General features: G+C 44.9%; 55 protein-coding genes and 7 pseudogenes (2 of these 62 running past the window's edge). 59 read left to right on the forward strand and 3 right to left on the reverse strand.

Going from position 1 to position 57,671, the window contains the following annotated elements; translation table 11 throughout:
* The 16 genes and pseudogenes from plsX to trmD all read left to right on the forward strand — a co-directional run.
* A protein-coding gene (gene plsX, locus DMB88_RS10900; protein ID WP_128101370.1) for a phosphate acyltransferase PlsX crosses the window boundary here: on the forward strand, nucleotides 1-619 show its 3' portion. Its footprint begins 377 nt before the window's first position; 619 of the gene's 996 nt are visible here — the last part of the coding sequence; its start codon lies beyond the left edge, outside the window; its stop codon occupies nucleotides 617-619.
* 8 nt (nucleotides 620-627) lie between these two features.
* Nucleotides 628-1,617, forward strand: coding sequence for a beta-ketoacyl-ACP synthase III (locus DMB88_RS10905; RefSeq protein ID WP_128101371.1), 990 nt, complete (start codon nucleotides 628-630; stop codon nucleotides 1,615-1,617).
* Nucleotides 1,618-1,644: 27 nt separating this feature from the next.
* Nucleotides 1,645-2,577 carry an ACP S-malonyltransferase gene (gene fabD / locus DMB88_RS10910; protein ID WP_128101372.1) on the forward strand — a complete coding sequence of 311 codons (933 nt, stop codon included), beginning with the start codon at nucleotides 1,645-1,647 and terminating at the stop codon, nucleotides 2,575-2,577.
* Between the two features lie 190 nt (nucleotides 2,578-2,767).
* A complete protein-coding gene (fabG, locus tag DMB88_RS10915; RefSeq protein WP_128101373.1) occupies nucleotides 2,768-3,517 on the forward strand; it encodes a 3-oxoacyl-[acyl-carrier-protein] reductase in 750 nt (249 codons plus the stop codon).
* A gap of 151 nt (nucleotides 3,518-3,668) precedes the next feature.
* Nucleotides 3,669-3,902 carry an acyl carrier protein gene (gene acpP / locus DMB88_RS10920; RefSeq protein WP_024630176.1) on the forward strand — a complete coding sequence of 78 codons (234 nt, stop codon included), beginning with the start codon at nucleotides 3,669-3,671 and terminating at the stop codon, nucleotides 3,900-3,902.
* 178 nt (nucleotides 3,903-4,080) lie between these two features.
* Nucleotides 4,081-5,319 (forward strand): beta-ketoacyl-ACP synthase II, encoded by a 1,239-nt coding sequence (gene fabF / locus DMB88_RS10925; RefSeq protein ID WP_056700515.1) that lies wholly within the window; start codon nucleotides 4,081-4,083, stop codon nucleotides 5,317-5,319.
* A gap of 14 nt (nucleotides 5,320-5,333) precedes the next feature.
* Nucleotides 5,334-6,032: a ribonuclease III gene (gene rnc / locus DMB88_RS10930; RefSeq protein ID WP_128101374.1), complete on the forward strand. Its 699-nt coding sequence runs from the start codon at nucleotides 5,334-5,336 to the stop codon at nucleotides 6,030-6,032.
* 183 nt (nucleotides 6,033-6,215) lie between these two features.
* Nucleotides 6,216-9,784 (forward strand): annotated as a pseudogene (gene smc, locus DMB88_RS10935) (chromosome segregation protein SMC).
* A gap of 106 nt (nucleotides 9,785-9,890) precedes the next feature.
* Nucleotides 9,891-10,892 (forward strand): signal recognition particle-docking protein FtsY, encoded by a 1,002-nt coding sequence (gene ftsY / locus DMB88_RS10940; protein WP_128101375.1) that lies wholly within the window; start codon nucleotides 9,891-9,893, stop codon nucleotides 10,890-10,892.
* A gap of 172 nt (nucleotides 10,893-11,064) precedes the next feature.
* Nucleotides 11,065-11,711 (forward strand): annotated as a pseudogene (locus DMB88_RS10945) (hemolysin III family protein).
* Between the two features lie 246 nt (nucleotides 11,712-11,957).
* Entirely contained in the window at nucleotides 11,958-12,308 is a 351-nt protein-coding gene (locus DMB88_RS10950; RefSeq protein WP_128101376.1) for a putative DNA-binding protein, read from the forward strand.
* Between the two features lie 69 nt (nucleotides 12,309-12,377).
* A complete protein-coding gene (gene ffh, locus DMB88_RS10955) occupies nucleotides 12,378-13,754 on the forward strand; it encodes a signal recognition particle protein (protein ID WP_128101377.1) in 1,377 nt (458 codons plus the stop codon).
* A gap of 54 nt (nucleotides 13,755-13,808) precedes the next feature.
* A complete protein-coding gene (gene rpsP / locus DMB88_RS10960) occupies nucleotides 13,809-14,081 on the forward strand; it encodes a 30S ribosomal protein S16 (RefSeq protein WP_056700527.1) in 273 nt (90 codons plus the stop codon).
* A 23-nt stretch (nucleotides 14,082-14,104) separates the two neighbouring features.
* Nucleotides 14,105-14,335 carry a KH domain-containing protein gene (locus tag DMB88_RS10965; protein WP_056700529.1) on the forward strand — a complete coding sequence of 77 codons (231 nt, stop codon included), beginning with the start codon at nucleotides 14,105-14,107 and terminating at the stop codon, nucleotides 14,333-14,335.
* Nucleotides 14,336-14,635: 300 nt separating this feature from the next.
* Nucleotides 14,636-15,148 carry a ribosome maturation factor RimM gene (rimM, locus tag DMB88_RS10970; RefSeq protein ID WP_128101378.1) on the forward strand — a complete coding sequence of 171 codons (513 nt, stop codon included), beginning with the start codon at nucleotides 14,636-14,638 and terminating at the stop codon, nucleotides 15,146-15,148.
* A gap of 1 nt (nucleotide 15,149) precedes the next feature.
* Nucleotides 15,150-15,917 (forward strand): tRNA (guanosine(37)-N1)-methyltransferase TrmD, encoded by a 768-nt coding sequence (gene trmD / locus DMB88_RS10975; RefSeq protein ID WP_128101379.1) that lies wholly within the window; start codon nucleotides 15,150-15,152, stop codon nucleotides 15,915-15,917.
* Nucleotides 15,918-16,127: 210 nt separating this feature from the next.
* On the opposite strand, the gene DMB88_RS10980 is transcribed toward trmD, so the two are convergent.
* Entirely contained in the window at nucleotides 16,128-17,099 is a 972-nt protein-coding gene (locus DMB88_RS10980; RefSeq protein ID WP_128101380.1) for a polysaccharide deacetylase family protein, read from the reverse strand.
* 542 nt (nucleotides 17,100-17,641) lie between these two features.
* Here DMB88_RS10980 and rplS point away from each other — a divergent pair.
* The 12 genes from rplS (at nucleotide 17,642) to DMB88_RS11030 (ending at nucleotide 26,771) form a co-directional block, all read left to right on the forward strand.
* Nucleotides 17,642-17,983, forward strand: a complete 342-nt coding sequence (gene rplS, locus DMB88_RS10985; protein ID WP_024630190.1) for a 50S ribosomal protein L19 — start codon at nucleotides 17,642-17,644, stop codon at nucleotides 17,981-17,983.
* 462 nt (nucleotides 17,984-18,445) lie between these two features.
* Nucleotides 18,446-19,066, forward strand: a complete 621-nt coding sequence (lepB, locus tag DMB88_RS10990) for a signal peptidase I (protein WP_128101381.1) — start codon at nucleotides 18,446-18,448, stop codon at nucleotides 19,064-19,066.
* A 118-nt stretch (nucleotides 19,067-19,184) separates the two neighbouring features.
* Complete coding sequence (gene ylqF / locus DMB88_RS10995; protein ID WP_128101382.1) at nucleotides 19,185-20,048, forward strand: ribosome biogenesis GTPase YlqF; 864 nt, start codon at nucleotides 19,185-19,187, stop codon at nucleotides 20,046-20,048.
* 542 nt (nucleotides 20,049-20,590) lie between these two features.
* Complete coding sequence (locus DMB88_RS11000; protein ID WP_128101383.1) at nucleotides 20,591-21,298, forward strand: ribonuclease HII; 708 nt, start codon at nucleotides 20,591-20,593, stop codon at nucleotides 21,296-21,298.
* Nucleotides 21,299-21,331: 33 nt separating this feature from the next.
* Nucleotides 21,332-22,126, forward strand: a complete 795-nt coding sequence (locus DMB88_RS31025; RefSeq protein ID WP_254438530.1) for a hypothetical protein — start codon at nucleotides 21,332-21,334, stop codon at nucleotides 22,124-22,126.
* Nucleotides 22,127-22,321: 195 nt separating this feature from the next.
* Nucleotides 22,322-23,386, forward strand: coding sequence for a hypothetical protein (locus tag DMB88_RS31030; protein WP_254438531.1), 1,065 nt, complete (start codon nucleotides 22,322-22,324; stop codon nucleotides 23,384-23,386).
* Nucleotides 23,383-23,691, forward strand: coding sequence for an EscU/YscU/HrcU family type III secretion system export apparatus switch protein (locus DMB88_RS11010; protein ID WP_128101384.1), 309 nt, complete (start codon nucleotides 23,383-23,385; stop codon nucleotides 23,689-23,691). The genes DMB88_RS31030 and DMB88_RS11010 overlap by 4 nt, the downstream gene beginning before the upstream one ends.
* A complete protein-coding gene (locus tag DMB88_RS11015) occupies nucleotides 23,685-24,083 on the forward strand; it encodes a YraN family protein (protein WP_128101385.1) in 399 nt (132 codons plus the stop codon). The genes DMB88_RS11010 and DMB88_RS11015 overlap by 7 nt, the downstream gene beginning before the upstream one ends.
* 481 nt (nucleotides 24,084-24,564) lie before the next feature.
* Entirely contained in the window at nucleotides 24,565-24,723 is a 159-nt protein-coding gene (locus DMB88_RS30225; protein ID WP_164848669.1) for a hypothetical protein, read from the forward strand.
* A 61-nt stretch (nucleotides 24,724-24,784) separates the two neighbouring features.
* Nucleotides 24,785-25,414, forward strand: coding sequence for a carboxypeptidase-like regulatory domain-containing protein (locus DMB88_RS11020; RefSeq protein WP_164848670.1), 630 nt, complete (start codon nucleotides 24,785-24,787; stop codon nucleotides 25,412-25,414).
* A 68-nt stretch (nucleotides 25,415-25,482) separates the two neighbouring features.
* A complete protein-coding gene (locus DMB88_RS31975; protein ID WP_368028364.1) occupies nucleotides 25,483-26,007 on the forward strand; it encodes a carboxypeptidase-like regulatory domain-containing protein in 525 nt (174 codons plus the stop codon).
* Between the two features lie 293 nt (nucleotides 26,008-26,300).
* Entirely contained in the window at nucleotides 26,301-26,771 is a 471-nt protein-coding gene (locus DMB88_RS11030) for a nitroreductase family protein (protein ID WP_254438533.1), read from the forward strand.
* Between the two features lie 370 nt (nucleotides 26,772-27,141).
* On the opposite strand, the gene DMB88_RS11035 is transcribed toward DMB88_RS11030, so the two are convergent.
* Together DMB88_RS11035 and DMB88_RS11040 are read right to left on the reverse strand one after the other, a co-directional pair.
* Nucleotides 27,142-28,746 (reverse strand): YifB family Mg chelatase-like AAA ATPase, encoded by a 1,605-nt coding sequence (locus DMB88_RS11035; RefSeq protein ID WP_128101388.1) that lies wholly within the window; start codon nucleotides 28,744-28,746, stop codon nucleotides 27,142-27,144.
* A 253-nt stretch (nucleotides 28,747-28,999) separates the two neighbouring features.
* Nucleotides 29,000-29,125, reverse strand: a pseudogene (locus DMB88_RS11040) (Ohr subfamily peroxiredoxin); the annotation flags it as partial.
* 261 nt (nucleotides 29,126-29,386) lie between these two features.
* Here DMB88_RS11040 and DMB88_RS11045 point away from each other — a divergent pair.
* The 31 genes and pseudogenes from DMB88_RS11045 to flhB all read left to right on the forward strand — a co-directional run.
* The gene (locus DMB88_RS11045; protein WP_128101389.1) at nucleotides 29,387-29,842 is read left to right on the forward strand and encodes a MarR family winged helix-turn-helix transcriptional regulator; all 456 of its coding nucleotides are present in this window, start codon (nucleotides 29,387-29,389) and stop codon (nucleotides 29,840-29,842) included.
* Between the two features lie 248 nt (nucleotides 29,843-30,090).
* Nucleotides 30,091-31,251 carry an ADP-forming succinate--CoA ligase subunit beta gene (sucC, locus tag DMB88_RS11050; RefSeq protein WP_056700556.1) on the forward strand — a complete coding sequence of 387 codons (1,161 nt, stop codon included), beginning with the start codon at nucleotides 30,091-30,093 and terminating at the stop codon, nucleotides 31,249-31,251.
* Nucleotides 31,252-31,350: 99 nt separating this feature from the next.
* A pseudogene (gene sucD, locus DMB88_RS11055) lies at nucleotides 31,351-32,279 on the forward strand (succinate--CoA ligase subunit alpha).
* A gap of 248 nt (nucleotides 32,280-32,527) precedes the next feature.
* Nucleotides 32,528-33,658, forward strand: a complete 1,131-nt coding sequence (gene dprA / locus DMB88_RS11060) for a DNA-processing protein DprA (RefSeq protein WP_128101390.1) — start codon at nucleotides 32,528-32,530, stop codon at nucleotides 33,656-33,658.
* 116 nt (nucleotides 33,659-33,774) lie between these two features.
* Nucleotides 33,775-35,874, forward strand: a complete 2,100-nt coding sequence (topA, locus tag DMB88_RS11065) for a type I DNA topoisomerase (protein WP_128101391.1) — start codon at nucleotides 33,775-33,777, stop codon at nucleotides 35,872-35,874.
* A gap of 20 nt (nucleotides 35,875-35,894) precedes the next feature.
* Nucleotides 35,895-37,231: pseudogene (gene trmFO / locus DMB88_RS11070) on the forward strand (FADH(2)-oxidizing methylenetetrahydrofolate--tRNA-(uracil(54)-C(5))-methyltransferase TrmFO).
* Between the two features lie 23 nt (nucleotides 37,232-37,254).
* Complete coding sequence (gene hslV, locus DMB88_RS11075; protein ID WP_056700565.1) at nucleotides 37,255-37,797, forward strand: ATP-dependent protease subunit HslV; 543 nt, start codon at nucleotides 37,255-37,257, stop codon at nucleotides 37,795-37,797.
* 166 nt (nucleotides 37,798-37,963) lie between these two features.
* Nucleotides 37,964-39,364: an ATP-dependent protease ATPase subunit HslU gene (hslU, locus tag DMB88_RS11080; RefSeq protein ID WP_128101392.1), complete on the forward strand. Its 1,401-nt coding sequence runs from the start codon at nucleotides 37,964-37,966 to the stop codon at nucleotides 39,362-39,364.
* Between the two features lie 1,006 nt (nucleotides 39,365-40,370).
* Nucleotides 40,371-40,778 (forward strand): flagellar basal body rod protein FlgB, encoded by a 408-nt coding sequence (flgB, locus tag DMB88_RS11085; RefSeq protein WP_128101393.1) that lies wholly within the window; start codon nucleotides 40,371-40,373, stop codon nucleotides 40,776-40,778.
* 5 nt (nucleotides 40,779-40,783) lie between these two features.
* Complete coding sequence (gene flgC, locus DMB88_RS11090; RefSeq protein WP_128101394.1) at nucleotides 40,784-41,236, forward strand: flagellar basal body rod protein FlgC; 453 nt, start codon at nucleotides 40,784-40,786, stop codon at nucleotides 41,234-41,236.
* Nucleotides 41,237-41,300: 64 nt separating this feature from the next.
* Nucleotides 41,301-41,612: a flagellar hook-basal body complex protein FliE gene (fliE, locus tag DMB88_RS11095; RefSeq protein WP_128101395.1), complete on the forward strand. Its 312-nt coding sequence runs from the start codon at nucleotides 41,301-41,303 to the stop codon at nucleotides 41,610-41,612.
* A 148-nt stretch (nucleotides 41,613-41,760) separates the two neighbouring features.
* The gene (fliF, locus tag DMB88_RS11100) at nucleotides 41,761-43,344 is read left to right on the forward strand and encodes a flagellar basal-body MS-ring/collar protein FliF (RefSeq protein WP_128101396.1); all 1,584 of its coding nucleotides are present in this window, start codon (nucleotides 41,761-41,763) and stop codon (nucleotides 43,342-43,344) included.
* 11 nt (nucleotides 43,345-43,355) lie between these two features.
* Nucleotides 43,356-44,372, forward strand: coding sequence for a flagellar motor switch protein FliG (gene fliG, locus DMB88_RS11105; RefSeq protein WP_056700579.1), 1,017 nt, complete (start codon nucleotides 43,356-43,358; stop codon nucleotides 44,370-44,372).
* Nucleotides 44,365-45,219, forward strand: a complete 855-nt coding sequence (locus DMB88_RS11110; RefSeq protein ID WP_128101397.1) for a FliH/SctL family protein — start codon at nucleotides 44,365-44,367, stop codon at nucleotides 45,217-45,219. The genes fliG and DMB88_RS11110 overlap by 8 nt, the downstream gene beginning before the upstream one ends.
* On the forward strand, nucleotides 45,206-46,525 hold the full coding sequence (fliI, locus tag DMB88_RS11115) for a flagellar protein export ATPase FliI (RefSeq protein ID WP_128101398.1): 1,320 nt from the start codon (nucleotides 45,206-45,208) through the stop codon (nucleotides 46,523-46,525). Before DMB88_RS11110 ends, fliI begins: the two co-directional genes overlap by 14 nt.
* Nucleotides 46,526-46,536: 11 nt before the next feature.
* Nucleotides 46,537-46,989 carry a flagellar export protein FliJ gene (fliJ, locus tag DMB88_RS11120; protein ID WP_128101399.1) on the forward strand — a complete coding sequence of 151 codons (453 nt, stop codon included), beginning with the start codon at nucleotides 46,537-46,539 and terminating at the stop codon, nucleotides 46,987-46,989.
* A 45-nt stretch (nucleotides 46,990-47,034) separates the two neighbouring features.
* Nucleotides 47,035-47,973, forward strand: coding sequence for a MotE family protein (locus tag DMB88_RS11125; protein ID WP_128101400.1), 939 nt, complete (start codon nucleotides 47,035-47,037; stop codon nucleotides 47,971-47,973).
* A gap of 55 nt (nucleotides 47,974-48,028) precedes the next feature.
* Nucleotides 48,029-49,423, forward strand: a complete 1,395-nt coding sequence (locus tag DMB88_RS11130) for a flagellar hook-length control protein FliK (RefSeq protein ID WP_128101401.1) — start codon at nucleotides 48,029-48,031, stop codon at nucleotides 49,421-49,423.
* Nucleotides 49,424-49,441: 18 nt separating this feature from the next.
* Nucleotides 49,442-50,017, forward strand: a complete 576-nt coding sequence (locus tag DMB88_RS11135; protein ID WP_128101402.1) for a flagellar hook capping FlgD N-terminal domain-containing protein — start codon at nucleotides 49,442-49,444, stop codon at nucleotides 50,015-50,017.
* The gene (locus DMB88_RS11140) at nucleotides 50,014-50,397 is read left to right on the forward strand and encodes a TIGR02530 family flagellar biosynthesis protein (RefSeq protein WP_128101403.1); all 384 of its coding nucleotides are present in this window, start codon (nucleotides 50,014-50,016) and stop codon (nucleotides 50,395-50,397) included. The genes DMB88_RS11135 and DMB88_RS11140 overlap by 4 nt, the downstream gene beginning before the upstream one ends.
* Nucleotides 50,398-50,479: 82 nt before the next feature.
* The gene (gene flgG, locus DMB88_RS11145; RefSeq protein WP_128101404.1) at nucleotides 50,480-51,295 is read left to right on the forward strand and encodes a flagellar basal body rod protein FlgG; all 816 of its coding nucleotides are present in this window, start codon (nucleotides 50,480-50,482) and stop codon (nucleotides 51,293-51,295) included.
* A gap of 68 nt (nucleotides 51,296-51,363) precedes the next feature.
* Nucleotides 51,364-51,585 carry a flagellar FlbD family protein gene (locus tag DMB88_RS11150; protein WP_056700597.1) on the forward strand — a complete coding sequence of 74 codons (222 nt, stop codon included), beginning with the start codon at nucleotides 51,364-51,366 and terminating at the stop codon, nucleotides 51,583-51,585.
* Entirely contained in the window at nucleotides 51,585-52,046 is a 462-nt protein-coding gene (locus DMB88_RS11155; protein ID WP_128101405.1) for a flagellar basal body-associated FliL family protein, read from the forward strand. The genes DMB88_RS11150 and DMB88_RS11155 overlap by 1 nt, the downstream gene beginning before the upstream one ends.
* 41 nt (nucleotides 52,047-52,087) lie before the next feature.
* Nucleotides 52,088-53,086 (forward strand): flagellar motor switch protein FliM, encoded by a 999-nt coding sequence (gene fliM / locus DMB88_RS11160; protein WP_128101406.1) that lies wholly within the window; start codon nucleotides 52,088-52,090, stop codon nucleotides 53,084-53,086.
* Nucleotides 53,076-54,397: pseudogene (gene fliY, locus DMB88_RS11165) on the forward strand (flagellar motor switch phosphatase FliY). The gene fliM and the pseudogene fliY overlap by 11 nt, the downstream one beginning before the upstream one ends.
* A 28-nt stretch (nucleotides 54,398-54,425) precedes the next feature.
* A complete protein-coding gene (locus DMB88_RS11170) occupies nucleotides 54,426-54,791 on the forward strand; it encodes a response regulator (RefSeq protein ID WP_128101407.1) in 366 nt (121 codons plus the stop codon).
* An 11-nt stretch (nucleotides 54,792-54,802) separates the two neighbouring features.
* Entirely contained in the window at nucleotides 54,803-55,333 is a 531-nt protein-coding gene (locus DMB88_RS11175; protein ID WP_128104408.1) for a flagellar biosynthetic protein FliO, read from the forward strand.
* On the forward strand, nucleotides 55,330-56,085 hold the full coding sequence (gene fliP, locus DMB88_RS11180; RefSeq protein WP_128101408.1) for a flagellar type III secretion system pore protein FliP: 756 nt from the start codon (nucleotides 55,330-55,332) through the stop codon (nucleotides 56,083-56,085). Before DMB88_RS11175 ends, fliP begins: the two co-directional genes overlap by 4 nt.
* Nucleotides 56,086-56,110: 25 nt before the next feature.
* The gene (fliQ, locus tag DMB88_RS11185) at nucleotides 56,111-56,380 is read left to right on the forward strand and encodes a flagellar biosynthesis protein FliQ (RefSeq protein ID WP_056700610.1); all 270 of its coding nucleotides are present in this window, start codon (nucleotides 56,111-56,113) and stop codon (nucleotides 56,378-56,380) included.
* 10 nt (nucleotides 56,381-56,390) lie between these two features.
* Nucleotides 56,391-57,179 (forward strand): flagellar biosynthetic protein FliR, encoded by a 789-nt coding sequence (fliR, locus tag DMB88_RS11190; RefSeq protein WP_128101409.1) that lies wholly within the window; start codon nucleotides 56,391-56,393, stop codon nucleotides 57,177-57,179.
* A gap of 23 nt (nucleotides 57,180-57,202) precedes the next feature.
* Nucleotides 57,203-57,671 (forward strand): annotated as a pseudogene (gene flhB, locus DMB88_RS11195) (flagellar biosynthesis protein FlhB) (it continues 613 nt past the right edge of the window).

Genomic DNA, 57,671 nt, shown 5'->3' on the forward strand with positions numbered 1-57,671 from the left:
CGCACCGATGATTCCAACGATTGATGATGTAGGTGTACTTGCATTGGATCTTGGCGCTAACATGGATGCGAAGCCAGAGCATCTTGCGCAGTATGGACTTATGGGTAGCTTGTATAGACAGAAGGTTCAAGGTGTTGACTCACCGCGAGTGGGTTTGTTGAATGTAGGTACAGAGCCTGGTAAAGGAAACGAACTCACGAAACATGCCTATCCTTTGCTGGAGCAGTTACCGATTCGTTTTGTAGGAAATGTTGAAGCTCGTGACGTACTGACAGGTGCATGTGATGTGCTTGTCTGCGACGGGTTTGCAGGAAATATATTGTTAAAATCGCTGGAAGGCACAGCAGGTGCCATTTTTACTCTGCTCAAAGAACAGTTCTCATCGTCACTCAAAAGCAAATTGGCTGCTGCTGTGCTTATGCCTGAGCTGAGAGGTCTGAAACGGAAACTGGATTATACCGAGCATGGCGGCGCGCCGCTTCTCGGTTTAAGCAGACTGGTTGTTAAGAGTCATGGGTCGGCCGATGGGAATGCGATCAAAAATGCAGTGCGTCAAGCACGGATCGCAGTACAGAATCAGCTAGTGGAGAGCATATCTAAGGAAATTAGCGGGAAGTGAGTGACGACATGAATAATTTGCGCCCGGTTGGGGTTATTGGTACGGGGAAATATGTGCCTGAGAAAATTTTGACAAACAGCGATCTTGAAAAAATGGTAGATACAAATGACGAGTGGATTGTCAGTCGAACAGGAATCAAAGAGCGTCACATCGCTGCACCGGATCAAGCCACTTCGGATCTGGCATATGAAGCAGCGATCAAGGCTTTGGAATCTGCGGGTATGACAGGTAGCGATTTGGATCTAATCATCGTTGCAACGATTACACCAGATTCTGCTTTCCCTTCTACTGCTTGTATTCTTCAAGATAAATTAGGCGCTAAAGGTGCAGCTGCGTTTGACCTGTCTGCTGCTTGCTCTGGTTTTGTATATGGACTTGCGACAGCAACAAGCTTTATCAAAAGTGGTCTTTACAATAATGCACTTGTTATTGGTGCAGACTGTCTGTCTCGTATTACGGATTACACGGATCGGAATACCTGTGTACTGTTCGGAGATGGCGCAGGCGCGGTAATCGTTGGGGAAGTGCCTGAAGGCCGTGGATTCAAATCATTTGATCTTGGTGCTGAAGGTGCGGGCGGTAGCCTGCTTCAACTGGAAGGTGGAGGTTCACGTTTACCGGCTTCTGCAGAGACTATTGAGAACAAAAAGCATTACATCTACATGAATGGTCGGGAAGTATTCAAATTTGCGGTACGTGTTATGGGAACGGCTACGCTAGAAGTGTTGAACAAAGCAGGTATGGATCGCTCAGACGTAGATTTGTTTGTTCCGCATCAAGCTAATATTCGTATCATTCAATCCGCGATGCAGCGACTGGATCTTCCAGAAGAAAAAGTAGTTGTGAACGTAGATAAATATGCTAACACATCAGCGGCCTCTATCCCGCTTGCTTTGGTTGAAGCTGCTGAAGAAGGACGCATGAAAGCTGGAGATACCGTACTGATGGTTGGATTCGGCGGCGGACTGACATGGGGAGCATCTGTACTCGTTTGGTAAATTAGATAGCTTGGAGAGATGAATCTGATGAGTAAAATAGCATTTGTATTTCCCGGTCAGGGATCACAGGCGGTAGGTATGGCGAAGGAAGCGTATGAGACGGTTCCAGCGTCAAAAGAAATTTTTGAAGTAGCTGATCAAACGCTTGGCTTTTCGCTGAGCAACCTGATATTTGAAGGTCCGGAGACTGAGTTGAAACAGACATCAAATACACAACCGGCTCTGTTGACAGCAAGTATTGCTTGGCTTGAGGCATTTAAGGAAAAAGGAATTCAAGCGGATTACATGGCTGGACATAGCTTGGGAGAATACAGTGCACTAGTGGCGGCAGGCGTATTGTCGTTTGCTGATGCGGTAAGTATTGTCCGGGCACGCGGTCAGTACATGGAGCAGGCTGTACCAGGTGGACAGGGAGCGATGGCTGCAGTACTGGGTGCGGATCGGGAAGCGCTGGGGGTGCTTTGCCTTGACGTATCTGAAAGTGGACATGTCGTAGAACTGGCGAACATGAACTGCCCAGGTCAAATTGTTATATCAGGTGTTAAAGAAGGCGTTGCTGCAGTAGCGGAACGTGTGAAAGAAGCAGGCGGCAAACGTGCAATTGCACTGGAAGTCAGTGGGCCGTTCCACTCTTCCTTGATGAAGGATGCGGCAGAGAAACTAGCAGATAAACTTACAACTGTTTCTTTCGCACCAGCTAATGTTCCTGTTGTGGCTAATGTGACTGCACAGCCGGTAGAAGATGGACAAGTTCAACAATTGTTGACAGAACAGGTCTATTCTCCCGTATTATGGGAAGACAGTGTGACATGGCTTATTGAGCAAGGTGTAGACACGTTTATCGAGATTGGTTCGGGAAGTGTACTAACGGGTTTAATTAAAAAGACAGATAAAACCGTAAAACTGTACAACGTAAACAGTCTTGAAACACTTGAAGCAACGGCAGCTGCTTTGCAATAAAAAAACGTGAAGAAGCGAAGCGTTTGCCTGAAAGCTTTCTTAAAGAAAGCCACATCGGAAGCATACGCTATCACAAGATTTTCCCTTTAGAAAAGGGGATCAAAAAATCTGGGGATAACAGTGATCGGAACGTTGTTCTGTCATCGGAGTGGTAAGTGGTAACTCTATATTTGGGAGAGGAGGAAAGATTATGTCTAAACCGTTAGAAGGAAAAAATGCATTGGTTACAGGTGCATCCCGTGGAATTGGGCGCAGTATCGCGCTTGCTCTGGCGGAGGCGGGTGCCAACGTTGCCGTGAACTATGCAGGCAGCCAAGCGGCTGCTGAGGAGGTAGCGGAAGCGATCCGTGCCAAAGGGGTCAAAGCAATTACCGTTCAGGCTAATGTGGGTCTGATGGATGAGGCTGAACAGATGGTCAAAGCCACGCTTGAAGAGTGGGGTAATGTCGATATTCTCGTTAACAATGCGGGAATTACTCGTGATAACCTGATTATGCGTATGAAAGAAGAAGAGTTTGATCAGGTTATTGAGACGAATCTAAAAGGTGTATTTAACTGCCTGAAGGCAGTTACGCGCCCGATGATGAAGCAGCGCTCAGGAAGAATTATTAATATTTCCTCTGTTGTAGGTGTACTTGGTAATGCAGGTCAAGCCAACTATGTTGCTGCTAAAGCAGGCGTGATTGGTTTAACGAAAGCATCTGCTCGTGAACTCGCTTCACGAGGCATCACAGTGAACTGTGTTGCACCAGGTTTCATTGAAACGGATATGACGAAAGAACTGTCCCAGGAATTGGTTGATGGTATGCTAAGTGGTATTCCATTGTCCCGTCTGGGTCAGCCGGATGAAATTGCTGGTGTCGTAACATTCCTGGCATCAGAAGCTTCATCTTATATGACAGGTCAGACACTTCATGTCGATGGTGGCATGTACATGTAATTCTTTCCTGACGTGAACAATAGTCGGGGAACAGGCGCTGGACGATCCGAAATGCCGGAAAAAGGCCGGATTCCCCGGCCGGGAGCCGCATATGTCTTCTATGGCATTTTGCCTGCGATTCTCGTATAATACCAAGGAGGAGGTGAACCGGATGTCCGATGTATTGGAGCGTGTAAAACGCATCGTCGTCGACCGCTTGGGCGCAGACGAAGCTGAAGTTACACTTGAAGCATCTTTCAAAGAAGATTTGGGTGCTGATTCTTTGGATGTAGTGGAATTGGTCATGGAATTGGAAGATGAATTCGATTTGGAAATCTCTGATGAAGATGCAGAAAAAATCACGACCGTAGGTGAAGTTGTAAACTACATACAATCTCATACCTAAAGTCAATTCAGTCCCGCACCTGTTTTCGAACAGGCGGGACTTCTCATCATTCATTGGTTTTTCTCATTCCGCAGGAAGCGTAGGTTAAGTCAGGAATTCATCTTGATTTCTTACGTGTCACCTGCGGATTTTCCACAAAAATACTTGCGTAAAGCAGTCGATATAGAGGTGAGTCGGTTTGAAACAAAGAGTAGTAATTACCGGAATGGGCGTAATGACATCGCTCGGAAAAGATTTAGAGACGTTCTGGGGAAGTTTAATGGCAGGTAAGTCCGGAATCTCTCAGATTGAGGCATTTGATGTAAGTGAATATACTACTCAAATTGCTGCCGAAATCAAGGATTTCAACCCGGAAGAATATATGGATCGTAAGGACGCACGCAAAATGGATCGTTTTGTTCAGTTTGCTGTAGCTGCCGGATTCAAAGCTGTGGAAGACAGCGGCTTGAAAATTGACGAGAACATTGAGGCAGAGCGTTTTGGCGTATCAATCGGATCCGGTATCGGTGGATTGGGTACTTGGGAAGATCAGCATAACGCATTGCTGCAAAAAGGTCCTAAACGTGTTAGCCCTTTCTTCATCCCAATGATGATTTCGAATATGGCTTCTGGTCAAATGTCGATCTCTCTTGGTGCAAAAGGACCGAACATTAACGTAGTAACTGCTTGTGCTACAGGAACACACTCCATTGGAGATTCCTTCAAGTTGATTGCTAACGGTGATGCAGATGCAATGATCTGCGGAGGAGCTGAAGCAACGATCCGCCCAACTGGACTTGCTGGTTTCTGTGCAATGCGTGCGATGTCTACACGTAATGATGATCCAGCTCATTCTAGCCGTCCGTTTGATACGGGACGTGATGGATTCGTTATGGGTGAGGGTGCAGGTATTCTGATTTTGGAATCACTGGAACACGCTCAAAAACGTGGTGCACGTATCTATGGTGAAGTCATTGGTTACGGATTGACTGGGGATGCACATCACATGACAGAACCAGATCCAGATGGAGCAGCTCGTTGTATGAAGATGGCACTTCGCAATGCAGGTATTGAACCTGAAGAAGTGGACTACATCAATGCACACGGAACATCCACACCTGTAGGTGACCGCTCAGAGACGCTGGCAATCAAGAAAGCGTTTGGAGATCATGCGTACAAGTTGGCTGTGAGTTCCACTAAATCGATGACTGGTCATATGCTCGGGGCTGCTGGTGGGGTTGAAGCAGTAATCTGTGGATTGTCTTTGACACATCAGACACTTGCTCCAACGATCAATCTGGAGAACCAAGATCCAGAATGTGACCTTGACTATGTACCAAATGTTCCACGTCAAACGAAGGTTAATATTGCAATGTCCAATTCATTTGGATTCGGCGGTCACAATGCCACCATTATTCTCAAAAAATTTGAAGCATAAGGGGCTAGTTCAATTTGAGTGAAGATCTGAAGCAATTACAGCACAAACTTCAAATCAAATTTGACAACAGGCAGCTTTTAAAACAAGCGTTTACCCATGCTTCGTATGTAAACGAACACCGGTTCAGTCAACATCAGGATAACGAACGTTTGGAGTTTCTAGGCGATGCGGTATTGGAGTTGACTGTTTCGGAATACTTGTATCATTTGTATCCTAACCGTCCGGAAGGTGAACTAACGAAGCTGCGGGCATCTATTGTCTGTGAACCTTCCCTTGTCAAATTTGCTGAAGCATTGGGTTTTGGACAGTATGTACTTCTTGGAAAAGGTGAGGAACTGACTGGAGGACGGACGCGGCCAGCGCTGCTAGCTGATGTGTTTGAATCCTTCATAGGTGCATTATATCTGGATCAGGGACTGGAACCGGTTAGGGCGTTTCTGGATCAGCATGTATTTCCGTTAATCGTTCTGGGCGGCAAGCTGCAAATGAGCGATTACAAAACGGAGTTGCAGGAACTCACACAGCATCACAACATGGGATCTTTGGAATATCGAATTGTTGAAGAACGGGGTCCTGCCCATGAAAGGGAGTTTGTCTCCGAGGTCCATATGGGTCAAGAACGGCTTGGCAGAGGTACAGGACGTTCCAAAAAAGAAGCTGAACAGCAGGCTGCATCAGCAGCGCTGGAACGATTGAAGCTTCCGGAAGCCTGAGGCTTTACCGATAGCGCATAGACAAACGAAGAGCAAAGAGCAGCCCCGCGGGTCCGCCCCGGCGGAATGATTAGCCGGACTGCTTTTTGCTCTTTTTTTTGTAAAGAGAGGTTAGGGTACTCCTAATTCAATCATATGCGCTGCAACAACTGAAATTTGCAAGAGGAGGTGACGGGAAGCCCTATGTTTCTTAAACGTATTGAACTGGGTGGATTCAAGTCATTCGCCGACAAAACAGAGATGGAATTTGTTCGTGGCATAACCGCGGTTGTGGGTCCGAACGGTAGTGGAAAAAGTAATATATCTGACGGAATTCGCTGGGTATTGGGGGAGCAAAGCGCCAAATCACTACGTGGTGGCAAAATGGAAGATATTATTTTTGCTGGTAGTGACGCGCGAAAAGCCGTCAATTATGGTGAAGTTTCTTTAACGCTCGATAACGAGGATCATGCGCTTGCCTTAGATTTTGGTGAGGTGACCGTGACACGTCGTGTACACCGTAGCGGAGATAGTGAATATTTTATTAACAAGCAATCATGCCGTTTGAAAGATATTACAGAATTGTTTATGGATACAGGGATCGGTAAAGAAGCCTACTCGATTATTGGACAGGGACGAATTGAAGAGATTTTGAGCACCCGGTCAGAAGACCGCAGGGGGATCTTCGAAGAGGCTTCTGGTATCGTCAAATATAAATCTCGTAAACGGGATGCTACACGAAAGCTGGATGAAACAGAGCAAAATTTGCTGCGGATTCATGACCTCGTTACTGAACTAGAAGATCAGATTGGCCCGCTCAGAGAACAGTCGGAGAAGGCAATTCACTATAAGGAATTACGGAGTCAGTTGAAATCTCAAGAAATTTCGATGTATGTGTATCAGATTGAACAAATCCATGCTTCCTGGAGCAAGGCTAATGAACGTTTACAATCGTTAAAACAGGAAGAGGTTGGTCTCTCTGCAATTGTCTCCACACATGATGCAAAGCTAGAGAGCGATCGTAATGCGTTACGTACGCTCGAAGCTGAGACGGAGCGACTGCAATCGGAGCTCCTGCAATTCAGTGAAGCAACCGAGAAGAGTGAAGGGCACAGAGAATTATTGAAAGAACGAGCTCGCAATCTGCAAACGAACCATGAGCAATTGACCGTGACCGTTGCAGCCAGTGAAGAAAAGCACCGCGAGCGTGAGGCTGAGTTGCTCTCCCTTCGTGAGAAGTTCGCTAAGCTGGAGAAAGAACTTACGGAAGTGAGAAACAGCCTGTCCGAGGAAGAGGCTAAGCTCATTGGGGTGACTGGAGGTATCAGTCAACAACAAGAGGAGAGTCTCAAAGGTAATTTGCTCGAATTAATGAATCAGATGGCACAGACACGGAACGAAATTCGTTATGTGGATCAGCAAAAAGAAACGCTGGAGCGACGTATGAGTCGTGCATCCGAGGAGTCGGGCAAATGGGAAGAGCAAAAGGAAACGTTAGAGCAGCGGAAGGCGGAAATTGAGAAAAAGGTTGCTCGTCTGGGCAAGGAAATTAGTGAACTCCGCGGGGATACATTACCGAGAGTGAACGACTTCAGTCCTTGCAGAAGCTGCTGGAAGAGAGTCGCGGAACCGTGCGGAAATGGGAGCAGAAGCGTGAAGCTCAAGTTTCCAGACGTGATACGATGAAAGAAATGCAGGATGATTTTGATGGCTTCATGCTTGGTGTTAAAGAAGTCCTGAAGGCGTCCCGTAAAGGTACACTGAGCGGGGTTCATGGTGCGGTAGCTGAGCTGATCAAAGTACCTGAGAAGATTGAACTTGCGGTAGAGACGGCGATGGGTGCGTCTGTGCAACATATCGTCATGGAGAACGAATCGGTCTCCAGACAGGCGATATCTTTTCTGAAGCAACGTCAACTAGGTAGAGCTACATTCCTGCCGCTGGATGTCATTCGTCCACGTACAATTGGTGCTAATGAGCGCTCGATGATTGAAGGTATGGATGGATTTGTTGGTATTGGTGCCGATCTGGTTCAATATGACTCTACGTATGCTTCGATTATCGGTAGCTTGCTTGGTAATGTCATCATTGCAGAAACGTTGGAGGTAGCCAACAAAATTGCTGCACGGTGTCAATATCGCTTCCGGGTAGTAACCCTTGAAGGCGATGTGGTTAACGCAGGTGGTTCCATGACAGGCGGAAGCCAGCACAAGAAAAACGGCAGTCTGCTCAGCCGTAAACGGCAATTGGATCAGTTGGACCAAGACATTGTGGATACCGAAAACCAAATCGTCAAATTGCATTGCAGTGTGGACGATGTGAAAGCTCAGTTGGAGCAGTGCCAGGACAAGCTGGATGAGCTGCGACAGTCTGGTGATGATACGCGTAATGCGGAACAGCAGGCATCGATGGAAATGAAGCAGGTTGAGCATGAGCTTCGTCACGTACTGGAGCAGGTTGCTGTAGCCGGTCAAGAGAAGAGTGGATTCAAAGAAGAGATTCAAGAGATGGATAATGCTCGTGCGGTCGCTGTCCAAAAGCTTGCTCAGCTTGAAGAGGAAGAGAAGGCAACGCATCGTGCTATCCACGCTGCTGAATTCGCGCGTAAGGCCAATGAATCAGCCAAAGAGGAATTGCAGAGCCAATTGACAGAACTGAAAGTGCGGGAAGGTAAGCTGGATCAAGAGCGTTATTCCAATGAAGAGCAGCTACGCCGTTTGGAACGAGAAGTCGAGTCACTTGTGAAGGAACTTCGTCAGAATCGTACCTTGCTTGCCTCGATGGAAGCGGATCTGAAGAAAACACAACTTGAGAGCGTTACGCAGATTGAGAATCTGAACGAGTACAAGATGAAGAAAGCAGAAGCTTCTCAGGAGCTTGATTTCAAGCGTGCTGCTCGAAGTCAATTGTCGAAGAAGCTAGAGCTTGCGGAAAGTGAAACAAAGGAACAGCGCACACAGCTCAAAGCAGTGGAAGAGCAGATGCGTCAGACCGAGATTTCCGTGAACAGGCTTGATGTTGAGCTCGAAAATATTTTGCGTAAATTGACCGATGAATATGAGCTCGGATATGAGCTAGCTAAAGAGCGTTATCCTGTACCAGAGGATGTAGAAAGCACACAGGCTGAGGTACAGAAGCTCAAACGAAGTATATCTGCGCTTGGTGAGGTCAATCTGGGAGCGATTGAAGAATTCCAGCGTGTCAATGAACGTTATGAATTCCTCAGTGAACAGAAGAATGACCTGGTCGAGGCCAAAACAACCTTGTATCAAGTTATCCGTGAGATGGAAGACGAGATGGCTAAGCGTTTCAAATCAACGTTTGATGCGATTCGCCGTGAATTCGGCACCGTATTCTCCAAATTATTTGGTGGTGGACGCGCGGATCTCGTCCTAATGGATCCTGAGCGAATGCTGGATACGGGAATAGATATCGTCGCTCAGCCGCCAGGCAAAAAGCTGCAAAATTTGCAGCTATTGTCCGGGGGAGAGCGAGCGCTCACAGCCATGGCATTGTTGTTTGCCATCCTGCATGTTAAACCCGTGCCGTTTTGTGTTCTTGATGAAGTTGAAGCTGCACTGGATGAAGCGAACGTTGTTCGATTTGCTCAATATCTACGTGAATTCTCCGAACAAACCCAGTTTATCGTGGTGACACACCGCAAGGGTACGATGGAGGAGGCTGACGTTCTCTATGGCGTTACGATGGAAGAGGGCGGCGTGTCCAAGCTCGTTTCAGTTAGGTTGGAGGACGAGGAAGCGGAGATCGCATAGATGGTTTAACTAGGTCGTGTCTGAAAAGAGCACTACGAAGTATGGGCAATATTACAGATGGTCTATTATAAATGAAGTATGACTATGCACACGATGGAGGGGCTTTATGAGTTTTTTTAAGAAGCTGAGAGATAGCATTGCTAGCAAAACGGAGTCGGTTACGAAGCAGTTTAAGGAAGGACTCGAAAAGACACGCAAAGAGTTTGTTGAGAAAGTATCTGACCTTATGGTTAGACGCAAAAAAATCGACGAGGAATTCTACGAAGAATTGGAAGAAATTCTAATTGGAGCAGACGTTGGTGTTAACACCGTGATGAATCTCATTGATGAATTACGTGTTGAGGTGAAAAAACGCAAGATTGAGGACGCGGCTGAGCTACAGCCTGTGCTTTCTGAGAAACTAACTGACTTGCTGCGCGGAGAACAAAATAATGAATTAAAGCTAAACCCGAATGGAATTACGGTAATTCTATTTGTTGGCGTTAACGGTGTTGGAAAAACAACGACAATTGGTAAACTTGCACATCGTTACAAACAGCAGGGCAAAAAAGTCATTATGGCAGCAGGGGATACATTCCGTGCAGGTGCAATCGAACAGTTAGAGGTTTGGGGACAACGTGCTGGAGTGGAAGTCATTAAGCAGCAAGCGGGTTCGGATCCGGCGGCAGTGATGTTTGATGCTGTGCAAGCCGCTAAACAGCGTAACGCGGATATTTTACTCTGCGACACAGCTGGTCGACTGCAAAATAAATCCAACCTGATGGAAGAGCTGAACAAAATTTATCGTGTTATTCAGCGTGAAATTCCGGATGCTCCACATGAGGTGCTGATGGTGCTTGATGCAACGACAGGACAAAACGCCCTGAATCAAGCGAAACTCTTTGGAGAGAAAAGTGGCGTGACAGGACTTGTACTGACGAAGCTTGATGGAACAGCTAAGGGAGGGATCGTGGTTGCGATTCGCCAAGAGTTGGACTTGCCTGTGAAAATGGTAGGTTTGGGTGAGAAAATGGAGGATCTGCAGCCATTCGATTCTGAGCAGTTTGTACACGCACTGTTTGCTGGTTTAATTCAGGAGCAGGTAGAAGAGGGGTCTACTGAAGAGTAATTTTACCGTCAACTGATGGTTTACACAGACACAGCATTTTTGGGAACACGAACGTATCGTATACATGACTCTATTGCCGTTGATAAGCGTATGCTCAACATGTTTATCTGCGGCAATAGGTGTATAATGGAATAAAATTGAACTTAAAATAGGGTTAGAAAGGACGGTTGATATGGCCAATACCTATACCTATTCCCGCCGTGAAGAAGTCGCCAATGCAGTAACTCATGGGATCGGTGCTGCGCTTAGTGTGGCTGCATTGGTACTATTAATTGTATTCTCCAGCATGAAAGGTACGGCATGGCATGTGGTCAGTTTCACGATCTATGGGATCACGATGCTGATGCTCTATACCAACTCAACGCTAGTACACGCACTTAAAGAGGGTAAAGCCAAAGACTTATTTGAGTTTTTTGATCATTCCTCTATTTATTTGTTTATAGCAGGAACATATACGCCCTTCTTGTTCATTGCTGTCCGTGGCACACTTGGTTGGACGTTATTTGGAGTCATTTGGGGCATCGCGTTATTCGGCGTGATCTTCAAGGCGTTCTTTACGAAAAAGTTTCTGTTTATGTCCACGATCTTCTATATTGCCATGGGCTGGCTCATCGTCATTGCATGGCAGCCTCTTGTAGCTGCAATTCCTTCAGGAGGAATTGTGTTATTAGTAACGGGGGGCTGATGTATACGCTCGGAACGCTGTTTTATGTATGGCGTGGATTCCCGTACCATCATGCCATCTGGCATTTGTTTGTACTGGCGGGCAGTATTCTTCACTTCTTCGCCGTGCTTTTGTACCTTACACCTTTACGATAGTAACAATAAACGAATCGTCTCTTTGGGGAGGGGTTCGTTTTTTATTTAGAGAGCAGTGATATAAAAGAAGGATATAGGGCGGATTAATAATGATTATTTCACCTTATTTATGAGTGCTTTTTTGCCTTAAATAAAGCAATTTTATTGTGACAAGTATTTTTGCTTGACATCCTGATTTGTTTTCGGTATTATTAGGAACGTTGCAAGAGTGTAAAGTGTTTTTCCTTGACGAAGGGAGTCCCCGATATGAGTCAAGAAAATCGGCTTGAGAAGACAAACCGGATTAACTTGCTGTTTGCTTTTTATGAACGTTTACTGACAGAGAAGCAACAGACCTTTTTAAAGTATTACTTTCATGATGATTTCTCGCTCGGTGAAATTGCATCCGAGTTCGAGATCAGCCGCCAGGCGGTATACGAGCATATCAAGCGTGCCGAACAAGTGCTTGAAAATTACGAAAGCAAGCTTGGCTTGTTAGAAAAGCATGAGCGTCGCAATCGTAATCTTGAAGATTTGCAAAATGCATTGGCAGACATCGGTGTCTCCATTGATAACAACAAACCAATAAACGATATTGTTCAGCAGCTTAGAGAATAGAACGATTTTGAGCGCTGAGCGAAACGTAACGATCTTACAAACAGTATTACAGCTTAAGGAGGTGGGATCATGGCATTTGAAGGATTAACGACCCGATTGCAGAATGTGTTCAGTAAACTGCGCGGCAAAGGCAAGGTGTCTGATGAAGATGTTGCCGAAGCGATGCGCGAGGTGCGTCTGGCATTGCTTGAAGCGGATGTAAACTTCAAAGTGGTCAAGGAATTCATCGCCAAGGTGAAAGAAAAGGCTGTCGGTAAAGAAGTGATGGATAGCTTCACACCAGGAATGGTGATTATCGACATCGTAAACAAGGAACTTACGGACTTGATGGGTGGAAGTCAGTCAAAGCTGGCTAAAGCGAATAAGCCTCCAACGGTTCTGATGATGGTTGGTTTACAGGGTGCAGGTAAAACGACAACATCGGGTAAACTCGCTAAGATGCTGCAAAAGCAAAATAGCAGACCATTGCTTGTGGCGGGAGATATTTATCGTCCTGCAGCGATTAAGCAGTTGCAAGTGCTTGGTGAACAGATCAAAGCGCCTGTATTCACACTGGGAGATCAGACAAGCCCCGTAGAGATTGCACGTCAGGGATTGCAACATGCAAAGGATAACGGCAATGATTATGTTATCATCGATACCGCAGGTCGTTTGCACGTAGATGAAGAACTGATGGAAGAACTTCGTCAGATCCATAGTGTAGTTAACCCGGATGAGGTTCTGCTTGTTGTAGATAGTATGACAGGACAAGATGCTGTTAATGTGGCAGAACACTTTAACAAGCAGCTTGATCTAACCGGTGTTGTACTGACCAAACTGGACGGAGATACTCGTGGTGGTGCGGCACTTTCTGTCAAAGCCGTTACGGGTTGCCCAATCAAGTTTGCTTCTCTTGGTGAGAAGCTGGACGCACTTGAGCCTTTCCATCCGGAACGGATGGCTTCACGGATTCTCGGTATGGGCGACATGCTCTCTCTAATTGAGAAAGCTCAGTCGAACATTGATACAGAGAAAGCCAAGGAAATGGAACGTAAGATGCGTAATGCTGAATTTACGTTTGAGGATTTCCTTGAGCAGATGGATCAAGTGAAAAAGCTTGGACCAATCGATCAGATCATGGATATGATTCCTGGCATGGGCAAGATGAAACAAGCCAAGGATCTGAAGGTTGATGACAAGCAGATGGGTCGAATCGAGGCGATTGTGTACTCGATGACAACAGAAGAGAAACGTAACCCGGATATGATTAATCATAGTCGCCGGAAACGGATTGCAACGGGGAGCGGAACATCTCTAGCTGAAGTTAACCGATTGATCAAGCAGTTTGATGAAATGCGCCGCATGATGAAACAGTTCTCGGATATGATGGGACCTAAAGGCGGCAAAAATAAAGCAATGAAGCAACTCAAAGGATTAGGAAAAGGAATGAAGTTTCCTTTCCGTTGATGTTACCTGCACTAAAGCAATAATCTGATTTCATTGAAGGAGGTGAATTTTCAAATGGCAGTTCGTATTCGTCTGAAACGTATGGGTGCTCACAAAGCTCCTTTCTACCGCGTAGTGGTATCGGATTCCCGTTCCCCACGTGACGGTCGTTTTATCGAGGAGATCGGTTACTACAACCCGGTTGAACAACCGGCTGTTGTTAAGATCGATGAAGATAAAGCATTGCAATGGCTTCAAAATGGTGCGCAAGCATCTGACACTGTCCGCAACTTGCTTAGCAAAGCGGGCGTGATGAAGAAGTTCCACGAGTCTAAACTATCTAAATAAGGTGCTGATTCGGAGGGTCATCTATGGAAGAATTAGTAAGTGTAATTGCTAAGGCTTTGGTCGATCATCCGGAAGATGTGACGGTTCGGACGGTTGAGAAAGACCGGCTTGTCGTGTATGAGTTAACCGTGCATCCTGACGATGTTGGGAAGGTCATTGGTAAACAGGGACGTATCGCAAAGTCTCTCCGTACAGTCGTCACATCAGCAGCAGTTAAGATGGATAAACGGGTTACCGTAGATATCATATCTTAAAGATATACGAAAGGGGGTTAGGATGCATGTCCTAGCCCCTTTTCGTGCATGCTGAACTTAATGTTTATTGGATATTAAATAAAAATATTTTTTGGTATGAGTGACATCGGGAGCAGTGTAGGAGACGGAATCGATTCTGGAGAAGCGTTAGCGTTCACCTTTATCACCACATTTTCACCTTTTTATAATAGTTCAAAAAATGAGGGGATAACAGTGATCGGAAGAACGAACCGTCGCTGGAACGGCCATTCGAGAGTCGAAGTACCTATTTATTTTGATTGAATTTCGTAGGAGGATTGTATGGCAGAATTTATGAATGTAGGTAAAATCGTGAACACTCATGGCATTCGTGGAGAATTGAGAATTATGCCGTTGACGGATTTCCCGGAAGTACGGTTCGCTAAAAATGCAGAGCTATATTTCTTTACAGCGGATAATCATCCGATCTTGGTGCATGTAGAATCTGCACGTTTGCATAAAAATATGTACATCGTTCGTTTGAAAGAGTATGGAAACATTAACGAAGTGGAAAAGTTCAAAGGCGGGATGGCTAAAGTATCCAAAGAAGATTTGGCTGAACTCGAAGAGAATGAATACTACTTCCATCAGATTGTGGGATGTACTGTTATTACGGAAGAGGATGAGACACTCGGAACGATCTCCGAAATTCTAACGCCTGGTGCCAATGATGTATGGGTGGTCAAAACACCAGCAGGCAAAGAAGTTTTAATTCCGGTAATTGACGATGTCGTGCTTCATGTTGATGTGAAGGAGAAGCTGGTTAAGATTCACCTTATGGAAGGGCTGCTGTAGCATGAAAGTAGATGTATTAACTTTGTTCCCGGAAATGTTCGATGGTGTATTCGGGACAAGTATTCTTGGTAAAGCTCAGACCAAAGGACTTGTATCTCTCAATGCAGTTAATTTCCGTAATTATGCGACCAATAAGCATAACACAGTAGATGATACGCCATATGGGGGCGGAGGCGGTATGGTGTTAAAACCGGATCCGATCTTTGCTGCTGTGGAGGATATCCTTGATCAACGTGAAGAGGCTGCTGTACCTACGATGAAGGCGCCACGTATTATTCTAATGTGTCCACAAGGAGAGACGTTCACACAGCAGAAGGCGGAAGAGCTTGTGCAAGAGGATCATCTTATTTTTATATGTGGACATTATGAAGGTTATGATGAGCGCATTCGTGAATTTCTCGTTACAGATGAATTGTCCATTGGCGATTATGTGTTAACGGGTGGAGAGTTACCGGCTATGGTTGCTATTGATAGTGTGGTGCGTTTGATTCCAGGTGTACTCGGCAATGAAACGAGCGCAGTGACCGACTCGTTCAGTACAGGCCTACTGGAGTATCCGCATTATACACGTCCACCAGAGTTTCGAGGTATGAAGGTACCAGACGTGCTGTTATCAGGTCATCATCTGAATATCGATGCATGGCGCCGGGAGCAGTCTCTGCTACGTACATTAGAGCGCAGACCTGATATGCTGGAAAGTGCGGAGTTGACGGATAAAGAACGGATCTGGTTAGAAGAGCTTCGTTTGAAAAAAGAGAAATTAGAGTAGAAAAAGAGCCTTCATACTGACTTTAGATATATTAAAGTACAGATGTAGTGATCGTATAAGCTGTTATAGGTAACATAAGCGTATGCTGATTAATGAAAAGGGCTCAACTTTGTATATTAACGGATAAAGACGTAAGGCCTAGCTACAGCCCTGTTTGGGCGGTATAGCTAGGCTTTTTTGTGTGTAAAGACATGCGCCGAATGGATGAGCTTAGTTTGTCTCGTTTGTCTCAGTGACCGATCCAGATCCAGCATCTCGACTTGAACTCGATTGCAGCAATGCAGGCAGATCCGTGCCAGTAGTCACGGTAAGACGTGGAAGCCTCATTAAGTCGGCACCGGGCTTCACCATCCCCTGAACAATCGTAAAGGCCATGCGGTAGCTATTTTGCTGCAAGTAGTAGATCATCTGTGTGCTTGTATATCCAAAAGGATAAGCAATATAAGGTGTGTCAATGCCTGTCTGCTTCATCTGCTGAATATCATCATTGAGGAGGTTAGTATCCAGACCAGCGGGAACGAGCTGACCACATCGTATGAAACCTTTATGATGAAGGTTGTAGGTGTGACTGTTATACTCAAATACATCTGAACCCGCTTCTATCTCTGGTTTAGATAAAAACGTATCTTTGCTTGAGTCAAATATAGAAGGCTGATCCTGAATCTTACTGCCGATCACAAAAATGGAAGCGTGGAAATCATACTTCTTGAGAACAGGATAGGCAAGTGTGTAGTTGTTCTGGTAACCATCATCAAAGGTGATTACGATCGATTTGGAAGGTAATGAAATTCGTCCATTAACGTAGTCCTCCAACTGTTCAAGTGTGATCGTATGGTAACCTTCGTCATGCAAATATTTCATGTTTTTTTCAAAGTCTTGCAGACTAATCATGGATTTGTTTTGTTTCTTCTGAGCGTCCATATGAGGTTCTATGTAATGATACATCAATACAGGGACTTCCGACGCAGTACCTGGCTCCACCTGAAATGTAGTGGTATCAAGAGCAGGTATGCTGTTATATTCGGAGTGAGATAATGAGAACGCTTCACGTTTCACCATATCCCATGATGTGCAGGCTTTGTGCGCTAAGGCATTGGAAGGATGATTAACGGCATAGACATACACTGTAGTCAGACAGGTCAGTACAGCTAGAGTAACGAGTAAACATTTTTTCCATTTCATACGATCGGGGTTCTCCTTGTAAAAATATCTTTATTATTTATGGGCATAAGTAACCTTGTATATCATAGACGAACATGGCCCCGCGGAAGTTACAGTATCTTAGCCGGTTGAAGGTTGACTTTGTTCCGCGAATCTGATTGCTAAGCAATCTAATCATGAGACTATGTCTAATTGTAGAGCTGTAATAAGGGAGATCATGAAAAGTCGCCAAAAAGTTATGATTACGGTTCTATGGGTACTATTATTCGTTGTCATTCAGAAATAGTTAGGATATAAGGATGAGACGTTTATTACGAGGGTAATTTTTCTATAGGATGATCAAATTAAAGCGATTGATGGGATACCTGATTATACACTTGGGAATAGTTTATCCATTCATCTTCAGAACACAAATAACTTGTTACAATTATCTTGTGTTTTGATATGCTACATGATACAATAAGTCTGTTGTGTGGAATACGGCGGTCCTCTATGGATAATGAAGGAGACAAGGTGATCTCTGGAAGAAGTATGAACGCCTGTACGGAAGGAGGGAGTCATAGATGAATATCGTTCAAGCGATTACACAAGAACAACTTCGCAAAGATATTCCGAGTTTTCGTCCTGGTGACACTTTGAAAGTGCACGTTAAGGTAATCGAGGGAACTCGTGAGCGTATCCAATTGTTCGAAGGTGTTGTGATTAAACGCCGTGGTGGTGGAATCAGTGAGACTTTTACAGTTCGTAAAATTTCTTACGGTGTAGGTGTGGAAAGAGCTTTCCCGCTTCATTCCCCTAAAATCGATAGAATCGAAGTGGCTCGCCGTGGTAAAGTGCGTCGTGCGAAGCTTTATTATCTTCGTGAACTACGCGGTAAAGCAGCGAGAATTAAAGAAATTCGTTAATATAACGGATACCGGGGAGGGCTTGGAGACAAGCCCTTTTCGTTTTTGTCTGGGAAAAGTTGAACCGGAGGTACACTTCCGAGTAAAATGGTATGGCGGCACACGTAAGAGTTAGTCCGGGAGGTTAGGATTAATCAGTTATTGATGTCATTTAATTGTGGTTTGAATGTGCGGAGTTCTTGTGTGAGCATTTTGCATAAATCCAATGTACGACTTATAATTACCAAAGATTACATTTTTAGTGAGTTATAAAAATGATTCGTTTGTCTTTACATTGGTTTACACAGGTGTATCTGCCTGTCTGATTACCGTTTCCCCAAGTAAGTGGAATCGAATTATGCAAAATGCTGGCGTATAGATTACATAACTGATGAGATTATTTTGTATCTGTTTCGAGTTAGATGCAAAATCTGGATTTGCAAGCTGCTATAAACATGTACCGTGAAGAGAGGAAGATCAGTGATGGAACATGAAGTTCAACCAAACCAAGGCAATGCTGTCGATGAAAAAGACAGTCGATCCAAAAAAGCTAAAAATGAAATTCTCGAGTGGCTTAAAGCCATTGTTATCGCATTAGTGCTCGTTATTTTGATTCGGTGGTTGTTATTCAAACCATTTGTCGTAGACGGACCGTCGATGCAACCGAATTTTGAGACGGGTGAACGAGTCATTGTTAATGAAATATTATACGACATTCGAGAGCCGAAGCGTGGTGAGGTTATTGTCTTCCACGTACCTTCCGAAGGTCGCGATTTCATTAAACGTGTTATTGCAGTTGAAGGTGACACGGTTGAGGTAAATGATGATACGGTAACGGTCAATGGTCAAAAAGTCAATGAGACTTATATTCAAGATGCGATTGATGCCGCGGAAGCAAATGGCGGGACGTATAACGTGAAGGATTTCCCGAATGATCAATTCCCGGATGGTAAAGTGCCACCAGGACATGTGTTTGTAATGGGAGATAATCGTCCTAACAGTACAGATAGCCGTATGATTGGATATGTATCTCTAGAGGATATCATCGGTCGTGCCGATGTAATATTCTGGCCGGTCGGTAAGATAAAATGGATTAACCATTAATAGTGATGCAGGCTTTATGAGCAGACTATGTAATAGGATTGATAATGAACAAGAAGGCATTGCCTATAGGAAACAAGTAAGCTGCCTTAGATTAGAATGATAATGAGGTGAGGACAAGGTGACGATACAATGGTTTCCAGGTCATATGACCCGAGCCAGACGCCAGATTCAGGATAAGTTGAAGCTCATTGACGTGGTCATCGAACTGTTGGATGCCCGTCTGCCTGTCTCCAGCCGTAATCCGATGATTGACGAGATATTGCAGGGGAAACCCCGTATGATTCTGTTGAATAAGTCTGATTTGGCAGATGCTAAAGTGACGCAAGAATGGATTGACTATTTCAAAAAAGAGGGAATTACCGCTTTTCCTGTAGATGCTTCAACAGGCACGAATGTAAAAGACATTCCTGCACAGGCGAAGCTTCTTCTAAAAGAAAAAATTGATCGCCAGCTGGCTAAAGGGGTTAATCCTCGTGCGGTTCGTGGATTGATTGTAGGTATTCCAAACGTGGGTAAATCAACGCTGATTAATCGACTGGCAGGACGAAGCATTGCACTAACAGGGGATCGCCCGGGTGTGACGAAGGGACAACAGTGGATTAAGGTAGGCAAAGAGATGGAACTGCTGGATACCCCTGGTATTCTATGGCCTAAGTTCGAAGATCAGAACGTAGGTTATCGCCTTGCGGTAACGGGTGCCATCAAAGAAGAAATTCTGAATGCCGAGGATATTGCCTTTTTTGCGATTAGTTACTTAATGCGTTATTACTGGGATGCTCTTGAGGAGCGTTACGGACTTGAGGATTTTTCCAAGGATGCAGATGATTCGGACAGTGTCATTGCGATTATGGAAAAGGTTGGACGCATTCGTGGTTGTATTGTAAGCGGAGGGCGTGTTGACCTCGAAAAGGCATCCAGAGCCTTTTTGCGTGAACTGCGTGCTGGCAAGATGGGACGCTTCTCAATGGAAGCTCCATATTAAATCAATATATTATAGGAAGATGAACTGTATACTCCGTCTTCTTATATGGAACAAGAGCCGAAAGAAGCGGCCGTTACCGGATTACCGGGAGCGGCTGTTTTTTTGTATATAAGGCACGATATCTAATGAACTAAGTCTGTTGCGTTAGATAATGGGGAGCCAAAATGATAGTTAGCGGAGGGATGAGCTTAATCGAAAAAAGCGAGATTTACGGGATGATTTTGAGTGAGAACTTGCATTGCTCAGATTGCGTCATATATATATGAGGACAAAACGAATCATGGTATGATGAATGGTGAAGTAAATGGACAAGGACGGATGCAAAATATCTTCAATTTAAATAAACAAATGCCGATAAAAATAATAAATCTATTTCTTTTTCTATAGTAATTAATATGTAACAAGTTTTCTATTAATAAAATGTTGTTGGTGAACATGTATGGTTCATTAACCCTAATATTCTAATTGAAATGCTAATTTATATATGTATTTAATCTGAAGAAAATGTTATTGCAAGCATGGGCAGAGGAGATGAAGGCAAGATGACTCATAACGATAAAGAATACGAAATTATTCAGCTAGAAGCCCTGGATAAACCGAAGAAGAAAAAAGAAAAAGTGGTTACTGAACCACAAGATCTGCTGAGATATGAACGAGAGTATTGGGAGAGTGGATTCGAACATATTGCTGGCATTGATGAAGTCGGTCGGGGATGTTTGTTTGGAGATGTGGTGGCGGCAGCAGTAATCTTGCCTCGGGATATGATTCTGGAAGGTGTGAACGATTCGAAAAAGCTATCGGAGAAAAAACGCGATATGTTGTTTGAACTCATCATAGAGAAGGCGATATCCGTCGGTATTGGTTTTGCCGACTCAAAAGAGATTGACCATCTTAATATTAAACAAGCGACTCGTCTGGCGATGAAGCGGGCAGTGGAAGGGCTTGGGGTTCGTCCTGACTATCTCTTCGTAGACGCGGAAAAGGTCGATGTGACTATACCGCAGATGTCGATCATTAAAGGAGATGCGAATAGTCAGTCCATTGCTGCAGCATCCATTATTGCGAAGGTAACCCGGGATCGACTGTGTAAGGAAGAGTGGGAGACGTTATATCCGGATTACGGTCTGTCGATACATAAAGGCTACGCTACCAAATTTCATCGAGAACAGATCATGGCTTTGGGAGCTTCACCTATGCATCGCCGTAGTTTCCTAGGGAATTTGTTAGGGGAGCAACAAACGTTATTTTAATTTATATAGATTAGGACGAGAGGAGGGAAAGTCGTGAATATCAGCTCAATGATTCGAGGGCTACTCGGGGACAACAAACCAGGTGAAGCCAAACCTCTTGAATTAAAAGAAGGTCAGGTGGTACGTGGATCTGTTCTTAGTGTGTCAGATGATGGCGGAGAGGCCGTTCTGCAAATACAGGGGGTTCAGGTGAGAGCCAAGCTTGAAACGCCTCTGCGGCCTGGGGAAACTACCTTGCTTCAAGTCCAGCCTCAGGGAGAGAATGGCATCACTGTGATGAAACCAATGGCTAATGCGCTATCAGAACTGCCTCAAGCTTCGTTGAACAACCTGCTTCAGGAAGTGGGTTTGTCAGATACAAAAGTTAATCGTGAATTGTTACTGGCGATGCAACGCAGTGGGTTACCTCTGACCAAGGACAATGTCGCTATGATTCAAAATATGATGACAGCTAAGCCAGCACAGGTTCCGGTGGAGGAATGGGTGCAATCGACGGGAATTGCTTTCCAGCGGGGGCTTCCCATTACCGCCGAGACTGTTAAAGGGTTGCATCAGGCAGTGTTTGGTCCACCCTTGCATCAATTGTTGAATGGACTTGCAGATCAGCTGGAATCCTTCCTCACGCAACAGGCAGGCAAGTCGGCCGCAACCATGGGAGAACAAGCTGGTGCGGCGAAGACGGGGATCAACCAAGCGGTAGCAATGCCCGTGACGGGAAGTCTGCAAGCAGACGATGCTGCATTGCCTGCTAGTGCAGGGCGTCCTTTGGCAGCAACGAATGGAGCAGGACAGGCAACCGTAGCAGTTGGGGGACCCTGTTATGACTGATGGTGCAGCAGAAGAGACTGGAGCTCCATCAAAGGCGACTGGGCAACCGCCAGCAGCAGGCACCGGTAACGCTACGGAGGCTGCTGGCGCGAAGGCGGGAGCCAGCCAAGTGGAGACGGCTGGCAAGCAAGGAACAGGTATTCCGGCGGGAACCGGAATACCTGGGAGAGCCCGCACGGTGCAGAAGCGGGCTCTGTGGGTCAGAGCCGCCCGGGTACACCAGGGGCGGCAGATCTTCAGGCTGGCCGCGCAATCGCGGGACAGCCTGAAGCAGGCGCTGCCGGGCGAACTGCCGGCAGCGCTGAGGCTACGCCTGCGGCTGCGAGTGCAACGCCCGCAGCCGCGCAGGCGGCGCCAGCAGCAGCAAGCGCAGCGGAGCTTGCGCCTAAGCTGCTGGCGCTGCTGGATGCGCTGCGCAGCGCATCCACTGCCGCACCGGCACAGCCGGGTGCGGCAGCCCAGGCCGCCCCTGCATCGCAGGGCGGCCAAGCCGCTGCGGCTGCCGGAGGCGTGCCGCAGCAGGTTCCAGCCAGCGCTGATGCGCCGCCGGCTGGTGGAACTGCCGCAGCTCCTGCAGGTGCTGCGGCAGCGCCCGTCACCCACGGGGGAGACCCGTGGGTGGGGCGTGTGTTGAAGCTGCTCGGTGCAGAACACGAGCAGCAGGCAGTGCACGGCGCAGCTGCGCAAGCGCGCGTGGGCGACGTGGCGAGTCCGGGAACCACGGACACGCTGAAGGGCTTGCTGCTGCAGTTAGCCAGCAGCGACAATGCCCCGGCGGCACTCAAAGATGCCGCCGGGCAGGCTGTGCAATATTTAACGGGGCAGCAGTTATTGCTGACAACCGATCGAAGCTCTACCTTTGCCCAGATGCATTGGTTTATTCCAATTACGGGTCCTGATGGAGAAGAGACCGCTTCAGTCCAGATTCAATCTCGCAGAGGCCAGCGCGGCGAACTGGATGCATCCAACTGCCGGTTGTGGTTTGACTTGGACATGAAGAGTCTGGGACCAACGTTGGTGGATGTGCATGTCGTCAATAATATTGTCAGTCTGCGTGTGCTTAATGATCGGGAAGGCATGGGGCCGCTACTCGAAAGTGGGCGTGAAGTCATTCATACGGCTCTCGACAAGCTAGGCTACCAACTGCTTACCTTTAAGACAGAACCTTGGCCGGTAGGTCAGGAACCTGGTGCAGAACGTAAAATCAATGCGTCGGATTATAGCCCTGAACGGTACAAAGGGGTGGACTTTAAAATATGAAAGATGAGCCGCAGCCGGATCTGCTTTCCAAAAAGGCTGTTGCCTTAAAATATGTACCAGGGGAAACGGAAGCACCTGTTGTCGTGGCCAAAGGTCGTGGCAAAGTGGCAGAAGCCATTCTGGACAAAGCCAAGGAAAATGGTGTGCCTGTTCAAGAAGATGCGGCTCTGGTCGAGGTGCTCTCCAAGCTGGATCTAGATGAACAGATACCGGCGGAGTTATATCAGTTAGTAGCAGAGGTATTAACCTACATTTATCGAGCTGATCGGTTGGCTTCTGGACGGGAGGAGCAAAACGATTGGTAGATCATAAACCAGAACATAAGTCCTCCCCTAAGCTTACACGTCAGCAAAAAGGAAAATTAGGCGAGCAAGCGGCTTGTCGGTGGCTACAAGAGCATGATTACGAGATTGTAGCTCAAAACTGGCGTTGCCGTAGTGGGGAGATTGATATTGTTGCCACGTTTGAAGGACTCGTCATTTTTGTTGAAGTCCGAAGCAGGAGCGGGGCAGGGAGATATGGTACACCACAGGAATCGGTTGATTTCCGTAAGGTGCAGCAGGTTCGTTCAACAGCGGCGGTGTATATGCAAAGGTCTGGAGAGCTTAATCGGCAAATCCGCTTTGATGTTATTGCAGTGATGCAGGATGCGACAGGCGAGACGGTTTCTATAGAACATATCGTAAATGCGTTCTAGGGCGCTAATAAATCTCACTTAAAGGCATCATTCACCGGCTTCTCGCGCCTGCAGTGTTATGTTCTCTTGAAACACCTCAGTAATATGCGTGCGAAAAACTTCTGACCGGATGCTTAAATATTCGGCAAAATTTACTTCTCTCGGATTTTTTAATACACTCAAATAAATTAGGTTGAAAACGGACTTTATTACCACGAACACAGTCGTGGTAGTGAAGTCTTTTTTGGTTGATAGGCAATTTTTGATCTTCTATGATTTTTCTATTGCTTCAAAATCTATCGGATCCAATCAATAGGGTTGAAACTTAGTTCCATAATGCTCCAAATTGGTCTCGATCCACTTACAACATCTAGGATGATTGAGTTAAACGTTAGGCTTTAGTTGTGTGCAGTAAATTCCATATTGTTTTTGAATGATACAAATTGTATCATATATCGTGGGAAATAACAGAAAAGAAGAACAAAGGTAGGAGGAGAGGAAGATGGAAAAAGAAACAACTAGAACTAACACCCAAGTTAAGCGTTGTTGGCAAACACCAAAAGTGGATGTGTTGGAGGTGCAGCATACTCTCAGTGGTGGGGGAATCTGGCATTATGTATGGGATGGAGAGTTTTGGAAACTTGAATTACTCACAAGCTGATACTTACTGGCTATTGTATGACAAGACCTATAAATAGACTAATGAGGTGAAAACCATGTTCATGAGTAGGTACTCTAAATGGATCTCTCGATCGTTCATGCTGTGCTTCTTTTCGATCTTACTTAGTATTGTATACGCTGGAACCTCCTACGCATTGGAGCAGGAAGGGGCACCCTCCGCCGCACAAGAAAATAATGCCCAACCACCAGCCATTATTCATGGGAAAATAACGGATCGAGAAGGCTACAGTGTCCCTCATGCCAAAGTGGATTATGAGCTTTATTATCGGGGGGATACGACCAAACACAGTCTGGTCGCTGATGAAAACGGAAACTATCGCTTTGAAGCAGTCGTTGAAGATTATACAGACCTAACATTGTACGTTGAAGCAGAAGGCTTCATTACCTATGCGTCCTATAGGCAATATCAAAATTATACGTTAAGTCCTGGGGATGAAGTGAACATCAATGTAAGCCTATATGAGCCCTCTACCATTGTGGGCACGGTAACAGATCCAGCGGGTCAACCGATTCCTGGTGCAGCAATTAAAGTGACGAGTATAACAGATCGTGTAATACAGACGGATGCAAACGGAAGGTATACAGTTACGGGTATCGATTACGATTATAACCCAACATTGCCATCTGGATCGATAGTCAGGATCATCTCCCTTATCTACAAGACCGTCTAGGCATTGATGCAGGTCAAACGTTACGTATTGATGTTGTACTGGAGAATGCTGCTCATGTCAGAGGACAGATTGTTGATGCTAGTGGGAATCCGGTAGCAGGAGTCAAAGTTAGTGGGTACACGGAACGAGCTACAACCGATGTTCAAGGCTATTATTTACTTAAACGGATTCCAACAGGTTCAATTACAATCGTTGCGGAAGCAGCTGGTTACCCCAAACATAGCAAATTAGCAAATTTAACTCCGGGAGATCATAATAGCGTGGATTTTGTATTACGCGTAAACCAAGATATTCAGCCTCCAGTAACCAAATATCGACTGGTGCCATTAACGGAAACGATTAATGGGAAGCTTTATATTGTTGGGTTTACGTTTAGACTGCAAGCCACGGATGAAGCTAACGGATCAGGCGTAAAAATAACACAATATCGTTACAATGGCGGAGAATGGATGACCTATAATGGCCCTGTTAAATTTTATGCAAATGACGTAAAGTTGGTGGAATACTACAGCACGGATGTGGCAGGGAATACAGAGAAAATGAACAAAATGGACTTTGTAAAGGGTATCTTTGAAGGAGCTGGCTCGTACTAAGTGGCTCTTACTAGAAACCGTAGGAACGTTGCCAGTTAAATAGGTGTGAGTAGATCGATGTTTTTAATCTCTGTATTCCTTTCGAGGGGGCAGGATTGAGAGCATCTTTTTTTATGATAATAGGAGATAGAAGATGAGGAGATCCATAGAGGTCAGCTTTTTTGAATCTGGCGAACAGAACGATGTATAATAAAGAAGCAACTTCATATGTTGGCAGTTTTATATCAAATCATATGCTTGGCTTACAAGCTGTTACACCATAATTTAAACAAGAAAGCCTAGGAGGTTATGTTATGAGCAAATCAATTCAGACAGGAAACGCGGTCATTGAAGCAATTCAAAATCGTCGGACGGTCAAAAAGTTCAAAAAAGACGCGGTTCCTACAGACAAAATTATTGAATTATTAGATGCAGCTGTATGGGCTCCTAATCACAAACTGCGCGAACCTTGGCGGTTCCTTCTGTTCACTGGGGATGGCCGCAAAAAGCTAGCTCAAGCTATTGATGCTGAGATGGGAGAGGATAATAAATTCTCAGCGAATATTAAGCAGGTGCCTGCGATTATGCTGGTTGTACTGGAAGAGGATCCACGCCAAAACATTTGGGATGAGGATTTTGCTGCGGTTAGCGCACTCGTGCAGAACTTTTTGCTTGCAGCCTGGAGTGAAGAGATTGGGACATTCTGGGTAACGAAGCCATTTCTATATGCCCCAAATTCCGTAAACCGCTCGGCATCGAAGCGGGCGAAAAGATTATTGGCATGATTTATATGGGATATCCGGATGTTATTCCTTCAGCTAAAGAGCGTACAGCAGCCAAAGACAAGCTGACTCTGTTTGAATAATCTATTTTCATAACGTAGGTTATGTAAAGTTGTAACTATTTTGTCGATGTTTGGTGAAGGGTGAAACGACACAAATCGCCCCAATTTACGCTAAACTCCCTTATGCATGAGGGATGCTATATAGGTTGAATTTATCCGTTTATGGCCGAAACGATGACCCTAAGGACGGTTTGTTATCTTGGGTTTTGGTCATAACGTATGTAATTCAATCGATTAGCAAGCGTAAGTGGGGGCTATTTGTTATGCTTAAGTTGAAGGCTCCTATAACAATGCAGGTTACGGCTTTTCTTTTAAAAGATTTTAAGATCCAATTGACGATATTGAATGGCTTCAGCCACATGGGCAGTAACCACTTTACCTTCATTTTCAAGGTCAGCTATCGTCTGTGCCATCTTCATGATTCGATCATGTGCTCGCATGCTTAGGTTCATGGCCTGTAGTGTATTTTGCAGCAATTGCTCTGCCTCTTGAGGTAGAACGATCATGCGGCGTAGCAATGCTCCAGAGAGCTGGCTATTCCAATGCACACGAGTATTTGTGTAACGTTTGGCTTGAAGCTGATGGGCATGCATGACCTTGGCTTGCATCTCATTGGAGCTAAGCGAAGGCGCAGCCTTACGCCATTCCCCCGGAGGTGGAACTTCGACTTGAAGATCGATTCGATCAAGCAAGGGACCTGATATTTTGGCACGATATGCTGCAACGCGGGAAGGACTGCAGATACAACTCAGGTCATCTGTTTGTGCTGACAAGTATCCACAAGGACACGGGTTCATCGAACAGGCGAGCATAAACTGTGCGGGGAACGTGAATACAGCTCTAGCGCGGCTGATCGTCACCGTCTGATCCTCCAAAGGCTGACGCAATACCTCGAGCACTTGACGTTGGAATTCGGGCAGCTCATCCAAAAACAAAATGCCGCGATGTGCCAGACTTACTTCACCAGGTTTTGGAATACTGCCGCCTCCGATCAATCCTGAAGTTGAGATAGTATGATGTGGAGAGCGGAAAGGCCTTTGGCTAACGAGCCCTTGCGAGATTTCCTTTAATTTACCTGCCGCGCTTAAAATTTTGGTTACCTCAAGAGCTTCCTCTTCGGAAAGAGGAGGGAGGATGGTGGGTAGCCTTTTAATTAACATGGTTTTGCCTGTTCCTGGTGGCCCAACAAGCATTATATTATGCATGCCCGCTGCAGCGATCATCAGTGCCCGTTTCACATGATGCTGTCCTAATACATCGTTATAGTCCTCTGCAGAAGAGTCTTCCTGTTGTCCTCCTTTATCCGAATCGATCACTTCTATTGCATCCTTCGATGTTAACAAATGGTTGTAATTTTTCAAAATGAGTGGCTGATTATTTGCTTTTGTTTCTACAGCGTTACCTACACCAGATTCGCTTTGCGGTATAACATCTTGCAAATGACGAATGCCATATACGTGAATGCCTCGAATTAATGCAGCTTCAGCCAAATTGTCCTGTGGTAGCAAGACAGAAGTGAAGCCTCCTCTTTTAGCGAGATCAACCATAGCGAGGATACCTGGTACCGAACGCACCGTGCCATCCAGAGCAAGCTCTCCAAGGATAAGCGTTCGTTCTTGTGGAGGAAGCATGAGTTGCCCACTGGTAACAAGCAAACCCACCGCAATAGCCAGATCAAAGGAAGAACCTTCTTTTCGTAAATCAGCAGGAGCTAGATTAATCGTAATTCGCTGTAGCGGGTACTGGAATCCGCAGTTTTTAATCGCTGCCCGTACACGCTCGACAGCCTCACGAATGGCCGAATCTGGCAGTCCAATGATGGCTGTCTGAGGCAAGCCATTCGATAAATCGGTTTCGACTTCAATCAAAACCCCATCGATTCCGTACAAACAAGCACTATGTATTTTGCCGTACATAATAAAAGAAACACCTCACTTCGTTCTTGACTCTGCAGAGTGCAGGCCAGTCTTCGAATTAAGGTGCTTCCTCATCTTCTATTATGCATTTTATATAAAAGAAATCAGGGCGTCAACTCAGGTGTTCATCATGATGACCTCGATCAAGAATCCTGATTCCTGAATTGTTATGTGATCAACAAGAAATTCCTCAGAGAATTACGAATGGAACCAAATGTCCTTATATAAGGCATGCAAAAGCAAAGTGAATTGTTTAAAGTACGTTCAGTTCAACGACAATATTTCCACGTGTTGCACGAGAATAAGGGCATGCTTGGTGAGCAGCTTCGACTAATTTTGCAGCAGTTTCTTGATCTACACCTTTGGCGAGTACGTCGAGTGTAGCCGCGTCATCTTTTGTTGAATAGTCATCATATATCATCACTCCTGAGTAAACAATTATATTTTATACAACCTAATTTAACACGATTAAATATAAAAGTAAAATACTTTGTGCTCAATTATTCTGTTTTTTTTCTAATTTGTGATAAGATAGATCTAGAGTTTCTAATCATTCGCAAAACTTAAGTGGCTAGCATAGCTATGATAATGCGGATTAAGTTAGGAATTGAATGCACAATTAGGCAGGTGAGAACAATATATGCAGAATGATTCATTGAAGTTGGATAACCAATTATGCTTTGCCATATATGCTTGTTCACGGGAAATTACGAAGTTGTATCAGCCTTATCTCGAAGTGCTCGGTGTAACTTACTCGCAGTATTTAGTACTGATGGTGCTGTGGGAGCGTGAAGAATGTACGGTGAAAGAAATCGGAGAGGCGCTTTATCTTGATTCGGGAACATTGACTCCTCTGCTGAAACGCCTGCAATCAGCGGGTCACATCCATCGTGAACGCTCGGCGCAGGATGAACGTAAGGTACTTATAACGTTAACTGATTCGGGTAGAGAATTACGGAACAAAGCTTTGGCTATACCGTCATCCATCCAAGGAGACGCTTGCTTAAATAGTACTGAGTTTGAGGCCTTGCTCGGACAGTTTAAAGGGCTTTTGCATAAGGTGCATGAGACCAATATGAAAGAGTCCAGGAAGTAACGAATAACCGCCAAATGATGATGAACCTTCGACATATTCGTTGAAGGTTTTTTCCATTTATATCCAAGCATTCACAAAATGGGATGATATCCATATCAAAATGCTGTCTATTAACCATTAATTTTTTAAGGAAAGCGTTTTAAAAACGTGTTACAATGAACTGGGTTTAAGTAAAAATAGTCAACATTTGTCTTTTGTTAGTCAACCAACCCGCCTTGTTGCAGTCATGTTGATAGGAGGATTCGAGAATGAATATCCATGAATATCAAGGAAAAGAAGTACTGAAACAGTATGGAGTTGCCGTTCCTAATGGAAAGGTTGCTTATACAGTCGATGAAGCGGTCGCGGCCGCAGAGGCACTGGGCAGTCCGGTGACTGTAGTAAAAGCGCAAATTCACGCAGGTGGCCGGGGGAAAGCCGGCGGTGTGAAAGTGGCGAAGAGCACGGATGAGGTTCGTGCGTATGCATCCGAAATTCTGGGTAAAGTGTTGGTTACACACCAAACCGGACCTGAAGGTAAAGAAGTGAAGCGTCTTCTGATCGAAGAAGGATGCGATATCCGCAAAGAATACTATGTGGGTGTTGTTGTTGACCGCGCTACGGGACGTGTCGTGATGATGGCTTCCGAAGAGGGCGGTACGGAGATCGAAGAAGTAGCTGAAGCTACGCCTGAGAAAATTTTCAAAGAAATCGTTGATCCTGCAATCGGATTGCAAGTGTTCCAAGCGCGTAAACTGGCTTACAGCATTAATATTCCAAATGAATTGGTTAACAAAGCTGTGAAGTTCATGCTCGCGTTGTACAAAGCATTTGTCGAAAAAGATTGCTCCATCGCTGAGATCAACCCACTCGTTGTTACAGGAGATGGAAACGTTATCGCACTGGATGCGAAACTAAACTTTGACTCCAATGCGCTGTTCCGTCACAAGGACATTTTGGAACTGCGTGATCTGGACGAAGAAGACGAAAAAGAAATCGAAGCTTCGAAATACGACCTCAGCTACATAGCACTTGATGGAAACATCGGCTGTATGGTTAATGGTGCGGGACTTGCGATGGCAACGATGGACATTATCAAATATTATGGAGGCGACCCAGCCAACTTCCTTGACGTTGGGGGCGGTGCCACAACGGAGAAAGTAACAGAAGCGTTTAAAATTATTCTGTCTGACGCTAAAGTTGCGGGCATCTTCGTTAATATTTTCGGCGGTATCATGCGCTGTGATGTCATTGCCAATGGTGTCGTTGAAGCTGCGAAGCAGCTTGGACTTACGAAACCACTGGTAGTCCGTCTTGAAGGAACAAACGTGGAGCTTGGTAAGCGTATTTTGGGTGAATCCGGCCTAAATATCGTACCTGCTGACTCCATGGCCGATGGTGCACAGAAAATTGTTGCCCTCGTGAAGTAAGCTCATTCCTGGGAAGGTTGCACCCGAGTAGTGCAACAAGCTTCCTTAGTACCGGAGCTGTCCGGCACTTGAAAAATAACCGTAAGGATGTGAAGCAACGTGAGTATTTTGATTGATAAAAATACAAAAGTCATTACGCAAGGCATTACGGGTTCAACGGGAATGTTCCACACGAAGGGCGCATTGGACTACGGAACCCAGATGGTAGGCGGTGTTACTCCGGGTAAAGGCGGAACCAATGTTGACATCACGCTGGAAGACGGTTCAGTAGTCAGCCTTCCGGTATTCAACACGGTGCAGGAAGCGAAGGAAGCAACTGGCGCAACAGCGAGCGTCATTTATGTTCCCCAGCATTCGCAGCAGATTCCATCATGGAGGCTGTTGACGCAGAGTTGGATCTCGTTATCTGTATCACAGAAGGTATTCCTGTGTTAGATATGGTTAAGGTAGATCGTTTTATGGAGGGGAAAGATACCGTCCTGATCGGCCCTAACTGTCCAGGTGTCATTACGCCAGGCGAATGTAAAATCGGAATTATGCCAGGGTACATCCATATGCCAGGACATGTTGGTGTCGTTTCCCGTAGTGGAACATTGACGTATGAAGCTGTACATCAATTGACTACTCGTGGTATCGGACAATCCTCTGCTGTCGGAATCGGTGGAGACCCTGTTAAGGGCTCTGAGTTCATTGATATTCTCAAGCGGTTCAATGAAGATCCGCAGACACACGCTGTAATCATGATTGGTGAAATCGGTGGTACAGCGGAAGAGGATGCGGCAGAATGGGTGGCGGCTAACATGACCAAACCTGTTGTAGGGTTCATTGGTGGTGTTACAGCTCCTCCAGGCAAACGTATGGGTCACGCTGGCGCAATCATTTCCGGTGGTAAAGGTACGGCTAAGGAAAAAATTGCGAAGCTTGAATCTTGCGGTATCAAGGTTGCGCCTACGCCAGCCGAGATGGGATCTACGCTTGTCAGTGTGCTTGAAGAACGCGGTATTCTGAATTTGTGCACGACACATTAATTCTTTTCCGTTATAATAGAAGAAACGGTGCAGGAAACTCGTTTTCCAGGTAACCGACTTTGTGGATACGGAAAAGGTAAGCAACCTTTTGTCCTAATTTAGGGCGAAGGGTTGCTTTTTTGCGTTTTTTTACTCGGTTTCTCGTGAGCATGGAGTGATTCTTTTTAGAGTAAACGCTTGCAATCCGTTGTCACAGCCTACACAATATGAGGGAAGAACTTCTTCCCGGATCGGGAGGTTTTTTGTTTATGGAGGAGAGATGGATTTTATTTGGTTTGCATGAAATGGACGGGGTCGGTAAGAAAACAATTGCGAAGTTATTATCTGGACAGCATAGGCTCCAAGACCTGCTAGAGTATACAGAAGCCGATTGGCTAGAGGCGGGTTTGAGGAAGGATCAGGCGCATCGCCTTGCGGTGCATTTTGACCTTGACTGGATTGCTCAAAGACGGGAGAACGTTTACAAACAGGGAATTGAGGTTATAACTTATCTGGATTCCAATTACCCTATATTAATGAAGGAAACCGATCAGCCCCCATGGGTACTATATGGTCGTGGAGATATGCAGCTGCTGCATTCCAAGTCCATTGCGATGGTGGGTACCCGTATGCCGACCGTTTATGGTCGTAAAGTTGGGGAGCGTTTAACTGAGGAATTATGCAAGGCCGGTTTAACTATTGTCAGTGGACTAGCTAGAGGTATTGATAGCGTGTGTCATGATGCGGCTTTGCGCGCAGGTGGCAAAACGATTGCGGTATTTGGAACAGGAATAGATACCATCTATCCACCTGAAAATAATAGTTTGGCTGAACGCATTGCCGAAACGGGTCTACTTTTGTCAGAATATCCTCCAGGTACTCGAGCTCACCAGGGGTTGTTTCCGGAACGGAATCGAATTATTGCTGGCTTGAGCCTAGGAACGCTGGTGGTGGAAGCTGACATTCGTAGTGGATCACTCATTACGGCTGATGCAGCGTTGGATGCGGGCAGGGATGTATTTGCTGTGCCAGGTCCTATTACATCGCCGAAGAGCAGAGGGTCACACAACCTCATTCGACAGGGCGCAAAATTGGTCACTTCTGCTGCCGATCTGTTAGAAGAGTATCAAATGGACTTGCCAAATCCCGAACAAGTTCCTTACAATAGAGGACGTTCGACGCAAAATAAACAATCTGTTACAGCGGGAATGTTTCCTCCGGTAACCCTCTTCTCCGATGAGCAGAGAGTAATCACCATACTGGAGCAAGAGGAACAATCCTTGGATCAACTTGTTGAACGGCTTGGTTGGGATTTTGGACATTTGCATTCAGTTCTGTTATCTTTAATCATAAAAAAGCAGATTAGCCAATTACCTGGAACTAGATATGCAAGGGTATGACGATGCTGTGACGTATGCAGCGTGTTAATATAGATTATTAACGGAAGTTAACGGCTATGATGAGCATTACTATGAATTGGAACCAAGCAGTTTCATGACTGAGAGGAGATGGACCTATGGCGGATTCACTCGTAATCGTGGAGTCGCCCTCAAAGGCGAAGACCATTGGCAAATATTTAGGCAGCAAGTTCATCGTTAAGGCTTCGATGGGACATGTGCGAGATTTGCCGAAAAGTCAGATCGGCGTTGAGGTTGAGAATGATTTTAATCCGAAATATATTACGATCCGCGGCAAAGGTTCGATTTTGAAAGAACTGAAAGATGCACGTAAGAAAGTGAAAAAAGTGTACCTCGCAGCTGACCCGGATCGCGAAGGTGAGGCTATTGCATGGCATTTAGCTCATGCCTTGGAACTTGATGATACAGAGGATTGCCGCGTTGTATTTAATGAGATTACTAAACAAGCAGTCAAGGATGCGTTCAAAACGCCGCGCAAAATCAATATGGATCTGGTTAATGCGCAGCAGGCAAGACGTATTCTGGATCGGCTCGTAGGATATAAGATTAGCCCATTATTATGGAAGAAAGTCAAAAAAGGACTATCGGCTGGTCGGGTTCAATCGGTAGCGGTCAAAATCATTTTGGATCGTGAAAATGAAATTGATGATTTTGTACCTGAAGAGTACTGGAGCATAACCGCAAAGCTGACAGCTGATGGAAATCCGTTCGAAGCCAAATTTCATCAGTTAAACGGCACCAAGACCGAACTGGGTAGCGAAGCTGAAGTGCAGGCGATCCTGAAACAGATCGAAGGCGCTGACTTTACGGTCAAAGAAGTGAAAGAGAAGGAACGTAGCCGCAATCCTTCCGCTCCGTTTACGACGAGTTCCTTGCAACAGGAAGCTGCTCGTAAATTGAATTTCAGAGCTTCTAAGACGATGTCCGTTGCACAACAGCTGTATGAGGGCGTAGACCTCGGAAAAGAAGGCACAGTGGGTCTCATCACGTATATGAGAACCGATTCCACACGAATTGCAGCATCTGCACAGGAAGAAGCGAAGGAATACATCATTGGCAAGTACGGTGAACCATTTGCGCCAGAAACACCTAGAAACTATTCCAAAAAGGCAGCTAATGCTCAGGATGCGCATGAAGCTATTCGCCCAACGTCCATTTTGCGTGATCCGGATTCGATTAAATCATTTATGAGCCGGGATCAATTTCGCTTATATAAACTAGTTTGGGAACGATTTGTCGCAAGTCAGATGTCATCGGCTATTCTGGATACACTGTCTGTAGATATTGCTGTCGGAGATACGATCTTTCGCGCTGCGGGCTCCAAAGTTCGCTTCCAAGGTTTCATGAAGGTGTATGTGGAAGGTAACGATGACGGAACAACAGAAGAAGATCGCCTGCTTCCTCCTCTGAAAAATGGAGATGTACTGGAGAAACAGGAGATCGAGCCGAAGCAGCACTTCACTCAGCCACCACCGCGTTATACCGAGGCGAGGCTGGTTAAGACTCTTGAAGAACTGGGCATAGGCCGTCCGAGTACATATGCGCCAACGCTGGAAACTATTCAGAAGCGCGGGTATGTTGCTATCGAGGAAAAGAAATTCATGCCTACAGAGTTAGGTGAGCTTGTCATAGAACAGATGGAAGAGTTTTTCCCAGAAATTCTTAATGTAGAGTTTACTGCCAACATGGAAGGTGACCTTGACCATGTAGAAGAAGGCTCTGAGGATTGGGTCAAGGTGCTTGCGGAATTTTACGAATCCTTCGAGAAACGGCTTGAATTCGCAGAAGAAGAAATGAAGGAAATTGAGATTGAAGATGAAGTTTCCGATGAAATTTGCGAAAAGTGCGGTAAACATTTAGTTTATAAGCTTGGCCGTTTTGGTAAGTTTTTGGCTTGTTCTGGCTTCCCGGAATGTCGAAATACCAAACCGATTATTAAGGATATCGGCGTGACTTGCCCGAAATGTAAGGAAGGGCATGTTGTAGAGCGACGCAGCAAAAAGGGACGTGTATTCTACGGTTGTGACAAGTATCCTGAATGTGACTTTGTCTCGTGGGATAAGCCATCAGCGAAGCCATGTCCAAGCTGCGGTTCGTTAATGATTGAGAAGCGCAATAAGCAAGGAACAAGATTACAATGTACGTCCTGTGACCATCAGGAGCCTGTGGAAGAAGCAGACGAGGAATCAGCGGATTAGCATATATGGGGTAAATGATTTTGACTAACGAACAACAAGTAACGGTTATTGGAGCAGGTCTGGCGGGAACAGAAGCAGCTTGGCAGATTGCGAGTCGCGGTGTACGCGTAAAATTATACGAGATGAGACCGGTTGTGAAAACGCCGGCTCATCATACAGATAAATTTGCAGAACTGGTATGCAGTAACTCACTGCGTGCTAACGGTCTGACCAATGCAGTAGGTGTTCTTAAGGAAGAAATGAGAATGCTTAACTCTCTTGTTCTGGGAGCGGCAGACAAGCATGCTGTACCAGCAGGTGGAGCTCTTGCGGTTGACCGGGATGGATTCTCGGGGAGATCACTTCTACGCTGCAACAGCATCCTTTAATTGAGGTTGTCAATGAGGAACTGACTTCTCTTCCGGAAGATGGCATCGTTGTTGTTGCAACAGGGCCTTTGACTTCGCCGGCATTATCCGAGCAGATCAAAGCACTCATGGGAGAGGAATACTTCTACTTCTATGATGCAGCTGCACCAATTATTGAGAAAGACTCCATTGACATGAATAAGGTCTACCTGGCTTCCCGTTATGACAAGGGAGAGGCGGCTTATCTGAACTGTCCGATGACAGAAGAGGAATTTGATGTGTTTTATGATGCATTGATTACGGCTGAGGTAGCTCAATTAAAAGAGTTTGAGAAAGAGATTTACTTTGAGGGCTGCATGCCAATCGAAGTCATGATGAAACGTGGTAAACAAACAGCATTGTTTGGACCGATGAAACCTGTAGGTCTAGTTAACCCACATACAGGAACACTTCCACACGCGGTAGTTCAGCTTAGACAGGATAATGCTGCAGGAACGTTGTACAATTTGGTTGGTTTCCAGACCCATCTGAAGTGGGGAGAACAAAAACGTGTATTTTCATTGATTCCTGGTCTTGAAAATGCAGAATTTGTACGTTACGGCGTAATGCATCGCAATACATTTATTAATTCTCCTAAGTTGCTTCGTCCAACTTATCAATTTAAAGACCGTCCTAACCTGTTCTTCGCTGGACAGATGACTGGTGTTGAAGGATATGTCGAATCGGCTGCATCGGGTCTGATCGCAGGTATGAATGCAGCAAAAGCGGCTCTTGGTCAGGAACTTGTAGTACTGCCAGTAGAAACAACACTGGGTAGTATGGCACAATATATTACGACAGCAGATTTTAAACACTTCCAGCCGATGAATGCAAACTTTGGTTTGTTGCCGAAACTGGAAACAAAGATACGCAACAAAAAGGAAAAGAATGAAGCTCTTGCCCAGCGTGCATTGGATGGAATTGCTCGGTTTGCTGCTTCAGAAGGTCTAACCGTTCCTGAACGCGTATAAATTATTCGTGGGGAGGCTATATGATGGATATGTCATTTCATGCCACTACGATCTGTGCAGTGCGTCATAATGGCAAGGCAGCGATTGCTGGAGATGGTCAAGTGACCATGGGACAAAGTGTTGTTATGAAGAATACCGCCAAAAAGGTAAGACGTTTGTATCGCGGACAGGTCGTTGCTGGTTTTGCCGGCTCCGTAGCAGATGCGATTACACTCTTTGAGAAATTCGAAGGTAAGCTAGAGGAGCACCACGGTAATTTACAACGGGCTGCTGTAGAGCTTGCCAAAGACTGGAGACAGGATCGGATACTCCGTAAGCTTGAAGCACTTTTAATCGTTATGGATAAAACAGGTATGTTACTCATCTCTGGTGGTGGTGAGATCATCGAGCCGGATGATGATGTTATTGCCATAGGATCAGGGGGGAACTTCGCCTTATCCGCAGCGCGTGCCTTGAAACGACATGCAGGTAATTTGGAAGCCAAAGATATTGCGCGTGAATCACTCCAAATTGCAGCAGAATTGTGTGTGTACACCAATACGAATATCATTGTAGAAGAGTTGTAATTCAACCCCGCAAAATGGAGCCTGACCCCGGTCATTTATCCTCATGTTTTGCGGGGTTCTCCCTAATTTTGGTCATCGATATGTTTAAGTGCGTGTTCAAAAAGGTCGGTTTTGAACAACCTCTTTGAGAATCAAAATACAAGTATACCGGTAGGAGGGAAGCTATATGCAATCACAAGCATTAACACCTAGACAAATTGTTGCAGAGCTCGATAAATACATCGTTGGTCAAAAACAAGCTAAGAAATCCGTAGCGGTGGCTCTTCGTAACCGTTATCGTCGTAGCTTGCTACCCGAGCAAACCCAGGATGATATCGTTCCAAAAAATATCCTGATGATCGGACCTACAGGTGTAGGTAAAACAGAGATAGCCCGTCGTTTGGCTAAGCTCGTGGGTGCCCCATTTGTTAAAGTAGAGGCGACCAAATTTACAGAAGTGGGTTATGTGGGTCGTGATGTTGAGTCCATGGTTCGTGATCTCATCGAAACGTCCTTGCGTATGGTTAAATTGGAGCGGACAGAACAGGTGAAAGATAAAGCCGAGGAAGCTGCCAACGAGCGAATTGTACATATTTTGGCTCCTTCACAATCCAAATCCAAAAATCAGCGAAATCCGTTTGAGATGATCTTCGGGAATAATGGTAATAACGTCCCTGAGCAAGAAGAAGCTGAGCCAGATACCAATGTGGCTGAGCGCCGCCGTAAGATTAAATTCGATCTGTTATCAGGCAAGCTAGAGGACGATGTTATAGAGATTGATGTAGAGGATACAATACCTAACATGATGGATATGTTTGCTGGTCAGGGTAATGACCAGATGGGAATGAACATGCAGGAGATGTTTGGTAGCTTGTTGCCTCGTCGCACTAAGAAGCGCAAATTAGCTATTAAAGAAGCACGTAAAGTGCTCATCCAGGAAGAAGCTGGAAAGTTAATCGACATGGATGACGTTACGCAGGAATCGATCCGCAGAGCAGAGCAAACCGGAATTATCTTCATTGATGAAATAGACAAGGTAGCCAGCCAGGGACGCGGAAGTGGCCCTGACGTGTCACGCGAAGGTGTACAGCGGGATATTTTGCCTATCGTTGAAGGATCGACTGTAATGACTAAATACGGCCCTGTCAAAACCGATTATATTCTATTTATGGCCGCGGGGGCATTTCATGTGGCTAAGCCTTCAGATCTGATCCCAGAGCTTCAGGGGCGTTTCCCAATTCGTGTAGAATTGAATAGCCTCACACTGGACGAATTTGTATCCATTTTGACTGAACCGAAAAATGCATTAACGAAGCAATACGTAGATCTATTACGTACAGAGAATATCGAAATTGAGTTTTCGGATGAAGCGATTCGGGAAATTGCTAAGCTTGCTGAGTCCGTGAACCAGAATACGGAGAATATTGGCGCACGTCGTCTGCACACGATTCTGGAGAAACTGCTTGAGGACTTGTCCTTTGAGGCGGCTGAGCTTACGTTAGAGCGTATGGTGATTACTCCGGAATATGTGCGTGAGAAATTGAATGACATTGCTCTGGATCGTGATCTGAGCCAGTACATTCTATAAGTCAGCTATAGCTGACTTGCAATTTCGATATAGATGAGAGAATGACGGTATACATCGGATAAACTATCACATTTATAGCTATTAGGGGATAAGCAATCCTGTATTGGCTTGTAAGTGTGCTGGCAATCCAGAGGTATACCGTTATTTTGTTTTAATCTAAACGACCTTGTTAACGAATCCATCTAATAAAATGGAGGTCACGAACCGATAATTAGGTGAATGAAGAATTTTGGTAGGTACAATATAGGACTTGTGCCGCAGATCGGGCATAATTCGCTCGCTAAAAGTAAGTTATAGTGATGATCAGGAGTGGAACCTCTTCCAATATAAGGGTTTTGTTTTAACCAAGTCTGACGATAGGTTTTATGAAGAATGAGAGAAACTTTGCGCAAATGTGCAAAAAGTGGGTTTGGAGGAATTTCTGGAATAACAAACTACTTTCCGAGAAATTAATCTACATACAAGTTGATAATTGTTAAAAAAGTGTTGTGGAATAGACGCAGAATTGAAATAAGAACTATCATTTTTTTGTCAAAATTCCATTGCATAGAAATGGCATTGCAGAAGTGGGTTTAATAAAAAAACCGTATTATTACGGCAATTATTAGTAACATACAGAGGGATGATCCGATCAATCTTACTGCTGTTTTGTAAAGGTTGCGTAAGAAACAAGGCTATGAATCATTTTTTTTATTTTAAGAATGTTTAAGCGTAGGATGATCGTATGTTCGAAAAGTTTTGTCTTGGGCCTCATCATTTGCGAAAAAAATCATAATTTGCAGAAAATACACAAAAAGCCCTCTATTACAGAAAAGATAGGGCTTTTTTCTTATTGTAATAAATCCCAATCTCGAAGAAACTTATCATATACGACAACATCAGAGTTAATTCTACTTAAGTCCTAGAAAAACGTGTAAAAGCGAATGTTTTTGTCGAAAAAACATAAGCGATTAAAAGGAAGAAGATTCAATCTTTTTCCATAATTTCTAAGGAGAGGAGGGAAAATATGAATCTTTTGAATGATATTAGTTTCCGGAGGTTACAAGGTGCACTTGATGCGTCGAACATGAGACAACGTACGATTTCAGACAACATTGCAAATGCGGATACCCCATACTTTAAGCGTTCGAACGTCGCTTTTGAAGAAATGTTGCAGCAGCAAATGGATGGAGATACGCCTGTTCTTAGAGGGAAAGTAACGGATTCAAGGCATTTTGTCATAGGCCCTTCCTCTTCCGTACCTACACCAGTAGTCAATTTGGATCAGTCCACATCGATGAATAATAACCAGAATAATGTCGATATCGACAGAGAAATGAGTCTTCTGGCGGACAACCAATTGCGCTACAGTGCTTATATCCAGCAAGTCAATGAACAGATCAAAATGATGCGTGTTGGCGTTGAAGGGAGATAACAAAGGTGAACATCAGTAATAGCTTTGGGATTAGTGCATCGGCTCTAACGGCTCAACGTTTGCGAATGGACGTGATTTCTTCCAATATTGCCAACGCAGAGACAACACGTGCGAGTGTAGTTAACGGGGAAGCCGTTCCTTATAAGAGGAAAATGGTCGTTCTTGAGCCCAACAAATCCTCATTTAACAGCATACTTCAAAGCCAAATGAGAGACGGTGGAACTGGGGAAGGTGTTCGAGTTTCCGAGATCCGAGATGATCAATCTCCGCTCAAGCCTGTCTACGATCCAACACATCCAGATGCAAATGCAGATGGGTATGTATTTATGCCTAATGTCGACATTGCGAAAGAGATGGTTGATATGATCTCAGCTTCGCGGTCATATGAGGCGAACGTTACTGCTTTGAATTCAACTAAAGCCATGATATCTAAGGCATTGGAGATTGGTAGAGCCTAGTTAAACAGGAATGGAATTTAAATTCTTCTTAAACTGAAGAAAGAGATGAAGGGGAGGGACATTAATGATTCAGAATAACATGTTTAACACACAGGGGATTCAACCGCTCCAAATGCAAAATGCTTCCGTTAGCAAACCCTCAACACCAGCCGAAACTATTGAGAGCTTCGGTACATACTTACAAGAAGCGCTAGGCTCTGTAGCTGCACAGGAGTCCCAGGCGCATGAAATGTCTAATCAGTTCTTAGTTGGGAAAGTGAACGTTGACCAAGTGATGATCGCATCAGAACAAGCTCTGTTGAGTTTGCAACTGACGACTCAGGTCCGAAACAAAGTAGTCGAAGCATACCAAGAAATTATGCGTACGCAATTGTAAAATAGCACGCCTTGCGCTTCGATGACAGCGCTGATTATTACAACAAGCAGCGTGATGCTGCTCCTAAAAGCCAACGTTATTCTGTAACGAATGACGTACAGAAGTTGCTTCGGGACAGACTAAGCAAAGTTTCGGATGGGGTGACAGAGTGAATGAGAGAATTGCCCAGTACAAAGACAAGACGGTTCAGTACTGGAATAGTTTTAGCAAAAAACAAAAGGTATTACTGGTATCTACCTTTTTATTTTTAATCATGGCAGCAGTTGTTCTAACCATGCAACTCTCCAAAACGGAGTATGAGGTCGCCTTCAGAGATCTGAACTCTAGTGACTCGGCGGGAGTTATCGCATACCTAGATTCAGCCAATATTCCTTACAAATTAAGTGCAGATGGCAAATCGATCTCCATTCCTAGTACGGATGTTGCAATTACGAAAGTGAATGTCGGATCACAAGGTATTATCCAAAACGGTTCGTTAGGTTACAAAGCATTCTCAGAATCCTCGTCTCCAATTGGGATGACGGATAAAGAATTTGATGTGAAATACAACAGTGCGTTAAACGGAGAAGTGGAGCAATTACTTCAACGGATGCAAGGAATTCAGGATGCCAAGGTGCTCGTGAATATGCCAAAGGATAACATCTTCGCTGGCTTAGAAGAGCAAGACAAAGCATCCGCATCTGTAGCCCTACAATTCAAACCGGGTTATCACCCAAATCAAGCAGCAGTTGATGGGTATTTTAATTTGGTTAAAACCGCTATTCCTAATCTACCAATAGAGAATATTACAATTACCAATACAGATGAAGCAGAGCTCATTCCAACAGCCCGAGGTGGCAGTGGTGGCTTGTCATCTGAAGTTCAAGAGAACATGGCACTTCAGAAGAAATTTGAAAATGATGTTCGTAACAACGTGAAGCAATTCCTTTCACAAATCGTAGGCGAAGACAAAGTTAACGTTCTTGTCGTTTCTACATTGAATTTTGACAAGGAAACTAGAACAGAAAATAGAGTAGAGCCAGTCGATGTTGAAAATATGAAAGGTATTGAGATTAGTGTACAAGAGATTCAGAAGAGTTATACCGGAGCGAGTACACCTACAGGTGGCGTAGCTGGTACGGGGCAGGAAGAAGTTCCGGGTTATCCATCGGCTGATGCAACAGGAAATTCAACCTCTGAAGAATCATCAAGCACTAAGAATTACGATGTTAATCGAATTGTTAAAGATATTGTGGCAAGCCCATATTCTGTAAAAGACTTAACCATTAACGTGGCTGTTGAACCACCAGCAGGTCAGACAGAATTGCAAGCGCCAGTTCAAGATGCGATTGAAAATATCTTGGTGAATATCGTTCGTGCTTCACTTGCTGACACAGGCACGGTTATCACTGACGCGGATCTGGCTAAAAAAGTATCTGTTATCTCACAAGGCTTCCAGACTACAGATACAGCGGAAACAGGATTCCCACTTTCAACAGGAATGCTATGGGGCATAGGTGGACTGGTTGCAGCATTGATCGCAGCCGTTGTGATCCTGCTTGTACGCCGTCGCCGGAAACAAAACGAAGAAGAAGAAGAGGAAATCCCTCTTCCGGTAGCAACAGAGTTCCCGTCCATAACGTTGGACAGTGTAACGAACGAAAGTCAGGTGCGCAAACAATTGGAGAGTTTGGCGAAGAAAAAGCCAGACGAATTCGTCAATCTGCTGCGTACATGGCTGGCTGACGAATAGAGGTGGACGCATTGGCAAAGGCAAGCAATCAGGGACTAAGCGGAAGACAAAAAGCAGCTATTTTGCTCATAACACTTGGTCCAGAGGTATCGGCACAAATCTTCAAGCATCTTCGTGATGAGGAAATAGAACAATTGACGTTGGAAATTGCTAACGTTCGTAAAGTGGATGCCGCGGAAAAAGACATGATTATGGCTGAATTTCATCAGATCTGCCTGGCTCAGGAATACATTTCTCAAGGCGGTATCACATATGCGAGAGAGATTCTCGAGAAGGCATTGGGATCTTCGAAAGCTCTTGAAGTCATTAATCGCTTGACGGCAACACTGCAAGTTAGGCCATTCGACTTTGCTCGTAAAGCCGATCCGAATCAAATTTTGAACTTTATTCAAAATGAAAGTCCACAAACGATCGCTTTGGTACTATCCTATCTGCAATTCGAGCAAGCTGCAGCGATCCTTTCCTCTTTACCACAGGAGAAGCAGGCTGATGTGGCTAGAAGAGTGGCGGTCATGGATAGTACTTCTCCGGAAGTTATCGCACAGGTGGAACGGGTGCTGGAGCAAAAATTGTCTTCAACCGTTACGCAGGACTACACGAATGCTGGTGGTATCGAGTCAATCGTTCAGATTTTGAACGGTGTAGACCGTGGTACAGAGCGTACGATTTTGGATTCTCTCGAGATACAAGATCCAGAGCTTGCTGAAGAGATCAAAAAGCGGATGTTTGTCTTCGAGGATATCGTCAACGTCGACGATCGTTCGATTCAACGAATTATTCGCGATATCGACAACGCAGATCTGCAGTTGGCGCTCAAAGTTGCTAGCGAGGAAGTACGCGATGCGGTGTTCCGGAATATGTCGAAACGGATGTCCGAAACGTTCAAGGAAGAAATGGAGTTCATGGGACCTGTACGATTGCGTGATGTGGAGGAAGCACAGACTCGTATCGTAGGTACAATCCGTAGGTTGGAAGAAGCTGGTGAGATCATTATCGCTCGTGGTGGAGGAGATGATATCATTGTCTAATTTGATTAAATCTTTCCAGTATGTTCCGGTAGATGACCGCAAACGACTTGAAAATCATCATCATTATGGAGATTCGGAAGCGGAATTCGAAGAGGTACGAGATGAAAGTGCTGAAGCAGAACAGCTGCAAGCACGTGTAGACGAGGAGTCACAACGACTCACTGCAGAGATGCTGGAGGATGCGAAGGAGTTTGCAGAAAAGCAGGTGCGGGAAGCTTCTGAGGAGGCGGAACGTTTGCTTCAAGAAGCCCGTGAACAGATTGATACCTGGTGGCAGGAGCAGCGCATGCAGGATGAACATCTTACTGAAGCGATGCGATCACAAGGCTTTCAGCAAGGGTTTGAAGAAGGCAAAGTGCAGGCTGAACTGGATCTCCAAGTGCAGATCGAAGAGATGATGAAAGAAGCTCGTGAGGTTCTTGAAGAGGCTTATGTTGCTAAAGATCAGATTATTCAAGAAGCAGAACCATTTCTAGTTGATCTAGCTTGTGGTATTGCTGAGAAAGTAATTGATATGCAACTTACTGTGGAGCCAGAACAAATGCTTGAATTGATTCGTCAAAACCTATCGCGCAAACGAGAACAGGGAATGATCACATTATGTGTAGCACCAGATCAGTTTTCGTTTGTGCAAGCAGCACGGGAAGAGTTATCGCTAGCGATTGACTCACAAGCTGAATTACAGATTTTGCCTGATGCAACCGTCAAAGACAAGGGATGTGTCATACGTTCTTCCTTCGGTAGCGTGGATGCTCGTATTGATACTCAACTCACTGAAATTAAAAAGGAACTGATCCGCTTAGCACTTGAGGATGAGGGGCGAAAAAATCAACATGAAGGTTCTTAGTTCACAGCGGTATATGGAACACTTAAAAGGTTTTGACCCTGTCCGGGTTAACGGAAAAGTGACTCAGGTTATTGGATTAATGGTTGAATCTGAGGGGCCAGATGCAAGCATCGGTGACGTATGTTACATCTACCCTGGAAAATCAGCTAAACCACTTCAGGCAGAGGTTGTTGGGTTCAGAGATAACAAAGTATTGTTAATGCCATTAGGTGAATTGCAGTCGATCGGGCCGGGTTGTGATGTTGTAGGAACTGGCAAACCGCTCGGTGTACAGGTAGGTTCGGAGCTGCTTGGCAAAGTACTTGACGGATTGGGACAGCCGCTGGATGGTTCGCTTCTACCTTCAAGAATGCCTACGTATTCAACCTCCAATACACCCGTCAATCCGATGGATCGACCGCGCGTACTGGAGACGATGGGGGTTGGCGTTCGTGCCATTGATGGACTGCTAACCGTCGGTAAAGGTCAACGGGTCGGGATTTTTGCGGGATCTGGTGTCGGTAAGAGTACATTAATGGGCATGATCGCTCGAAACACAGCCGCTGACGTGAATGTAATCGCACTTGTTGGTGAACGGGGACGTGAGGTTCGCGACTTTATTGAACGGGATCTAGGACCAGAGGGATTGGAACGATCTGTTGTGATTGTAGCGACTTCCGATCAACCTGCACTGATTCGGATCAAGGGAGCGGTCATTGCAACGACGATTGCAGAGTATTTCAGGGATAGAGGCATGAACGTCATGCTGATGATGGACTCCGTCACACGTTACGCAATGGCACAAAGGGAAGTAGGACTCGCTGTTGGAGAGCCGCCTGCGATGAGAGGATATACGCCTTCTGTTTTTGCTAGCCTTCCCAAATTGCTAGAGCGAGCAGGAACTGGTCCAACGGGCTCAATTACCGCCTTCTACACGGTTCTCGTTGATGGTGATGATATGAATGAACCGATTGCGGATGCAGTGAGGGGTATACTCGATGGTCATATTGTATTAAATCGTGCTATTGCAAACAAAGGCCACTTTCCAGCCATCGATGTACTTGCGAGTATTAGCCGTGTCATGAAGGACATTGCACCTCAAGAGCAGATCGAAGCAACGAATAATATGAAGCGATTAATGGCTGTCTATAAAGAATCCGAGGACTTGATTAACATTGGAGCCTATCAGAGAGGTTCCAATGCCGCGATCGACGAATCAATGGATCAGATTGATAACATTTGGAATTTTACCAAACAAAAAGTAGATGAAAAAGTGACACTGAGTGAAGTACAGGAACGTTTGATTCTTGAGTTTGCAAGGAGATGAATGAGTAAGCGATGAAATTTCTATATCATTTCCAGAAGGTTGTTGACCTGAAGAGCAATGAGAAAACACAAGCGGAGTGGATGTTATCCACAGCCATCGGTAAACTTCAGACGGAAGAAGAGCATCTTTTACAACTTTTGAATGATAAAAATGATTTGATCCAAGTGATTCAATCGACAACGGAAAGCACAGCCTCCGTATCTACTCTACAAGAAATGCAACGATATGTTCATCACCTGGATGAATGCATCAGTAGAAAGAATACGGATGTAAAGCATGCTCAGGTCAATGTAGAACGAAATAAAACGTTCCTAAATGGCAAAATGGTGGACGAAAAAGTATGGCTTGAAGCGAGAGACAAGGCCAAGATCAAATTTCAGCAGGAGATGCTCCTCCGTGAACAGAACGATCTGGACGAGATGGCTACTGTACGCTTCGCTGCAAAAGCCGGACGGGCAATGTAATAGAAGTCTGGAAGCGAGGTTGCCCTCGTGAGGGAGGAATAAACGATGGCTGTAAAAGACACAGAGGACATGGAAAAAGAATCAAGCGGTGGCTGGGAAAAGTTTCTAATGATCTCTATTCCAATTGTATTCACTGTTGTACTGCTTGGGGTACTACTTACCCTATTTAATGTAGACATTCGCAATAACTTACTAGATTTAGCTAATAAAATTCCAATCGTCAAGGACTGGGTTCCTGAGCCTGTGTTAGATCCGGAGAAAGAGAAACTAGAGAAGAGCGAAAAGCAAGTTGAAAGTGCTGAAGCGACGATCGAGAAGCTCAAATCTCAAGTTGCTGCGAAGGAAACGGAGCTTCAAGCAGCTAAGGATGCTACGACTACAGAAACACAGAAAGCTAGCGATTTGCAAAAAAAATTAGATGAAGCTGAGCAGGCTGCTGAAACAGCTGCACAGGCTACTCCAGAGACACCTTCTGATTACCAAAAACAGATCAAAGATTTGGCTAAAATGTATGCAGACATGAGTCCAAGTAAAGCAGCACCGATTTTGCAAAACATGACGAATGAAGAAATGGTTCTTCTGCTGAGTGCGATGCAATCTACATCTCGGACTAGAGTACTTGAGAAGATGGATCCCAAGACAGCTGCAGATGTCACCATGTTGATGAAGGATGCCAAACCATCTGGAGACTTGGCCATCGATGCACTGCAATCTAGATTGAATAAGGAAGCGACAACAACGGCAGCGGCTACGACAACATCGAAGAATTTAGACAAAAACCAACTTAGTCAAACCTTTGCTAGCATGTCAGCTTCAAGTGGTGCAAAACTACTGCTCGAAACATATAAGCTCAGTCCAGACAAAACGTTGACCATTTTGAACTCAGTGGATGATGCCACTCGTTCGCAGTTGCTTGAGAATATGTCTACCGAGAATTCAGTGGAAACGGCCAAAATTTTAAACAGACTGATGGGAAATAAGTAGTCGGAGCATCATCTTTTTAACATGTTTCCGAACATTTGAAAGGAGGTGAGAACATATGTCGATCGTATATCAGATGACTACAGCATCCTCAGCGAAAGCGACTGCAACAAATTCAACGACAGGAACCCAAGCAAAGGGAGCTACTACGGCACCAGGGGGAGAATTTATGCAAACCCTCGCAGCATCCTTGAATGGTGGAACTACAGAAGGAAGCAATGCGGCAGCATCAGGGATGTTAAGTGTTAATCCACTCGTAGTTGCATTAGCATCTAGTGAGGAAGATGAGCAAAGCTCGTTAACGGACATACTGAATTCTTTATTCAGCGACTTGGAACCTTTAGATGAAGCTATTGAGCAAGACCCGTCACTTCTTGCCGAACTACAGATTCTCATTCAGCAGATGTACGCTCAGATCACCGATGGTACAGAGCAAGAGAGTGGGACAACAGATACAGATGTCGCTCCAGAGGCATTGAAAGCTGTACCAGCTATTAACCTGACGGAACATCCGACAGTAGCTCGTTTTGTGTTGCAGGATGCTCTTACACAAATGGCGACAAACCTAGTTAACCCTGATGGTACTCTTAATAAAAACACAAGTGAGTTTAAGAATCTCCTGCAGAATCTACAGAATCATTTACAGAACTCAGGTGTGGATTTAAGCAGTAGTAAGGGCTGGGCAGATCTTAAATCTATTGTGGATACGTTAGTAGCCATAAAGGATCAGAATGTACAAGTCACTCAAGCGAGTACAGGCCAAGCACTGAATAAGCAAGATGCAGTGATCTCTCAGCTCCTTATTGCGTCAGCAGCAGGTAAGGGTACTCAGGCTACGATGGAGACAGGAACGAATTCTTCTGTAACGGCAAGCACAGATGTAGAGTTGGATCATTCCACTGTAATTACAGCTGGTGAGTTATCTATGCGTACTTCGGGTACTTCTGCAGCTAAACCTGCGGAGCCTGTTATGCAAGCTTCACAGTTTGCTAAGGAAATGACGCAGTTCGTTGTGAACAAGTTGGATATCGTTCAGAAGAATGGATTCTCTGAAGCGACGATTTCACTTCGTCCGGAGCATTTAGGTAAGTTGGATGTTCAGATCACGTTACAGAACGGACAATTGGTTGCTCGTTTTATGACAGAACATACCATGGCGAGAGATATGCTTGAACAACAGATGATGCAACTACGTAGTTCACTTCAAGCCCAAGGGATTCAAGTAGAACGACTTGAAGTTACACAGAACAGCTCACTGGGATCTCAAATGTATCAGGATGGTGGACGTCAGCCAGGAAGTAACTCCCAGCAGCAACGTCGTTCGCGTGAACGTGAAGAGCAATCTGATGATGCTATAACAACAGCAGGGATCCAGGAAGAATTGCGTAACTGGCGCAGCGAGCAAGTAGAGGGTCAAGAGCTTAAACGGGATTCATTTACAGCAGAAGCTTAATAGAAATGAGGTGAATATATGGCTAATGAAATCGTTTCAACCAACAATACCTGGCCAAACTACTCGGCAGCGAACAAAGCAACGACAAGTGCTGCTACAAAGGAGTTAGGGAAGGATCAGTTTCTCAAAATTTTGATTACTCAGCTTCAGAACCAAGATCCGATGCAGCCGATGGAGGATAAAGAGTTTATCGCTCAGATGGCGCAGTTCAGTTCGGTCGAACAATTGGTTAACATTTCATCACAACTGAAGACTTTGAACCAATCCCTGGGTGCTGTGTCTGGCATGATTGGTCGAGAGATCAGTTGGCTTTCTTCTAATAAAGCAGATAACGGAACGCTTCGTCAGGGCATTGTAGATTCAATCGTTGTTCGTGATGGTGTACAGTACGCTAAAGTGGGCAATGACGAAATCAAATTGGATGAGATTATTCAGGTAACCAATCCGAAGGAACCGGAATCAAGTGATCTGAATCAGCCGCAGCAAAGTGAACCTCAGGTTCAAAACACTACGGATAACGTAACAGACACAAACGAAAGCCCAGTTAATCCAGAAGCAACCGAGCGGGCGGATGACAGTGAGAACTTGTTATGAGTGATCGCATAACGGTTGGACAGTTATACACAGGGATAAATACACCAAATTTGCTGAGTCGATCCAAGCAAGCGGAATTATCCACAACTCCGGAGCGCCCCTTTGCTCAGGTTTTGGAAGATAATCTTCTAAAGTTAAGCAATCACGCTGCCAAGAGATTGGAACAACGTGGCATTGAACTGAAAAGTGAGCAAATGCAGCAAATTGGTACAGCGCTAGACAAAGCTGCTGCCAAAGGAGCGAAAGAGTCTCTGATTTTAATGCAGGATCTTGCCTTTATCGTGAACGTCAAAAATCGCACCGTCGTAACTGCCATGGATAGTGAAAGTATGAAGAACAACGTATTCACTCAAATTGATAGTGCTGTCATTATTTCTTAACCGGCTGGCCCTTCTCGGGAGCCGGAATGCCGCTGACCGATTGATGCGGTAAACCAAATTATGGCTGGGAGGCTTTTCTAAAATGTTGAAATCAATGTACTCAGGCGTTTCCGGGATGCGGGGTTTTCAAACAAAGCTAGATGTTATCGGTAATAATATTGCGAACGTGAATACGGTTGGTTTTAAAGGTAGCCGCGTCATGTTCAAAGATATTATGAGCCAAACAACAGCTGGGGTAACTGCTCCAGGAGATGCAACTGGTGGTGTGAACGCGAAACAAATCGGACTCGGGGTATCGATTGGTTCAATTGATACGTTGCACTTGGCAGGTAGCCCGATGACAACGAACAATCCTACAGATTTGCGGATTAACGGGGATGGATTCTTCTTGGTACGCCTCAGTGAGGATCAAGAGGTTCCTTATTTGACTCGTGCTGGTGATTTCCACATTGATGCTGCACGTAACCTGTTGACATCTGATGGATTGTTTGTACTGGATAATGGTGGTGCTAACATTACCCTTGGAGATGATGTCGTGTCCTTCACGATTGGTCAAGATGGCACGATCAATCAGACGATGGCTGATGGCACGATTGAGGCTGGTGCACAGCTTGGTATCGGTAAGGTAGTCAATCCAGAAGGCTTGGAGAAAATCGGAGGCAACTTGTACCGTATGACGGCCAATGCGAATCCTGATGGTGCACTTGAGCCCCTGACAGCTAACAGTGCCGAAGATGGAACAGGTGCGATTATCGCTGGTCAGCTTGAAATGTCTAACGTGGACTTGACTGGTGAATTTACAGAGATGATTGTAGCTCAACGTGGATTCCAAGCTAACTCAAGAATCATTACCACATCGGATGAAGTGCTTCAAGAAGTTGTTAACCTGAAACGTTAATAACGGTTTAGTAGTTTTTTAATTGTGTGTGGGAGTATGTTCCCCCACGCTGAATAAGGGGGCTTAGCATGATTTCGGTGACGCGGTTAAATGGTTCTCCCATGTGGTTGAATGCGCTGATGGTGGAAATTGTTGAAGAGACGCCAGATACGTATATAACTCTTGTCACAGGAAAGAGACTCATTGTGCTGGAAAAGGCGGATGAAGTCATTTCCAAAATTAAAGAATACAACCGTGAAATTGGGGTTCAGGCGGCCACCATCAAAGTGCAACAAACGGAGGAATCCTGATGAAAAAGATGATGCCCTGGATTGCAATGAGCCTGCTTGCTATAACACTCATTGCGGTGGTTGTGTTTGTATTTATGCAAACTCAGAACGGGAACAATGCTGATGCACATAAGTCTGCTGCTGTAGTAGAGAAGAAGAAGACTGCAGATGAGATTGTCGAAGTAACATCAGAAATTACAGACATAAAAACGAATCTAGCAGATACCAATCACATTTTACAAGCGAAGTTATCCTTTGAGCTAGCAGATGCTAAATCAAAAGAAGATTTTGAGAAAATCAAAGAAATTACGGTGAAACCGATTATTATTCAGACTCTAGCAGATACACAACCAGAAGAATTAAAAACAGCAAAAGGCCGTTCTGAGTTCAACACAAAGCTTACAGAATTAATTAATAATGCCTTACCAGAACCAAAGCTCAGCAGTACTAGCTTTACTGATTTCTTATTGGTATCTATGTAATATGAACAGAACACGCTGTAAACCTGTAAGGGGGTGAGAACATGGTGGATGTATTATCACAAAATGAGATTGATGCCCTATTAGCAGCACTTTCCTCAGGTGAGATGGATGCTGAGGAATTGAAAAAGGAAGAAACTCAGAAGAAAATTAGATCTTACGATTTTAAGCGGGCAGTGCGCTTTTCAAAGGATCATATTCGAAGTTTGACCCGGATTCACGAAAACTTTGCACGCTTTCTCACCACTTATTTTTCAGCCCAACTGCGGACGTTCGTTCAGATCAATGTCGTTCAGGTTGAACAATTGCCTTATGATGAATTTATCCGTTCGATACCAAAAATGACCATATTAAACATTTTTGAAGCCGAGCCTTTGCAGGGTCGAATGGTCATGGAGGTACATCCTAACGTTGGTTATGCAATGCTGGATCGGTTGCTTGGTGGAACGGGCAGTGCACCAGCCAAAATAGCCTCAATGACTGAAATTGAGACAACCATTATGGAGCGGATTTTTAGCCGGGCGTTTGAAAGCTTGCAGGAAGCATGGAAAACGGTGCTGGATATCTCACCCAAATTGGAAGCGTTGGAGACTAATCCACAATTCATGCAAATTGTATCACCCAATGAAACGATTGCGCTGATCTCACTGAGCACTAAAATCGGTGACACAACAGGCATGATCAATTTGTGTATCCCGCATGTCGTTCTTGAACCCATTATGTCACGTCTGTCTACGCACCAATGGTTTGTTTCTGAGAAAAAGACCAGAGCCCCAGAGGAATATGAAGCTCTTAGGGAACGTGTCAATAAGGCTAAATTGCCAGTGGTTGCCGAACTCGGAGAGTCCAAAATTTCCATTTCAGAGTTTTTGGGTCTGTCGGTTGGTGACGTGATTACGTTAAACAAACCGGTTGAGGAAGGCTTATCCATTAAAGTTGGCGACAGGCTGAAGTATATGGGTAGTCCGGGAACGATTAAAGATCGTGTGGCTATACAAATAGACGAGATTGTCACCGAAGGAGTTGAAGAATTTGACGAGTAAGGATTATTTATCCCAGGACGAGATCGATGCTTTGCTCAGGCAATCTGAATCGATCAACAGCTCTGAACCAGCGGAGAAGACGGTTGACGATTTCTTAACCGAGCTGGAGCAAGATGCTCTGGGCGAAATTGGTAATATTACATTTGGTAGTGCAGCAACCGCTTTGTCCACCTTATTAGGACTCAAAGTGGATATTACAACACCTAAGGTTTCGGCAATTAGCCGATCACAGTTTGAAGATGCGTTCCCTAAACCTCATGTTGCCGTCCATGTGAATTATGTCGATGGATTTGAAGGAATCAACTCGCTCGTCATCAAAAAACGCGATGCTCAAGTGATTGCTGACTTGATGCTTGGGGCGAGGGCAATCCTGCGGATGAGGAATTGAATGAAATCCACATCAGTGCTGTGCAAGAAGCCATGAATCAGATGATGGGCTCTTCTGCTACATCCATGTCTACGATATTTAATCGTTTCGTAAATATCTCTCCTCCAGGGATTGATATTCTCAACATGGAAAGTGGTGAAGGGGTAAGCAACCTTCCGGAAGACGAAACACTTATTCAAGTATCCTTCCGGTTGTTGATCGGTGATCTGATTGATTCCAATCTGATGCAATTGCTTCCCGTTCATTTCGCGAAGCACATGGTTGAATTGCTGATTGGAGGCGCACAGGAGTCTACAGCGAATACACCTGCTCCAGCGGCACCAGAGCCTGTACAGACGCCAGAACCTCAGGCAGCGGCACCGGCACCGGTAGCTCCATCACAACCTCCAGCACAGCAGCAGATGCCACCACAGCAGGCGGCGCAGCCGCCAGTGCAGGATTATAACAGTTATGGACAAGCACCAATGGGGATGCCGCAAGGGATGCCTCAGGGAATGCCGCCACAGCAACCGTATGGAATGCCACCACAGCAACCATATGCTATGCCACCACAGCCGCATTATGGTGAACCACAGCATTACGGCGGTGTGCCGAATAGGAATGTAAACGTACAGCCTGTACAGTTTGCTAATTTGCAAAATGGCGCTTACAGTCAGGTCGATGAAAACAATTTGAATTTATTGATGGACATTCCCCTTAAAGTCACCGTAGAATTAGGAAGGACCCAAAAGCAAATTAAGGATATATTGGAACTATCACAAGGTTCAATTGTCGAGCTCGATAAACTAGCCGGCGAACCTGTCGATATTTTGGTTAATAACAAGCTGATCGCCAAGGGAGAAGTTGTCGTTATCGACGAAAACTTTGGTGTTCGTGTTATAGATATCGTAAGCCAATGGGACCGAATTCAGAAATTACAATAAGCACAATTTAGGGAGGACTTGAATCAAGATGGCAAACCGAATTTTAGTCGTGGACGACGCTGCATTTATGAGAATGATGATCCGGGACATTTTGTCCAAAAACGGATATGAGGTCGTTGGCGAGGCTCAGGATGGAGCACAAGCAATTGAGAAATTTAAGGAACTTCGTCCTGATCTGATCACGATGGATATTACCATGCCTGAGATGGATGGAATCGCGGCTCTGAAAGAAATCAAAAAAATTGATGGCAATGCCAAAGTGATTATGTGCTCTGCAATGGGGCAACAAGCAATGGTAATCGATGCAATTCAAGCGGGAGCCAAAGATTTCATCGTTAAGCCATTCCAGTCCGACCGCGTTATCGAAGCGATCAGCAAAACACTGGGCGTGTAAGAGATATGATGATGGCTCAGGATGAAATTCCATTAGCGGGTACCAATTATTATTTGCAGCTTGTTTGGGTGATTGTTGTCCTGGCCGTCATCCTAGCCCTTATCGTCTACTTGATTCGTTTTCTCAACAAACGAAATCAGCAGTGGTTTCGTAACGGTACAGTCCGGATTTTAGGCGGAGTTGGGCTTGGGCCTAACAAATCACTACAGATTATTGAAATTGGCGGTAACGTTTATCTGCTTGGTGTAGGTGAGAATATCCAACTTGTAGATAAAATTTCTGATCTGGATGAGGCACAGCGAATCATCGATTCGTTTGAACGAGAAGCTTCTTCATCAAACGGAAGCCTCTCGCCTCTCATCAACAAGCTCGCTACTCGTTTCCGCAAAGAAGAACCACCGCGGGAAATGGAGCTAGAGGATACAACCTCTTTTCACGAATTGTTTGAATCCAAACTTCGGCAGATGCCTAACCGAAAAGAGAAGATGGAGAAGCTCCTGAAAGAAGAAGACAATACTACAGATCGGTCGAGGGATTCATGAAGAAAAAGATTTGGCTAGCATGTTGTTTGATGGGGCTGATCAGCCTGGCGTCCGTAACAGTCGCCTTTGCCGAACCGATACCGAATATTGATATTCAAATCGGAAATGGGGATGGAGGAGCACCAAGCACAAGCTCATTATCGCTCATCCTATTAATTACGGTACTGAGTATCGCACCGGCATTACTGGTACTCATGACCAGTTTTACCCGAATTGTTATCGTTCTCGGTTTTGTGCGAACTTCCTTGGGGACACAGCAAATGCCACCCAATCAGGTGCTTGTCGGGTTAGCGCTCTTCTTGACATTATTCATCATGTCACCGACATTGTCTTCGATTAATCAGGTAGCACTTCAGCCCTATATTCAAGGAGAAATTACGCAAACCGAGGCATTGGAAAAGGCAGCAGATCCTATAAAGAAATTTATGTTCTCCCACACTAGGGAGAAGGACCTATTGCTTTTTATGAAATACAATCAAACCGAACAGCCTAGTTCGTATCAAGATATACCGCTCACTGTTATGGTGCCGGCATATGCAATCAGTGAATTAAAGACAGCGTTCCAGATGGGATTTATGATTTTTATTCCATTTCTGGTCATAGACATCGTCGTAGCAAGCACACTGATGGCAATGGGGATGATGATGCTTCCGCCGGTTATGATCTCATTACCTTTCAAAATACTATTATTTGTCCTTGTGGATGGATGGTATCTGGTAGTGAAGTCACTGTTGCTGAGTTTTAATACTTGAGCCGGAATAGTAAAGGAGGACGGTCATGACTTCGGAGTTTATTATCGGTCTGGCCGGGAAAGCAGTTTATACAGCACTGTTGGCCAGCGCACCCATGCTTATACTTGCTCTGGTTGTAGGACTTATGATCAGTATATTTCAAGCGACAACGCAGATCCAGGAACAGACTCTGGCTTTTGTGCCAAAAATTGTTGCCGTATTACTGGCAGTACTATTGTTTGGGCCATGGATATTGAATATATTGGTCGATTTCACGTACAACATACTCGATAATTTATACAGATATATAGGTTAGGCTTTTGCAGATGGAGACATTGTTGCAAAGTTTTCCTGTCGCTCTGCTTATGTTTTGTCGAATTGCATCATTTTTTGTAACAGCACCCGTCTTTTCAGCTCGAAATGTGCCTAATACGTTTAAAATTGGAATTTCAGCATTTGTCACGTTAACCGTGTACTTGGTGTATGGCATTAATCAAGAGGTTCCTACAGATCTAAGCTACATTTTGCTGATCATTAGGGAAATTCTGATTGGCCTGCTGCTGGGTTTCGTAGCGTATCTTATTATGACTGCTGTTCAGACCGCAGGAGCGTTTATCGATTTTCAGATTGGTTTTGCCATGGCGAACGTCTATGATCCAATGACTGGTGCTTCAGCACCACTTACAGGTAACTTCAAGTACGCTTTTGCCATGCTACTATTTTTGACGATGAATGGTCATCATTACTTGCTAGACGCTATCGTATACAGTTATCGATGGATACCGCTATCCAATGCATTTTTTATTCGTTTGGCAGATGGAAGTATAGCAGAATTTTTAGTACGAACGTTAGGTGAGACATTTATGCTTGCTTTTCAGATGTCTGCACCGATTGTCGTTGCTCTATTCTTGACAGACGTAGGATTAGGGTTTCTAGCCAAAACGGCTCCTCAATTCAACGTATTTGCTGTTGGTATGCCGCTTAAGGTACTTGTCGGGATTGCTATTTTGCTTTTACTGGTTCCGAGTTTTTCCTTTGTATTTAGTCAATTGTTCGAAGTAATGTTCAGATCCATGGAAAAATTGCTTGGGACCATTGGACAAAGGCCGGGCTGAGTGAAATGGAGGACAAGACCCAAATGAAATATCAACTCGACCTCCAATTGTTTGCAGGAGAAAAGACCGAAAAGGCGACACCGAATAAGAGGCAGGAAACGCGCAAAAAGGGACAGGTCGTCAAAAGTATGGAGATCTCCGGTGCTTCGATTCTCCTGTTCACCTTTTTGATCTTTATGTTTTTTAGTGACTTTTATAAGGAACGAATGGTTCGGCTTTTCACGGATATTTTTATCAACCGGCTAAGCATGCAGATCACTGGTGAGAATGTAATGGCACTCATGATGCGTTATGGCATCGAAGTTATGCTGTTACTTGCTCCTGTGTTGCTGGGAGTTGCTCTTATCGCTCTGATTGTAAACTATATGCAAGTTGGGTTTTTACTTGTAGGAGAAGGGCTTAAGCCAAAGCTAGAAAAGCTTGATCCCATCAAAGGATTCAAAAATATTTTTTCATTGCGTTCAGTAGTAGAATTCGCCAAATCCGTATTAA

It is taken from the genome of Paenibacillus sp. DCT19 (assembly GCF_003268635.1).
GTDB lineage: Bacteria > Bacillota > Bacilli > Paenibacillales > Paenibacillaceae > Paenibacillus.

Bases quoted from the DNA above. Each gene is read 5' to 3' on its own strand.
- DMB88_RS10905 (WP_128101371.1), top strand. From the start codon at position 628: ATGAATAATTTGCGCCCGGTTGGGGTTATTGGTACGGGGAAATATGTG.
- fabD (WP_128101372.1), top strand. From the start codon at position 1,645: ATGAGTAAAATAGCATTTGTATTTCCCGGTCAGGGATCACAGGCGGTA.
- fabG (WP_128101373.1), top strand. From the start codon at position 2,768: ATGTCTAAACCGTTAGAAGGAAAAAATGCATTGGTTACAGGTGCATCC.
- acpP (WP_024630176.1), top strand. From the start codon at position 3,669: ATGTCCGATGTATTGGAGCGTGTAAAACGCATCGTCGTCGACCGCTTG.
- ftsY (WP_128101375.1), top strand. From the start codon at position 9,891: ATGAGTTTTTTTAAGAAGCTGAGAGATAGCATTGCTAGCAAAACGGAG.
- DMB88_RS10950 (WP_128101376.1), top strand. From the start codon at position 11,958: ATGAGTCAAGAAAATCGGCTTGAGAAGACAAACCGGATTAACTTGCTG.
- ffh (WP_128101377.1), top strand. From the start codon at position 12,378: ATGGCATTTGAAGGATTAACGACCCGATTGCAGAATGTGTTCAGTAAA.
- rpsP (WP_056700527.1), top strand. From the start codon at position 13,809: ATGGCAGTTCGTATTCGTCTGAAACGTATGGGTGCTCACAAAGCTCCT.
- DMB88_RS10965 (WP_056700529.1), top strand. From the start codon at position 14,105: ATGGAAGAATTAGTAAGTGTAATTGCTAAGGCTTTGGTCGATCATCCG.
- rimM (WP_128101378.1), top strand. From the start codon at position 14,636: ATGGCAGAATTTATGAATGTAGGTAAAATCGTGAACACTCATGGCATT.
- trmD (WP_128101379.1), top strand. From the start codon at position 15,150: ATGAAAGTAGATGTATTAACTTTGTTCCCGGAAATGTTCGATGGTGTA.
- DMB88_RS10980 (WP_128101380.1), bottom strand. From the start codon at position 17,099: ATGAAATGGAAAAAATGTTTACTCGTTACTCTAGCTGTACTGACCTGT.
- rplS (WP_024630190.1), top strand. From the start codon at position 17,642: ATGAATATCGTTCAAGCGATTACACAAGAACAACTTCGCAAAGATATT.
- lepB (WP_128101381.1), top strand. From the start codon at position 18,446: ATGGAACATGAAGTTCAACCAAACCAAGGCAATGCTGTCGATGAAAAA.
- DMB88_RS11000 (WP_128101383.1), top strand. From the start codon at position 20,591: ATGACTCATAACGATAAAGAATACGAAATTATTCAGCTAGAAGCCCTG.
- DMB88_RS11010 (WP_128101384.1), top strand. From the start codon at position 23,383: ATGAAAGATGAGCCGCAGCCGGATCTGCTTTCCAAAAAGGCTGTTGCC.
- DMB88_RS30225 (WP_164848669.1), top strand. From the start codon at position 24,565: ATGGAAAAAGAAACAACTAGAACTAACACCCAAGTTAAGCGTTGTTGG.
- DMB88_RS11020 (WP_164848670.1), top strand. From the start codon at position 24,785: ATGAGTAGGTACTCTAAATGGATCTCTCGATCGTTCATGCTGTGCTTC.
- DMB88_RS11030 (WP_254438533.1), top strand. From the start codon at position 26,301: ATGAGCAAATCAATTCAGACAGGAAACGCGGTCATTGAAGCAATTCAA.
- DMB88_RS11035 (WP_128101388.1), bottom strand. From the start codon at position 28,746: ATGTACGGCAAAATACATAGTGCTTGTTTGTACGGAATCGATGGGGTT.
- DMB88_RS11045 (WP_128101389.1), top strand. From the start codon at position 29,387: ATGCAGAATGATTCATTGAAGTTGGATAACCAATTATGCTTTGCCATA.
- sucC (WP_056700556.1), top strand. From the start codon at position 30,091: ATGAATATCCATGAATATCAAGGAAAAGAAGTACTGAAACAGTATGGA.
- dprA (WP_128101390.1), top strand. From the start codon at position 32,528: ATGGAGGAGAGATGGATTTTATTTGGTTTGCATGAAATGGACGGGGTC.
- topA (WP_128101391.1), top strand. From the start codon at position 33,775: ATGGCGGATTCACTCGTAATCGTGGAGTCGCCCTCAAAGGCGAAGACC.
- hslV (WP_056700565.1), top strand. From the start codon at position 37,255: ATGGATATGTCATTTCATGCCACTACGATCTGTGCAGTGCGTCATAAT.
- hslU (WP_128101392.1), top strand. From the start codon at position 37,964: ATGCAATCACAAGCATTAACACCTAGACAAATTGTTGCAGAGCTCGAT.
- flgB (WP_128101393.1), top strand. From the start codon at position 40,371: ATGAATCTTTTGAATGATATTAGTTTCCGGAGGTTACAAGGTGCACTT.
- fliE (WP_128101395.1), top strand. From the start codon at position 41,301: ATGATTCAGAATAACATGTTTAACACACAGGGGATTCAACCGCTCCAA.
- fliI (WP_128101398.1), top strand. From the start codon at position 45,206: ATGAAGGTTCTTAGTTCACAGCGGTATATGGAACACTTAAAAGGTTTT.
- fliJ (WP_128101399.1), top strand. From the start codon at position 46,537: ATGAAATTTCTATATCATTTCCAGAAGGTTGTTGACCTGAAGAGCAAT.
- DMB88_RS11125 (WP_128101400.1), top strand. From the start codon at position 47,035: ATGGCTGTAAAAGACACAGAGGACATGGAAAAAGAATCAAGCGGTGGC.
- DMB88_RS11130 (WP_128101401.1), top strand. From the start codon at position 48,029: ATGTCGATCGTATATCAGATGACTACAGCATCCTCAGCGAAAGCGACT.
- DMB88_RS11135 (WP_128101402.1), top strand. From the start codon at position 49,442: ATGGCTAATGAAATCGTTTCAACCAACAATACCTGGCCAAACTACTCG.
- DMB88_RS11140 (WP_128101403.1), top strand. From the start codon at position 50,014: ATGAGTGATCGCATAACGGTTGGACAGTTATACACAGGGATAAATACA.
- flgG (WP_128101404.1), top strand. From the start codon at position 50,480: ATGTTGAAATCAATGTACTCAGGCGTTTCCGGGATGCGGGGTTTTCAA.
- DMB88_RS11150 (WP_056700597.1), top strand. From the start codon at position 51,364: ATGATTTCGGTGACGCGGTTAAATGGTTCTCCCATGTGGTTGAATGCG.
- DMB88_RS11155 (WP_128101405.1), top strand. From the start codon at position 51,585: ATGAAAAAGATGATGCCCTGGATTGCAATGAGCCTGCTTGCTATAACA.
- fliM (WP_128101406.1), top strand. From the start codon at position 52,088: ATGGTGGATGTATTATCACAAAATGAGATTGATGCCCTATTAGCAGCA.
- DMB88_RS11170 (WP_128101407.1), top strand. From the start codon at position 54,426: ATGGCAAACCGAATTTTAGTCGTGGACGACGCTGCATTTATGAGAATG.
- DMB88_RS11175 (WP_128104408.1), top strand. From the start codon at position 54,803: ATGGCTCAGGATGAAATTCCATTAGCGGGTACCAATTATTATTTGCAG.
- fliP (WP_128101408.1), top strand. From the start codon at position 55,330: ATGAAGAAAAAGATTTGGCTAGCATGTTGTTTGATGGGGCTGATCAGC.
- fliQ (WP_056700610.1), top strand. From the start codon at position 56,111: ATGACTTCGGAGTTTATTATCGGTCTGGCCGGGAAAGCAGTTTATACA.
- fliR (WP_128101409.1), top strand. From the start codon at position 56,391: ATGGAGACATTGTTGCAAAGTTTTCCTGTCGCTCTGCTTATGTTTTGT.